We start from the raw sequence: 55260 nt of genomic DNA, 5'->3' as shown, positions 1-55260 counted from the left end.
ACTCAGGCTTTACGCGTGACCACACGTCGATGGCAGTCGGCCGGAGTCAGCACCTTGCCCGACGTCGAGCGTACAGCGATGGTCTCCACCGGTTGGTCTGAATCGTTGTCGAGCAGCACCGAGTGGCTCTCACCTTCGCTGTACAGGAAGCGCTCCCCCCACTGGCGCATGCTGACCACGATCGGAAACACCGCGCGGCCCATTTCGGTCAGCACATATTCCTTGTAGGCGCTGCCATCGGAGGCCGGCTGGATCTCCAGAACGCCCAGTTCCACGAGCATTTTCAATTTCACCGTGAGGATGTTTTTCGCCAGCCCCAGGCGTTTCTGGAACTCGCTGAAGCGGCGGACATCGTCGAAGGCGTCGCGGATGATCATCAGCACCCAGCGATCGCCAATGGCCTCGAGTGTTCTGGCGACCGGGCATTCGCTCTGTGCCAGTAATTTCTGTCTGGCCATGACGCTCCAGTGGGCAGATGGGAAGGAAGAAAAACGATCTAACGTCAGACGAAAATGTTTTGCAAAATGTGGTTGTATTTAACAACTTGATTTGATAAAAATCAACGCATCGGTTTTGTTTCGAAACCACATATTCCAAGGATTGGATGGATGCCGTACACGCCTCATGCCCCGGTAAAAATGGACGCCGAAGCCGAAAAGGCGACCGGAGGACACTCACAGACTCCGCGGTCTGCCAGCCCCTCGACCCTCAGCCGCTATCAAACCCTGCTCTTCGCAATCACCTGCGCCATGGCCGTGGCCAACGTTTACTTCGCCCAGCCATTGCTCGAGTCCATGGCGTCGAGCCTGGCCGTTTCGCCGGGCACGATCGGCATCGTTGTCACCGCGACTCAGGCGGGCTATGCCGTAGGGTTGTTGTTTATCGTGCCGCTGGGGGACCTGCTCAATCGCAAGAAACTCATCCTCACGCAAATGCTGATGTCGGCCTTGGCCTTGTGTGCGGTGGGACTCGCCGGTAACTGGGGCATGTTGCTCGGTGCCATGGTGTTGGTGGGCCTGATGGCGGTGGTGGTGCAGGTGGTCGTGGCCTACGCTGCCTCGCTGGCCAGCCCGGAACAGCGCGGCGCAGCCGTCGGCACGGTCACCAGCGGCGTGGTGCTGGGCATTCTGTTGGCGCGCTTCGTGTCAGGGGCAGTCGCCGATCTGGCCGGCTGGCGTGGCGTTTACTTTGTCTCGGCTGCGCTGATGATCGGGATGGCGCTCGTGTTGTGGCGAACCATGCCCGCCTCCGCAGCCCCGCCGGCCAAAGGCAGTTACTGGCAGTTGTTGCGATCGGTGTTCCAGCTGTACCTGACCGAGCGCACGCTGCGGGTCAGAGGCACCTTCGCCCTGCTGATCTTTGCCGCCTTCAGCGTGCTGTGGACGTCGATGGTACTGCCGCTGAGCGCGCCACCGCTGTCGCTGACGCACACGCAGATCGGCCTGTTCGGCCTCGCCGGTGTGGCCGGTGCGCTGGCAGCAGCGCGGGCCGGCCGCCTGGCGGATCAGGGACGTGGCAATCGCACCACCGGCATCGCCCTGGCGTTGTTGACCCTGTCATGGCTGCCCACGGCGTTTGTCGAAAGCTCATTGCTGGCCATGGTCGTGGGTGTGGTGCTGCTGGACTTCGCCGTACAAGCGGTGCATGTCACCAACCAAAGCCTGATTTTCGCGGCTCGCCCGGACGCGCAAAGCCGTCTGGTCGGCGCCTATATGTGTTTCTACTCGGTAGGCAGTGGCCTTGGTGCGATTGCGGCCACTTACACCTATGCACACTTTGGCTGGGTCGCTGTTTGTATTCTGGGTGCGGCCATCAGTGCTGTCGCCCTGCTCTACTGGTTATATCTGGGGCTGACCTCCAACTAAGCTCATAACTTTCAAGAACTTCTCACTGTCGTTTTAAAACGCTGGCGTGAAACTGTGTGCCTGCCACACGAACTTAATATTCAACCGAGGTCAGTATGGCGTTGCACACACTCACCATTACTTCGCATCAACTTGAATTTCAGCTGCCGGCCAACTCCGCGCTTACCGACATCGAGTGGGAAGCCGGCGGCAAGAACGTGATCCCGCTGGGCTGCCGGGTCGGGGCCTGCGGCGCATGCCTGATCAAAGTCAATTCGGGCCTTGAGGCGTTGAATCCTCGGGACGGTGACGAAGAAGCGTTTATCGAGGTACTGGGTTACAGCGGAGAAGAATACCGGCTGGCCTGTCAGTGCCTGATAAGAGGTGAATTGGCCATAGAAGTGATTGGCTGATAGTTGCAGTTGAAGTCTGGTCATTATTAAACGCGTTAAAACAAACCCAAAATAGAGGCTTGAATATGCTTAACCGTGTAAAGAATGTTGGCTATGGTGATCGCACACCTTTCCTCAACGCTGCCGCTTCGGTAAATCTGCGTGGGGAAATCGACCGGATCATCGACGGGCAAGTTGAGCAATGGTACGAAACCGTGCCTCAAGCCGCGCACCTGGAAGGCAAAGACGTCAACAGTGCCTATTACAAACGCCACCTGGTTGAAACCGCATGGCGCATCCGTCTGCTGCGCGTGGCGGAAGCCAAGGCACTGGTCGAGGTTGCCAAGGTCAGCCCGGAAGCCGCGCAGATCTGGGCTCACTACGAACAGGAAGAAATGCTCCATGACGACCTGTTCATCCAGGATCTGCAACGTGTCGGTGTAAGCCGCGAAGAGTTCCTCGCCACCGAACCCTACCTGTCGACCAAACTGCTGGCCGGTTTCTTTTCCTACCTGCTGGATCACGAAGGTCCACTGGGTGTGATCGCCTATTCCTACCTGGTCGAGTACGTCAACGTGAAGCTGGAGCCGCGCAAGCTCGAAGCGCTCAAGGTTTCGGTTGGCGAAAAGAACATCGTCGGCCAGGTGTCGCACTCCCACACCGACATCAACGATGACCATCCGGGTGAAGTCTGGGCAGCCCTGCGCTTCCTGATCAAAGGCGAGCAGGACATCGCAGCCCTGAAGCGTTACCTGGCCGAGCACCAGAAAATCCTCGCCATGTATTTCAGCGAGCTGTACATCGACACCCTGGCCAAGCCGCAAGACAAGGCTGCTTAAGCCATGGAGCAGGCAATGAATTCGAATCGACCCGGTGTTCTGATCCTGAGCCACTGTGGCTTTTCTTTCCTGGAGGACTTGAAGGAGCAGCTGCAACGGCGCCAGCTCCGGTGTTTCGTGCTGACTTCATTGCCGCTCGCCGAGCATGTGCCGGCTCGCCTGGAGCAGATCCAGGTCTGGGCGGACCGGCTCTACACCGCCGACTCCCACCAGTTGAAACTGGAGGACGTCAACAATGCCCTGCAAACGCTGCACAAGTCGGGCGAGCAGGTCACCTGTTGCATCAGTGTGTGGGAAGGCTATCGACACCTGATGGCGGCGGCGAACGCAGCGCTCGGCACCTATGACATCGACGCGCAGCAGGCCCTGGCATTGCGCAACAAGCTCAATGTGCGCAATCAACTGGCCGATGCCGGTTTGTCGCAAGCCCGTGCGCACGCGCTGACCGCACCGGTATTGCAAACGCTGCAAGCGCAGAGCGCGCGTTATTTCATCAAACCGATTCACGGAATTGCGTCCTACGCGGCATTTCCGCTGCGTGAGGACACCACCTGGAAGGCCCTCGAAACGCTGCGCCTGGCCTCGGTCGAGGACACGGTATACGCCTCGGCATTCAATGACGGGCTGCAGTTCATGGCCGAGGATTACATTGCCGGCCAGGAATTCAGCTTCGAGACCTTGTTGATCGACGGCCAGACGCATGTCGTTGCCATCCACGAAAAATACGAAGTGACCGAAACCGCTGACACCGTCCTTGAAGACAGTTGCACCACCCCCCCGGCGAGCCTCGATCAGGCACAGATCGCGGCGGGCCTGCAGTGGCTGGAAAAAGTCTTGAAGTGCATGGCGCTGCGTTGGGGTTGCTATCACATCGAGGCACGTTTTACCGGGCAGCACTGGGATCTGATCGAGATCAATCCACGCGTGGGTGGCAGCCTGATTTCCCACAGCGTCGAAGCCGTCACCCACGGCCACAGCATGCTGTCGCTGTGGCTGGATCTGTTGCTGGCCAGCCAGGACGATCACGCGCCACGCGATGCCCTCGCGCAACAGCTGAACGCGTTCCAGTGGCAGGCGGATGGCACCAGTGCACAGTCGGTGGCGACGTTCTTCCGGGTGTATTTCGCTCAACCGGGAACGTTGAGTTCGGTGGCGCTGAACGAGCTGCCCCTCGCCCCCACCGTCAGGCACATCCTGCTCAAGGCCGGCGATGTGATTCCAGCCCATGCCCGAGAGGTGTTTCTCGGCCAGTTGCTGTGGGCCTTCGATCGCAGCCGCCAGGCCGAGGAGCTTGAGCGTTTGGCGCACCTGTCCGCAACGGCGCTGGATATTCGCTACGAACCCGGCACCCCTTGATTACGCCAGGCCAGCGCCTGGCACAGCCTTGCTGTTCATGAACACTGACAAGTATCGAGGATGACCAACATGCCGCTGCGTGCGCCTGTATTGCTGATAGTGGATTACAACCTGAGCCGGATCGGCGATGTCCTGCATATGCGCAACCATGCGCGCGAGCGCTGGGGAGCCGAAACCTGGCTGATCCGGGCCAACCCGCAAGACCATGACCTGCAGATCAGCGACCGGGTGATCGACGCCGACCCGCTGGCCCCCGACTTCGTCGCTCAGGCCTTGCATCGGCTGGCCGGTGACGCGGCCCGGATCAGCGCCGGGCTGGTGTTTTCCGACAACGCCGTGGCCAGCGGCGCGGCGCTGCTCGAACGGCTCGGCCTGCCGGTGGACGACGCCGCACGAGCGCTCGCGGCCTTCGACAAGCTCGCCTACCGCGAGGCCGAGCGAGCGATTGCACCGCTGCTGGACCGTCTCGGGGTGATGCTGCCCGACTTTCAGCCGATCGAATGCGTCAATGATGTGCGCAACTTTGCCTTGCGCCAGGAGCGCGGTTTCGTCATCAAACCCGCCTGTGAAGGCAACAATCGCGGTGTGGTCATGGTTGCTCCGGGCGGTGACTGCGAAGACGCGTTTGCCGAGGTCGCACCGTATCTGGACGGCGGCGTGCTGGCCGAAGCTTTTATCGCCTATACCCGCGAGTATTCCTACGATGGGCTCGGCGAGCTGTGGTTCATCACCGAAAAAGTCAGCGCCACCGGGCGCTATCCGGTCGAGGTTGCGCAGATTCTGCCCGCCCGCCTTAGCACGCAGGAGCGTCAGGCGATCCGGCTGACCGGCGAGCAGGTCAATCGCCTGGTAGGCCAGCGAATCGGCCCGTTTCACAACGAGATCAAGCTCAGCGACAGGGATTACCACACGGCCGTCATCGAACCCAACCGACGGCCGGGCGGGATGAAAATCTGGACACTGGCCAAAGCCGTTCATGGTCTGGACCTGTACGCGGCGTGGGTCGATTCGGTATTCGCCGCCACCGTCCCGCGCGAACTGCCCGATGCTTCCTGCAGCGCGGCCACCGTGATGTTCGGCGTGCCGCAGGACATGACTCTGGATGTCAGTGGACTCGGCGCGATCGACAGCCTGGTCGAGGACACACTGACCCGCGCCGCGCAAACATTCGCCATGGCCAGCGCCGACATCACGCTACTGGAATGTGCATGGATCGCCGGGGAGTCGCGGTTGATCCACGCGATCCCGAGAGACAACAGCGATTTCGTTGCCCACGCGTGCGTCGCCTTGCATGACCCGCGCGTAGACATTCGCGATCTGGTGGCGGTGCTGCGCGAACAATGGCAGGTGGTGCTGAACCGCAGCCTGGCCTGCGAGCAACCCTTGAAAGTCGCCTCCTGAGCCTTTTTTTCACGCGTCGAGACCACTGGCATGAAAATCCTGATTCTCCACCGAGTCCCCTACCCGCGCATCGACTACCACCGTGGCATCGACCACGAACGGCATGACGTCACGTACCTGGGCAAACAATCGGCGATCGACACCCTGCCGTCAGAGCTGCGCTGCACGCGCGTGGTCCGGTCGGGGCTGAGCAACGCCTGTGACGAAACCCTGGCGTGGCTGGCGCAGCATCCGCAGACCTTCGACCGGGTCATTTCGATGTCCGAGTACGAACTGCTCGATGCGGCGCGCTTGCGCGAAACCCTGAACATTCAGGGTGCCTCGCTCAAGGCGGTCACGCTGGCTCGTAACAAACTGGAAATGAAGGCCGCGGTGCAGGCACGCCGGTTGCGTGTACCGCGCTTCATGGCGCTGGAGCGCTACCTGGCTCTGCAAGGGCGAGTGCCATGGACCAGCGCCACCGTGCTCAAACCGCACAGTGGCGCATCGAGCATGGACGTCAGCATCCACTCACAACCGGCGCAGGCCTTCGATGAAATCCGCCACAAGATCAGTGAACTGGCGCTGCCCATCGAAGACTTCCAGGTCGAAGAATTCATCAGCGGCCCGATCCGTCATTTCGACGGACTGGTACTCAATGGGCGCATCCTGACCCTGCTCTCCAGCGAATACGTCGGCACCTGCCTGGACTATATGGAGCGCGGCAGTGCGCTGGGTTCCTGGCATCTGCCGACCACCGAGGCCATGCACGCCTGGGTGGGCGCAGCGTTGCAGGCCGTACAGATCGACAACGGCGCCTTCCACCTGGAAGCGATCATGGATGGCGACGAACCGGTGTTCCTCGAAGTCGGCAACCGGGTCGGCGGTGCAGATGTGGTCGCGACCTATGAATTGGCAACCGGCATTCATCTGCCGTCGCTGGAACTGCGCATCCACGTCGACGGCGAACTGGATATTGCGCCGTTCGCCGCGCAGCCGCCGGACCTCGGTTTCGGTTGGTTCGTGTTCCCTGGCCACACCCATGCACAACGCATCTATCAGGGCCTCAACGGCGCCGAGGAACTGCGTGCAAGCCCGCACGTCGTGCAGTGGAACGAACTGCAGCCAGGCTCGCTGCTGCCAGAGCACGTGACGTATTCGGCGTTCGAAGCGCCGTTGGCCGGCATCGTCAAGACCGCCGAGCCGCAACAGACCCGCGCGCTGCTGCAAACGCTGTTTTCCCGGGTGAGCCTCGCCCATGACCTGACGTCCGTTGCGTGACGTCGCCTTTGACCTTCAAGGCCATTCATCCATGAAACCACTGCACGTAGTGTTGGCTGTATTGATCACGGCGATCTGGGGTGTGAATTTCTCAGTCATCAAACTGGGGCTCGCCACCGTCGACCCTTTCATTCTGGCGGGTATCCGCTTCAGTCTCTGTGCGTTACCGGCGATCTTTTTCATCCGCAAGCCCGATGTGCCATGGCGCTACATCATCGGCTACGGCCTGGTGTTCGGCATCGGCCTGTGGGGCGTGGTCAATCTTGGCATCAAGGCCGGTCTGTCCGCAGGCATCGCTTCGCTGGTGCTGCAATTCAGCGCCTTTTTCACCATTCTGCTCGGCGGCTGGGTGTTCAAGGAAGCGCTGACCCGTTTCCAGATTCTGGGCATGCTCATCGCGCTGGCGGGGCTGCTATGCATCATCAAGATCAGTGACGGTTCGGTGAGTGTCCCCGGGGTGTTGCTGGTGCTGGTGGGCGCCGCTTCGTGGAGCGTGGCCAACGTCATCAACAAGAAGGCCAGCACCAAGGATGTCTTTGGCTTCCTGGTGTGGTCGAGTGCCTTTGCACCGATCCCGCTGTTCGCCCTCGACTACGCGGTCAACGGCAGCGCCGGCTACACCGCGTTCGTCCAACAGGTGGACACGACCGCCGTACTGTCGATCCTCTTTCAGGTGTACCCGAACACACTGTTCGCCTACTGGATCTGGAACTCGCTGCTCAAGACCTACCCGGTTTCCACGGTGGCGCCGCTGTCATTGCTGGTGCCGATCTTCGGCATGCTCGGCTCGGTGGTGGTGTTCAACGAAAGCGTGCCGGCGAGCAAGATCCTCGCGGTGGTGTTCATTGTTCTCGGGCTGGCTGTCGGCCTCTATGGCCAGCGTATTTTCAATGCTATGTTCGCGCGTCCTGCGCGCAGTTCACTATGAATCGACAGGGAATCGGTATGAGTCTGGGAAGACGTGATTTTATGGGCGCCACTGTCGGGGCGTCCCTGATTGGAGGCAGCATGATTGCAGGGTTGGCAAGCGCACAGGCGGCTCAGGCACCGGCGCACAATGACACCACCACGCCGTTCGATCCGGCCGACTGGGCGTCGGTTCGCGCGCAGTTCAAGCTGTCGCCGCAGTTCGTGCACATTTCCAATTTTTTTCTGGCCTCCAACCCCAAACCCGTGCGCGAAGCCATGGCCCGCCACCGCCAGGCGTTCGATGAGAACCCCTACACCTACCTGGAAGACAACATGTTCGCCAGGCCCGACGACATGGTCTGGCGCAAGGTTTGCGCCGCAGCTGCCGAATACACCGGTGGTCGCGCCGAGGACATCGCGCTGACCACCAGCACCACCCAGGGTCTGGCAATGATCTACAACGGTCTGAAGCTTGAGCCCGAACAGGAAATCCTCACCACCCACCACGAGTGGTATACGCACGACGAGGCCATGCGCCTCGCCGTCGTCAAATGGGGCGGCAGCATTCGCCGCATCGATCTGTATGAGGGCCCCGAGGATGTCAGCGTCGACGCCATCGTCGCACGCATCGAAACCGCCATCAGACCGACCACGCGAATCCTCGCCATGACCTGGGTGCATTCCGGTACCGGCGTGCGTTTGCCGGTCAAGGAAATCGGGGCGCTGGTGGCGCGGCTCAATCAGGATCGCGCCGAGGCGGACCGGATCATCTATGTGATCGACGGTGTGCACGGTTTCGGTTGCTCCGAAGCCCAGGTGGCCAGCCTCGGCTGTGATTTTTTCAGCGCCGGCACCCACAAGTGGATCCTCGGCCCGCATGGTACGGGGCTGGTCTGGGCGCGCGAAGGCCAATGGGCGCAGATCGTCCCGACCATCCCCACCATCATGGCCGCCGAGCCCGGCAATGCCTGGCGTGAGCTGCGCGATCCGCAAGGCGAAACGCAGGCGGCCTGGGTCAGCCCAGGCGGGTTCCTGGCATTCGAAAACCAATGGGGCGTGATCGAGGCGTTCGAATTCATCAAGAAAATCGGACGCAAGCGCATCGCCGATCGTGTGGCCGAACTCAACGGGCAACTCAAGGAAGGTCTGGCCGCACTGCCCAATGTGTACTTGCACACGCCGCGCGCCGCTGAGTTTTCCGCAGGCATCGTCTGCTGTGACGTCAAGGGTTCGACGCCCAAGGAAATCGTGGCGAAATTGAAGGCGCACAACATCATCGCCAGCGCCACCCCCTACCGGCATTCAACGGTGCGATTCTCGGCCGGCATCATCAACACTGCGCGGGACATCGACAGGACCCTCGAGGTCATGCGCACGCTGGTCTGACCCCGGCCCGAACAGCCATCACCCTGGCAGCCCGCCACCCGGGCGCCGGGGCTGACCTCGGCCATCCATCCAAGCATCGTGTGTGCCCAAGGGCAAGGATCGATCTAATGAGTGAACAACAAAGTACCTCGAAGGAACTGGCGGTTTTCCTGTTCTGCTCGACGGTTTATCGACTGTTTTCCGGTGCACTGCTGGTATCGCTGACCTGGACCATTCTCAAACAGAACGATGACGATTACCTGCCGTTGGCGCTGGCGATTTTCTGCTCGTTCATACCGGCCTTCATCACACCGGTGATGATCAAACGCTTGTCACGCCGCATGGACGGTCGCCAGATGAGTGCCTGGTTCGTCTTGTGCCTGACCGGACTGGCGTTGATCTCTGGCCTGTCGCGCAATGTCACGGTCGGCCTGCTGGTCACCAACCTGTTCGTCTGGCTGATGATCATGTCGCTGGAGGCCAGTCTGGACATGTGGTTTACCCAGTTGCAACGAGGCATGGATCAAACCACGGTGCGGCGGATCAGCGGCGCGACCACGGCGACGAGCCAGGCCGCGCTGATGGTCGGGCCGTTGCTGGCCGCAGGTCTGATGCCGATATTGAACGGGATGGGTTTTTCGCTGGTGCTCGGCGCCGGCTTCCTGCTGGTCGCGGGCGTTTGTCATAGCCGTCGCAGCCTGCCGGTGGCGGTTCAGGAGGCCGGCAAGGTCGTGGCGCCGGCGCGTTTGCCGTTAACCCTGTTTGTGCCAATGGTGCTGATCTGGCCCATTCTCGGCGCCTTCAATTTCATGCTGCCGGTGTACGTGTCGAATCATGGCTGGTCGCTGTTCGAACTCGGCGTGCTCGACGCCGTATTTGGCCTGGGCATGGCCCTGATCGGCGTGCTGGTGATCATTGCCAATACCGGACGGAACCTGCTCGCCTACCTCTGCGCGTTGATCGCTCTGGCCGTTATTTCCACTTCGATGTGGTGGCTGATGCCTGACACGCTGCTGCTCAAGGCGCTGAGCCTGCTGATTCTCGGCATGGCATTCGGCGGTGCACGAGTCCACATCCGCGTGGCGATCGCCTATCGCTACAGCGAAGCCGCCGTGGGCCTGTACGTGAGCAAAGCCAACGCGCTGGCCACGCCGGTGCTGCTGCTGATACTCAGCCTGCAACTGGCGATCATCGAAAACGCCTGGCTGTTGCCGTTCCTGTTGGTGTCATTGACGGTGGCCCTGTTGCTGCAAACTTCGGCCACTCGCTTTGCGCGAGGACAGGCGCCGGTGGAGGCAGTCAGCGTCTGAGCATTACGCAGAGCGGCGTTCAGAAAATCGCTTGAAGAAAAAACCGGCTGATTACGCCGGTTTTTTTTCGTCGCGGCAAAATGTCCTGCCAATACGCTCGGCGAGTTGCAGGCGCGTCCTGCACAAATGTTCTAAACGCCTCAAGCCATTGCGCGGTATTTTATCCAGCCGTACTTCGCCAATCCGAACCCTGGAGCCTTCGTGGATAAACGCAACTGGATCGAACTGTCCCAGGATGTCGACACCGGGATCGAATCGATTCGCGCTCATTTTGAAGGGCATGCCTACGACCCGCACTGGCACGACAGTTTTCTGGTCGGCGTCACCGAGCAAGGCGTGCAGCAATTCAATTGCCGGCGCAGGCGCCACCGCAGTACGCCGGGCCAGGTGTTTCTGCTCGAACCGGGGGAAATTCATGACGGCCATGCGCCGACCGAGGACGGTTTCACCTATTCGATGCTGTACCTTGATCCGCACTGGCTCGAGCGCGAAGTGCATGCGCTTTACGAAGACGCACCGTCGAACAGTCAGCCGGGATTTGCCGACACGCTGAGCCAGGACCCGCGTCTCGCCACCGCGATTGTTCAGGCCTTTCATGCGCTGCACGACGGCGATTTGCGCATCGTCCGCCAAACTGCCATCGACGGGCTGCTGGGCTCGTTGACTCGCCACCTCGACTGGCGCAAGCGTCAGCCGATTGATCCACGCTTGCCGCTGGTAGCGCAGGTCGCGCGGGATTATCTGCACGCGCATGCCTTTGAAGACATTGGTCTGGATGATCTGGCGAAGATCTGCGGGGTCGACCGGTTTCGCCTGAGCCGCGCGTTCAAGGCTGCTTTTGGCTTGGCCCCGCATGCCTATCTGATCCAGTTGCGCCTGGCCAAGGCGCGGCAGTTGCTGGCGCGCGGCGAGACGCCGGCCGAGGTTGCCTGTGTGCTGGGGTTTGCCGATCAGAGTCACCTGGGCCGCTGGTTCCGACGCGCCTACCAGTTGACCCCGGCAGACTACCGCAAGCGCTGCTCAAACCTTCCAGACTGAGGCGCGCCGACTGGCGATCATGCAGGCCTGTTTCAACTTTCAGGATCTGCGCATCATGGCCTCATTACTGCCCTTTCTGCTGTTCGCTTTCGTAGCTTCGATCACGCCCGGCCCGACCAATATTCTGGTGCTGAGCCACAGTTCCCGGCAGGGCCTGCTCGCCACCCTGCCGATCATCTTCGGCGCCTGCACTGCGGCGGCGCTGATTGTGCTGGTGGTGGGCCTGGGCGCTGGCGAAACGCTGTTGCGCTATCCGCTGGTGCAACACGCCATGGCCTGGGGCGGCGTGCTCTGGCTGAGCTGGCTGGCCTTGCAGATTTTTCGCAGCCCGCCGCCGTCGCTGGACCCGGCTCAGCAACAAGATTCAGGCATCAGCGTCTTCGGCGCGGCGCTGCTGCAACTGGTCAATCCCAAGGTATGGATGATGGCCGTGGCGGTGGTCAGTGTGTTCGTCGGCGGAGGCGACAAGACCTTGCGCCTGCTGGTGTTGTCACTGGCCTTTCTGTTGGTCTCGCTGCCGTGCATGACCTTCTGGGCGCTGCTCGGGGTGGGCAGCACGCGGTTGTTCGGCTCCGCACGGGCGTACCGGCGCATGAATGCCGCGCTGGCGCTTTTGCTGCTGATTTCGGCGTGGCTGGCGGTGTTGCTGTGAGTTCTAATTGCCTGTCGCCTGCCGATACTCGCGTGGGGTGAACCCGGTCGAGGCCTTGAACTGGCGGGTGAAGGCGCTGTGATCGGTGTAGCCACATTGCAGCGCCACGTCAGTGATCGGCAGGTCGCTGTGCAGCAAGCGGTGCGCGTGTTCCAGGCGTATTTTCTGGATCATCTGCCGCGGCGTCAGATGGAACACGCGTTTGCAGTAGCGCTCCAGTTGCGCCACCGAGATGCCGGCGATGCGCGTGAGTTCGCCCAGCGTCACCCGGCGATTGAAGTTGGCACGAATGTGTTCGTCGACCGCCGCCAGCCGCTCGAACGCCGGGTGGGTTTCGCTGGCTGATTGCAGGTCCACGGAAATCCCGACCAGGCCGATGATTTCTCCGCCACGGTTGTACAGCGGCTGTTTGTGCGTCAGGCACCAGCCCGGCTCGCGGCTGCCATACAGATGCAGTTCGAGCTGATCCTGCAGCACAAACCCTTCCTCCAGCACTTTGCGATCCTGCTCGGTGTAACCCGGCCCCAGTTGCGCCGGGAACACCTGCGCACTGGTCTTGCCGAGCAACGGACGCAAATCCCTCAAGCCGCAGCGCTGCACCAGCGTGCAATTGGCGAGGACATATCGGGCCTGCAGATCCTTGATGAAAATCGCCGCGTTGGGGATCACGTCGAGCATCGGTAACAGCAGCGCGGCGCTCGCCACCAGTTCTTCGAGGGTCTGCGGGCGCTGGCCGTTGCCGCCCTGCGCCAGGATCGAAAGCGCGCTGTGCATCAAAGAGTGTCCTCGGTTCGTGGATCGGCCAGGTGCCCGATCTGCGGCGGTCGCGTGCAGATTGCAACATCGCCCGAAGCCTGTCGAGCGTGGCGTTCCAGCAGCGCCATTGTGCTGAATTCGTCATCGATGCCGCGCTAAAACATCAATCGCTGCTGCGTCGATGAGTGCAGAGTCAGGCCGGAAAGTGAAGTCGCTGCCTCCAGCGCCAGCGTGAGTCCTCGGCGCCTACTGAAATCATCTACGGGACATGCCCATGAAACGATTGCACGTGATCGACTCGCACACCGGCGGCGAACCTACCCGGCTGATAATGGACGGCTTCCCCGCCCTGCCCGGCGCGACCATCGCCGAACAACGCGATGCCCTGCGCAGCCAGCATGATCAGTGGCGCCGCGCCTGCCTGCTGGAGCCGCGCGGCAACGACGTACTGGTCGGCGCGCTGTATTGCCCGCCGGTCTCGGCGGAGGCCACCTGCGGGGTGATCTTCTTCAACAACGCCGGTTATCTGGGCATGTGCGGCCACGGCACCATCGGCCTGATCAACTCGTTGCAGTACCTGGGCAAGATCCAGCCCGGCGAACACAGGATCGACACGCCGGTAGGCCCGGTCAGCGCCACCCTGCACGAGGATGGCAGCGTGACCGTCGGCAACGTGCCCGCCTATCGCTACCGCACGCAGGTGGCGGTAGACGTGCCGGGTTTTGGCCAGGTATCCGGCGACATCGCTTATGGCGGCAACTGGTTTTTCCTGGTCTCCGAGCACGGCCAGACCTTGACCATGGACCACGTCGAGCACCTCACCACCTACACCTGGGCCATGCTCAAAGCCCTTGAAGATCAGGGCATTTACGGTGAGGACGGCGCGGTCATCGATCACATCGAACTGTTCGCCGATGACGCCAACGCCGACAGCCGCAACTTCGTCATGTGCCCCGGCAAAGCCTATGACCGCTCACCGTGCGGCACCGGCACCAGCGCCAAACTCGCCTGCCTGGCTGCCGACGACAAATTGCAGCCCGGCGCGCTCTGGGTGCAGGCGAGCATCACCGGCAGCCAGTTCGAAGGCCGCTTCGAATGGGCAGGCGAGCGCATTCGCCCGTTCATCACCGGCCGCGCCTACATGACCGCCGACAGCACCCTGCTGATCGACGAACAGGATCCGTTCGCGTGGGGTATCTGAGCCGCCACGCTGGTTTTTCACCTTACTTCGAATGCTGTGCCAAGGAGTCATGACAATGAGCGACAACATCTTCACCGGTTGCATGCCGGCCCTGATGACCCCGTGCACCGCCCAGCGCACCCCGGACTTCGACGCGCTGGTGGCCAAGGGTCGCGAACTGGTCGACATCGGCATGAGCGCGGTGGTCTATTGCGGTTCGATGGGCGACTGGCCGCTGCTCACCGAAGCCCAGCGTCAGGAAGGCGTGGCGCGGCTGGTCGCGGCCGGCGTGCCGACGATTGTCGGCACCGGCGCGGTGAATTCCCGGGAGGCGATATCCCATGCCGCGCACGCCGCCAAAGTCGGCGCGCAAGGCCTGATGGTGATTCCGCGAGTGCTGTCGCGTGGGGCTTCTGCGGCGGCGCAAAAGGCGCATTTCTCGGCGATTCTGCAAGCCGCGCCGAACCTGCCGGCGGTGATCTACAACAGCCCCTACTACGGCTTCGCCACCCGCGCCGAGCTGTTCTTCGAACTGCGTCGCGAGCACCCGAACCTGATCGGCTTCAAGGAGTTCGGCGGCGCCGCCGACCTGCGTTACGCCGCCGAAAACATCACCTCCAAGGACGATGACGTGACCCTGATGGTCGGCGTCGACACCCAAGTGGTGCACGGTTTCGTCAACTGCAACGCCGCCGGCGCGATCACCGGCATCGGCAACGCCCTGCCGCGCGAAGTGCTGCAACTGGTGGCGCTGAGCAAGCAAGCGGCCAAGGGCGACGCCAGGGCGCGGCGTCTGGCGCGGGAGCTGGAGTCGGCGCTGGCGGTGTTGTCGTCGTTCGATGAGGGCTGCGATCTGGTCCTGTATTACAAGCATTTGATGGTGCTCAACGGCGACAAGGAATACACCCTGCACTTCAACGAAACCGACGCCTTGAGCGACTCGCAACGGCGTTACGCCGAGCAGCAATATGCGCTGTTCCGTCACTGGTATGAAAACTGGTCGGCGGAACAGGACTTCGCCTGAGTCACGCACTTGCACCTGCCGTGCAGCCCGAGGTTGCCGGCAGTTCCTCCTCTTTTTCTCAGGAACACACCATGGCAAATAACCCTGCGCACGACATCGCCGTGGTCGGTGCCGGCATTATTGGCGTTGCCTGCGCGCTGCGTCTGGCCCGTCAGGGTTTGCGCGTGGTCGTGATCGATCAGCAGCCCCACGGCCATGGCGCTTCGTTCGGCAATGCCGGGCATCTGGCGACCGAGCAGGTGTTTCCCATCGCCGACGTGTCGATCCTCAAACGCCTGCCGGGCATGCTGCTCGATCCGATGGGGCCGTTGCGCCTGGACTGGCGCTACCTGCCGCGCGCGCTGCCGTGGTTCACTCGGTTGTTGCTGAATCTGCGTGCGCAGCCGTTCGAGAATACGGTCGCCGGTTTGCGCGCATTGAACGGAAGCAGCCTTGGGGCGTGGCAACGTTTGCTCGGCGATATTCAGCGCGGCGATTTGCTTAAAGCCGACGGTTCATTGCTGGTGTACGAGCGCGGCGAATCACGGCAGGCAATCGAGGCGTTGCAGCAAAGGTTGCACCAGCAACAAGTGCCGGTGGATGTCTGGCAGGCCGGCGCCATTCGCGATACCGCGCCTCAGCTAAGCGAAAGGATTCAAGGCGGCTTGTTCTTCCCAAGCACCGGGCATTTCATCGATCCCTACCGCGTAGTGACCGCGTTGGTCGATGCGGCCAAGGCTGGCGGCGTGAGTATTTTGCAGCAGCGGGTGGCGGGTGGTCAGGTGCAGGACAACGGCGTTTGTCTGCACACCGACAACGGGCCAATCAGCGCCCGCCGCGTGCTGATCGCCTGCGGCGCCCATTCGGCGCCACTCACCGCCGCCCTCACCGGCAAAAAGGTCCCGCTGGACACCGAGCGCGGTTATCACCTGATGCTGCCCCACGAAACCGGTCGACTGCCCTTCCCCGTCACCTCGCTGGAGCGCAAGTTCATCATGACGCCGATGACCGAAGGCCTGCGCCTGGCGGGCACGGTGGAATTCGCCGGCCTGCACAAGCCGGCCAATATGCAACGCGCCTGGCAATTGCACCGTTTGAGCCAAGGCCTGTTTCGCGAGGATTTGAGCACTGAAGCGGCAACGCCGTGGATGGGATTTCGCCCTTCGCTGCCGGACTCGCTGCCCATCATCGATCAGGTCTGCGAGGGCAAGGTAATGCTCGCGTTCGGTCACCAGCACCTGGGCCTGACCCAGGCAGCTGTCACCGCCGAAATGCTGGTGCAGATGGCGTTCCCGGCTTCAAATCCGGCGCCTGATTTGCCGAAGGGAGATCGTTACCGATTGGCGCGTTTCTGATTGAGCGCGTCAGTTAACGCGCTTGAGCGCCTCGCCGTGGTGCATGGCCAAGTGACCGGTCTTGTCACTCTTGACCTCGTACTGCGGCGAGTCCTTCGAAGCCGGCCGATGGCGGCCCATGAACTCGGTATCGCGGGTGTGCACCTTGACCACCGTGCCATGAATCTCCCCGGCCTCGGAGTTCCAGCGCACCGCATCGCCGACTTTGAATGAAGCGCTCATGTCGATTTCCTTGTGTCTTGGTTGTGCTGTGGATCTTCTGTCACCGGAGAAAATTCAACAAAGTGTGTTTCCACGGCTGAGCCGACCACCGGCACGCGGAAAAATCGAACGGCATGATTTCCCTGCACCTCCAACCTGTACGCCGATAAAACAGCGCACAACGCGAGGTGTGAAATGACCAACGACCCAAACCTGCAAAGCGCAACCGTTCAGGACGATCCGCTTCCGACCACCCCGGATCCGTTGAGCCCGGGCCGCACCGAAGTCGATCCGATGAAGGATCGCGGCATCGATGAACTCCCTGACAACGAGGGCGAAATTCCGCTGGACGATGACAGCACCGGTCTCGACCCGGAACGAGTGCGCAGGGAAACCGACAATGCGGAGATGGATGATCAACCTAACCCGCGTTGAGCCGGCGTGGCAGCGCTGTGGTTAGGCAGCGCTGCCACGAAGCGAGCGATTCTGACGACTAGTCGTAAAACGCCTCAACCGCCACCCGGCAACCGACAAAAAAACTGTCCGCCACCAGGCGCAACGGCTGCACGTCCAGATCACTGGCCTTTGTGCCGATCAACTGCTGGAAGTGTCGGTAGACGGCGGCGTATTCGCCCTCTTCCGACACCGTCTGCCGTACGCCATCGATGCTCAGCAGCGCGCCGCCGTTATCGAGGCGCAACACGCCCTCGGCGCAGCGCACTTCGATGCTCCAGAGTTCGTCATGACCATGGTCGAAGTCGAATTCGGCGCGCACATCGAGGTGGTTCGCGTCAGACATTTTGATCGAGGCGGCAATCGGCGACTGGCAGTTGCTCGGCACGCGCAACTCGGCGGCTTCGACAAACAGTGGCAGCGCCAGCAGGTGGGTGACGATCGACAAGGCGTTGATGCCCGGGTCGAATACGCCGAGGCCGCCGGGTTGCCAGATCCACGTCTGGCCGGGGTGCCATTTGCGCACGTCTTCTTTCCAGTCGATCTGCACGCTTTGCAGGGTGCGCGAGGCAAGCCAGTCACGAGCGGCTTCGATGCCAGGGGCGTAGCGCGAATGCCAGGCAAACAAGGCACTGACGCCTTGCGCCTGCGCCTGATCGACCAAAGCCAAAGCCTTGCCCAAGGTGGCGCAGGGCGGCTTTTCGACCAGCACGTGTTTGCCCGCGGCCAAGGCCTCCTGAACCAGTGCAAAGCGACCTTGCGGCGGTGTACAGAACGCGATCGCATCCACCGCCGGGCCGTTGGCCAGCAGCTCGGTCAACGATTGGAAATTCTCGACGCCGGCGCAGGGCTTGCCCTGGGTGGCGACCGAAACCAGCTGGAATCCTGGATTGGCGGTGATCGCCGGTACGTGTTGATCCTGGGCAATCTTGCCGTAGCCCACCAGACCGAGACGGATTGGTTGCATCAATGACTCCGCTTTTGTTTTGTTTTAGTCAGCTGACGCGTTTGAGTCAGCGCGTCGGCAGATTACCTGCAAATCACTTGAGCGTCTGTCGGCGCAACGTCACAAATTCACAAGGTCTGTGGTACCTCGCAGGATCAGGCAAGCATCGCACAGGATTGCACCATGACCGGATACGCCAGACCCGCAAGAATAACCTCACGATAAACCGATGGAGGACGTTCCCATGCTTGTACACGCTTACGGTGCCCACGCCGGCGACCAACCCCTTGAGCCGCTGCAGATCAAGCGCCGCGCGCCGGCCGCCCACGACGTACAGATCGACATCGCCTTCTGTGGCATCTGCCACTCCGACCTGCATCAGGTGCGCGCCGAATGGGCCGGCACGCAATTCCCTTGCGTACCGGGCCATGAAATTGTCGGCCGGGTTTCGGCGGTGGGTGCGCATGTTGCAGACTTCAAGGTCGGCGATCTGGTCGGCGTCGGTTGCATCGTCGACAGCTGCAAACATTGCGACGACTGTGAAAGCGGTCTGGAAAACTACTGCGACGGCATGATCGGCACCTACAACTTCCCGACCCCGGATGAGCCGGGCTGGACGCTGGGTGGTTACTCGCAAAACATCGTCGTGCACGAGCGCTATGTCCTGCGCATCCGTCATTCCGAGGCACAACTGGCGGCCGTCGCGCCACTGCTGTGCGCGGGCATCACCACCTACTCGCCGCTGCGTCACTGGAACGCCGGGCCGGGCAAGAAAGTCGGTGTCGTCGGCATCGGCGGGCTGGGGCACATGGGTATCAAACTGGCGCACGCGATGGGCGCGCATGTCGTCGCCTTCACCACCTCGGAATCCAAGCGCGACGCGGCGAAAGCCTTGGGCGCCGATGAAGTGGTGGTGTCGCGCAATGCCGAAGAAATGGCCGCGCATGCCAAGAGCTTCGATTTGATCCTCAACACCGTCGCCGCGCCCCACGATCTCGATGCGTTTCTGGTGCTGCTCAAGCGTGACGGCGCCCTGACGCTGGTCGGCGCGCCCGCCTCGCCGCACCCGTCGCCCAACGTGTTCAACCTGATCACCAAGCGCCGCACCATCGCCGGTTCGATGATCGGCGGGATTGCCGAGACTCAGGAAATGCTCGATTTCTGCGCCGAGCGCGGCATCGTTTCGGACATCGAACTGATCGGCGCCGAGCAGATCAACGACGCCTACGAGCGCATGCTCAAGGGTGACGTGAAATATCGCTTCGTGATCGACAACGCAACCCTGGCCGGCTAACCCCTCGCGCCCATCTCCAGCCTGGCGCTGGCGATGGGCGCAACGATTCTGTCGGCGGAATTTGACAGCTTCGGCGCGGCTCGCCAGAGTCGCACCCCTTTGCCTGCCGTCGAGCCGCAGGTTCGTGTTGAAAGGGGTTGCCGTTGAACGAACAGACTTTGTCCCTGCGCCTTGAGCGCGTGGCCGCACACGTGCCGGTCGGTGCGCGGCTGGCCGATATCGGTTCGGATCACGGTTATCTGCCGGTCGCCTTGATGCGCCGGGGGCTGATCAGCGCAGCGGTGGCGGGCGAAGTTGCCCTGACGCCGTTCCAGGCGGCGCAACGTACGGTGCGTGAAAACGACCTGCAGGCGTACATCAGCGTGCGGCGGGCCAATGGCCTGGCCGCGATCAGGCCTGACGACGGCATCAGCGCCGTCAGCATTTGCGGCATGGGCGGTGAAACCATCCGCGACATTCTCGAAGCCGGCAAGGCTCACCTCAGCGGCAACGAACGCCTGGTGCTGCAACCCAACGGCGGCGAACAACCGTTGCGCCACTGGCTGATGGAGCACGGCTACCGCATCCTCAGCGAAGAAGTGCTGCACGAAAACCGTTTCGACTACGAAATCATCGTGGCCGAGCGCGACGGCCCGGTGAGCTATACCGCTCAGCAACTGTACTTCGGCCCGGTGCAAATGCAGACGCGCAGCCCGGCCTTCATCCGCAAATGGCAGCATCGACTACGCCTCAAGCAGAAAACCCTGACCCGCCTCGCCCAGGCGCGACAGACCGTGCCGCAGGAAAAGCTTGAAGCCCTCACGCAACAGACGCGCTGGATCGAAGCACTGCTGGGCTGAAATCCTCCCCGCTCGAACCGTCATCAGCACGCTTCGATTAGATACACCGCATCACAAATGATGTACCGCAAGCCCCATTTATCAATTCAACCCTGCCCCCTAAAGTTCACTCCAACAGCGGCCCTTCACTCCGACGGGCCAGCGACTGGAGATAGCTCACATGCCTTTCATCAGCGTTCGTATCACCCGCGACGGCGTCACCCGCGAGCAGAAAGCCCAGGTCATCCAGGAAATCACCGAGACCATGACCCGCGTGCTGAAAAAGGATCCGCACCTGACGCACATCGTCATCGAAGAAGTCGACACCGATAACTGGGGCTACGCCGGCATCAGCACCACCGAGTACCGCAAGCAACTGGCGGATTCGCAGTCATGAGCCGCACGGTGAAAATAGATTTCGTTTCGGATGTCGTCTGCCCCTGGTGCGCCCTTGGCGCCACCGCGCTGGAACAGGCGATCAGCAATCTGGCCGGTGAAGTCGAGGTGCAACTGACTTACAAACCGTTCGAGCTGAACCCGGACATGCCTGCCGAAGGTGAGCACGCCATTGTCCACATGATGCGCAAATACGGGCGCAGCGCCGAGCAAGTGGCGGACCGCAACGCGATGATCATCGAACGTGGCGCGCAGATCGGTTTTCACTTCGACCTGGAAAAACGCAGCCACTTTCACAACACCTTCGATGCCCATCGCCTGCTGTTCTGGGCCGTAACACAAGGGGTGCAACGGCCACTGAAACGCGCGCTGCTCAAGGCGTACTTCAGCGACGGCCAGAACCCGAATGACCACGCCACGCTGGTCACTCTGGCCGGCGCCGTCGGCCTCGACAGCCAGCGAGCGCAGGCCGTGCTGGCGAACGGGGAATTTGCCGAGGAAGTGCGTGAACTCGAACGGTTCTACCAACTGCGCGGCATCGATTCGGTTCCGGCCATGGTCATCGACGACCAACAGCTCATCGCCGCTTCGCAGTCCGTCGCTTATTACGAGCAAGCGTTACGCCAGGCCGCGCAGGTTCCGGCGCACGCCTGAAATTTTGCAAGTCGTTACCTAACCCATTCAGATTGCATAGAGGAAACATCATGAACACCTCCAACAAAGTTGTGGTTATCACTGGCGCCTCGCAAGGCATTGGCGCAGGTCTGGTCAAAAGCTTCCGCGAGCGCGGTTACAAAGTGGTCGCGACTTCGCGTTCGATCCAGCCTTCGACAGACCCGGATATTCTCGCCGTCGCCGGTGACATCGCCGACCCGAAAACCGCCGAGCGGGTGATTCGTGAAGCCGTCGCCCGCTTCGGCCGGATCGACACGCTGGTCAACAACGCCGGGATCTTCGTCGCCAAACCGTTCACCGAATACAGTCACGCCGACTACGCCCAGGTCGTGGCGACCAACATGAGCGGCTTCTTCTACATCTCACAATTGGCAATCGCCGAAATGCAGAAGAACGCCAGCGGCCACATCGTCAGCGTCACCACCAGCCTGGTCGACCATGCGATTGACGGCGTGCCGTCGGTCCTCGCTTCGCTGACCAAGGGTGGCATCAACGCAGCGACCAAATCCCTGGCCATCGAGTACGCCAAGCGTGGCATTCGGGTCAACGCGGTGTCGCCTGGCATCATCAAAACGCCGATGCACGGCGAAGAGACCCACGCCGCCCTCGGCAGCCTGCACCCGATGGGCCACATGGGCGAAATCGATGACATCGTCCAGGCGATTCTGTACCTCGACACCGCGAATTTCGTCACCGGTGAAATCCTCCATGTCGACGGCGGCCAAAGCGCTGGCCACTGATCGCTCCCCGCTTCCCCGCCGGTGTGTACCGGCGGTGCTGCTTCGTGAGATAACACCGAGGATCACATGTCAGGCAAACCTCGGTGTACCCACATGAAGCGCCATTTTGATGACCTGCAACTGGGCAGTATCGAGCTGTTCTGCCTCGCCGCCGAGGCCGGCAGCTTCACCGCCGCCGCGCAACTGGCCGGGGTCACCCCCGCGGCTGTCAGCCGGTCGATTCTGCGTCTGGAACAACGTTTGGGTTCACGCCTGTTTGCCCGCACCACACGGAGCATTCGCCTGACCGAAGCCGGGCGAAACTTCTTCCTCCAGTGCAGCCAGGCCCTGACCCAACTGGTCGAGGCGCAGCAGGAAGTCATGGGCGCGCAGACCACGCCGTCGGGTTTGCTGCGCATCAGCCTACCGACCACTTACGGCCACCACCGTATTCTGCCGCTGCTACCAAAATTCCGTGCGCTGTATCCGCAGGTCAGCGTCGATATTCACTTGGGCAACCGCAACATCGACTTCGTCGGCGAAGGCTACGACCTCGCTATCCGCGTTCGCGCCCAGCCCGACTCGAGCATGATCGCGCGCCTGCTCGAAGACGCGAAACTGGTGGTGGTTGCCTCCCCTGACTACCTGCAGAAGGCCGGCACACCGCAAACACTTGAAGACCTGGTGCAACACGACTGCATTCAGTTCGAGCTGCCAAGCAGCGGCCGGCGCATCTCCTGGCTGTTCCAGGAAAACGGCGAGGACCGCGAAGTCATGTCCGACGGCGGCTACTCCTGTTCCGACGACGTACTCGGCGGCGTGACCCTGGCCAAGCACGGTGCCGGGGTGTTTCAGACGTATAAATTCATCGTTGAAAAAGAGCTGGCCGAGGGTAGCCTGATCGAGGTGTTGCAGCCCTACGCCGGACGCTCACGGCCTTACACCCTGCTCTACCCGCACGGCCGCTATGTGCCGCAGCGGGTGCGCGCGTTTGTGGATTTTCTGTTGCAGTATCGCGAAGCGTGGGCGAGCGCCTAGGTGGGTGAATTGAATTGCGATACCGATTCACGGGCGCAGATCAGCCCGCCCCCGGTCCGATCAACATGCTTTCGATCTCGGCGCCAGGCATCATTTGTTGCAGGCCTTCGATGAGTTTGTCGCCGGCTTCGGTCAGTGCTTCCAGCGGCATCTCGGGCAAGCTTTCGAGGATGAACCACATCTGCTGCGCCTGGGCATCGAGGCGGGTTCTGACGCCCTGGCGCCAGTTCCAGCGGCGGCAGGTCACGCCTTGATCGTCGCGCCAGACCACCTCGCCGGCGTCAGGGAATTCATGGACCGGGGCGCCTTCCTTCATGGTGTCGAACGGTTCGCTGCCGTCGGCCACCACCAGGCGCGGCGCGCCGACGTAGGCCTGGGCATTTTCGCCACCGACCGGGATCGCGTAGGCCAGGCTGATGGCGTTGTAGAGATCAACCACCGGGTCGATGCTCGGCAGGCTGCCGTCGCGCAGCACGCGTTTGCGCAGTGCTTCGGCCGAACACGGCGTACGTTGCGGCTTGGCGCCGAAGCGGCGGAATACCTCGGCCCACGCCTGCAGATGCGCCGCCGCCCACTCCGGACCGCCCGCGGTCACCGTCTGACAGGCGTTGGCCAGCGCTTCGCCGGCAATCAGCGGGCGGGTAATCGGCGCCGCTTGCACGACAATACTCAACGCTCTGAAGCCCGGCGCCAGTTGCGCAACAGCCGGATCGATTGACGGCACGACAGACAGCATCCCAGAATCCCCTTAAACCTGAATTTCAACCGATGCTAGCGACCAATGACCAAAAAAGTCAATATATCGACCGAGGCCGGCGCCGACGTCCAGAGCGTAAGCGAAGCCGTTGCGCGCACTCTCAAGCAGGCCCGAAAACAGCAGAACATGACCCTCGACGAACTGTCGCGCCGCGCCGGCGTGAGCAAGGGCATGGTGGTCGAAATCGAGAAATGCGCCGCCAACCCGAGCATCGCGATTCTGTGCAAGATCGCCGCTGCGCTGGGGCTTTCCGTGGCGGACTTCGTCAACGTCGCCGACACACCCGCGGCGCATTTGATCGACAGTCAGGACATTCCCACGTTATGGCACGGCGAGCTCGGTGGATCGGCGCGCTTGCTGGCCGGCACCAGCGGGCCGAACATGCTCGAATTGTGGCGCTGGGAGATGTTCCCCGGCGAAAGCTACAGCTCCCCCGGCCACCCGCACGGCACCACCGAACTGTTTCACGTCGAGAAAGGCACGCTGCGGCTCAAGGTTGGCGAGGTTGAACTGATCATCGGCCCGGGTTGCTCGGCTGTGGCCAGGACCGATGTGCCGCATGAGTATGCCAATCAGGGGAAATCGAAGCTGGTGTTCACCATGTCGGTGACGGAGATTCATCAGGCGGTTCGGGGAGTGTAAGCGGCTTGTTAGCCCGGCGTGATTTGTGTGGGGTTGCCTGAATCGAGCCCCCTCACCCCAGCCCTCTCCCCCACAGGGGGCGAGGGGGAAAGGGAGCCGATCCTTGTCGCTTTCGAGGTTTGAGTTCGACTCAGAACGCTCAGGTCGATGCACGTCTCATATCCAACGCGATCGGTCCCCTCTCCCCCCGGGCGGTCCGACGTTTCGGGAGGGTTAGGGTGAGGGGCTTTTGAGCTGCAACACCGCCTCAACTGTCTACGCCTGCGTTTGCGCTGTTATTGCGGCTTGGGATGTTCCTGCGAAACCGAGTTCGTCGCGTCGACATCCGCCATGTCTTCATCAACCGGTGCTTCGTCATCGGCCGGCAGCGGCACCTCGGGTTTTTTGCGCGGGGAATCTTGCCCGGCCTCGTTGTCGGTCGGGCGTGTTGCGCCTTGCTGCGACTGATTGCCCGGTGCGTTTTCGTCAATGTCCATGTCTGCTCTCCGTTGAAATTCACAGTGGGTAAAACTGAGAAAAGCATCGGCCGGGCAAGTGCCCAACGCTGGACGAACGGTGCATCGCCGGGCCGTCAGCCGTCCGCTCAGTTCGATGGAACCGCTGTTTGCTGCGGGTTTTCCAATGCACAACCCTCCACGGAGAATCCGCACATGGACACTCTGGTCTCGACCCTCAAGGAATACGCCGAACCGCTGCCGGATGTTGGCAGTGACGCCTTTGCCGACCTCTTCGACCGCTACGCCGATGCCCAGGTGGTGTTGATCGGTGAAGCCAGCCACGGCACTCATGAATTCTACGAAGCACGCGCGGCGATCACCCGGCATCTGATTGCCCATCATGGTTTCACCATTGTCGCGGTCGAGGCTGACTGGCCGGACGCCGATCAGATTGATCGCTGCGTGCGCGGCCGAGGTCAAGGGGCCTGGCACGACGCGGCGTTCTCACGCTTCCCGACCTGGATGTGGCGCAACACCGATGTGCAGGCATTTACCCGCTGGATGCAGCAATACAATCAAGCACAGCCGGCAGAGCGACGCGTGGAGTTTCGCGGACTCGACGTGTACAGCCTGCGCAGTTCGATTCGCGAGGTGCTGGGTTATCTGCAAGACACCGACCCGGCCATGGCCCGCGAAGCACAACAGCGCTACGCCTGCCTGAATCCCTGGCACGATGATCCGGCGCTCTACGGGCATTTCACAGAAGTGGGCGGCATGGCCACTTGCGAACGCGCCGTGCTCGAACAACTTCAGGCCCTGTTGAATGAACGTCTGAGCCTGATGAAAAACGACGGCGAAGCGCTGTTCAACGCCACCCAGAACGCCCGCGTCGTGCACGCCGCCGAACAATATTATCGAGCGATGTATCGCGGCAGCCGCGAATCGTGGAACTTGCGCGACCGGCACATGTTCGAGACCCTCCAAGCGTTGCGCATGCGCCACGCGCACGAGGCGAAAGTGGTCGTCTGGGCGCACAATTCGCACATCGGCGATGCCCGCGCCACGCAAATGGGCGACAGCGGCCAACTGACCCTCGGCCAGCTGTGCCGGCAAGCCTTCGGCAAAGACGCGGTGCTGATCGGCATGGGCACCGATCAGGGCAGCGTGGCAGCTGCCGACGACTGGGACGCGCCGATGCAGATCAAAAATGTGCTTCCCGCCCTGCCGCGCAGTTGGGAGCGCGCCTGTGTTGAGGCCGGTTGCCCGCAGGCGTTATATGACTGGCGCGCGGCAGATCGCGCCGAGTTGCGCGAAGCCCTCACGCGGCGCCTGCTCGAACGCGCGATCGGGGTGATCTACCGCCCGCAGACCGAACGCCAAAGCCACTACTTCGACGCCACCCTCAGTGAGCAATTCGATGCGTATTTATGGTTCGCGCAGACCACGGCGATTACACCGCTGTCGAGCCCCGAGTCATCGAGTCATGAAGAGGACACATTTCCGTTTGGGGTGTGAACCGTATCGGTACAGCGACATAAAAACTGAGTGGCGGCTGGCTTGCCAGAGAGTCGTTTGTATGACTTTTTACCGATTTTGTTCTGTCCGCGGACAAATGCCGAAAGCTCTCGCTGCAACCTCCGTTTCGTCCTACAGCCAGCGTGAATGGATAGTTCTATGGTGAAGCCTTGTTCAATCGAAAGAACAGCGAGGCGAAAATGCATAGAGATATCTTTTCCAAATGGGCTGAAAGCGCCGAGGGATTGGCAGCGCCAAATTATTCTGGCTATATTTGTCCAGAATATTGGAGTGAACTGATGATCATCGTTCCGCTGGCCGAAGCTAAAAACAACCTATCCAAACTTGTCGATGATGCCGCCGCTGGACAAGTCATCACGATTGCCAAGCATGGCCGGGCGATGGCTCGCCTCGTTCCTGCGGGAAAACCGACCGCACAGCGTATTGGTGCAATGAAGGGCAAACTGTTGCTGCCTGCAGATTTCGACTCACCATTGCCCGATGACATGCTGGATGCATTTGAAGGCACTCAGACATGAGGCTACTGCTTGATACACATATTCTGCTCTGGACGCTCAGTGATGACGCCAAATTGTCTGGTAAAGCCAGAAAGCTGATTGAAAACGCTGCCGATATCTACATCAGTGCCGCCACTTTTTGGGAAATGGCTATCAAGGTCGGGCTCGGTAAATTGGATGTAGATCTGGATGACATCCGCCAACATTGCCTTGATAGCGGGTTTATCGAATTGCCGGTGACCACGGAACACGCCATAGCTGTGAAGGATCTTGAACACCATCATCGGGATCCGTTTGATCGCATTATCGTTGCCACAGCCATGACCGAACCGATGAGGTTGCTTACGGCCGATCCGTTGGTCGCTCGATATTCTGATCTGGTGGTTCTGGTTTAACCCGATGCGTGGCTTTCTTGCAATCGCGCTTCGTAATTCAAAATCCATATTGAATGTCGGGCCGCCATCGCTTGCAGGCAAGCTCCTACAATTTGTTCGTGGTTCTTCAATTGAAATGCGGTCCACTGTGGGAGCGGTGTGTTTAAGGTGGCAACGACAAAAGCCCGCTTTCAAAGCGGGCTTTTTGTTCTGTAGCGATACCGACTACTTATGCTTTGCAGTCAGCGCCGAGTAGCTGTTCATCAGGTTGCGATAGTTGGGGATGCGCTGCGACAGCAGGTTGCCCAGGCCTTCGATGTCGTTGCGCCAGTCGCGGTGCAGCTCACAGGCCACCGAGAACCAGTTCATCATTTGTGCGCCGGCCTGGGTCATGCGGTTCCATGCGGCTTGTTGCACGGTGGTGTTGAAGGTGCCCGAAGCATCGGTGACCACGAACACATCAAAACCTTCGGCCAGTGCCGACAGCGTTGGGAACGCTACGCAGACATCGGTGACCACGCCGGCGATGATGATCTGCTTGCGGCCGGTGGCCTTGATCGCTTTGACGAAATCTTCGTTGTCCCAGGCGTTGATCTGGCCTGGGCGAGCGATGTACGGCGCGTCCGGGAACATTTCTTTCAGTTCCGGGACCAGCGGGCCGTTCGGGCCTTGTTCGAAACTGGTGGTGAGAATGGTCGGCAGGTCGAAGAATTTCGCCAGGTCGGCCAGGGCCAGGACGTTGTTCTTGAACTCGTTGGGCGAGAAGTCCTGCACCAGGGAAATCAGGCCGGTCTGGTGGTCAACCAGCAGCACGATGGCGTCGTCTTTGTTCAGGCGGTTGTAGGTTGGAGTGGTCATGGTGGGCATCCCTTTTCAAGTTTGAAGTTTGTTGTTGCGTTCAAGTTGGGTACAGATTACTGACCCGTCGAAAAGGGATAAATCGGCTGAAATGCGTTTCACTGTCCACTCCAAACGGACAATGCCTATTCGCTCTGTTCCGCCTCATCCTCCGAAGCCGGCGGCAACGACGCCAGCATTTGCGCGTGACACACCGCAAGAATTTCATCGGCCAGCGCCGAATCATCCTGGCACGCCCGGGACAGCATGACCGCGCCCACCGCTTGCGCCAGCAGCCCGATCATTTTCAAACGCGCCGCGTCCGGCGCTGCTGCGGCGTCAGTCGGGTACTTGGCGCCCAGCGTCTGCAAGGTGCGCTCGATGCCGTCGGCGAACGTGGCTTTCAACTCGTCCGGCTGGCGGGCGGCGTCGCCGCAGAGTGCGGCCATGGTGCAGCCGTCGCCACGTCCGTCGCGGTGCTCGCGCGACAGGTACAGGTCGATGAAGCCTTTGATGTCGAGGGTTTCGGCGGTCGCCAGTGATCGCCCCAAGCTGTTGGCGGAGGCTTCGGCCATCAAATCCGCTTTCGAGCCGAAGTGCTTGTAGAAGCCGCCATGGGTGAAACCGGCCGCCGCCATCAGATCAGCCACACCAACGCCGTCAAACCCTCGCTCACGAAACAGCTCGGACGCCGTCTCGACGATGTGTTCACGGTTGGCCTGTGCCTGGGCCTTGCTGACTCGCATGAGCGGTACCTCTTTGCGCTAAAAATCATCCGTTGATGATACATAGATGTTGGCCATAATCAAAACCGTTGACAGCTTAGATTTAGGTCATCATCCTAAATCCACTTTCAGCTGTTCCACACTTTCCCCAACCGCTGTCTTCGCAAAGAGATAAATCCATGACCACTCGCCCTGCTGTCCTGATCACTGGCGCTTCCACTGGTATCGGCGCGGTCTACGCCGAACGTTTCGCCCAACGCGGGCATGATCTGGTACTGGTCGCTCGCGATGCTGCACGCCTCGACACACTGGCGGCCAAACTGCGCAGCGAGCACAGCGTTGCCGTCGATGTGATCCCGGCCGACCTGACCCGACTCAGCGATCTTTCCACCGTCGAAGCGCGCCTGCGTGACGATGCGCGCATTGGCATCCTCGTCAACAATGCCGGGGCGGCGCAGTCCGGCGGCTTTATCGAGCAGAGCACCGACAGCGTGGCCAATCTGGTCGCCCTCAACACCACCGCTCTGGTACGCCTTGCCAGCGCGATTGCGCCGCGTCTGGCCAAGGCCGGTGAAGGTGCGATCATCAATATCGGTTCGGTGGTCGGACTGGCGCCAGAGTTCGGCATGTCGGTTTACGGCGCGACCAAGGCGTTTGTGCTGTTTCTTTCGCAAGGCCTGAGCCTGGAACTGACGCCGCTGGGCGTGTACGTGCAAGCTGTGCTGCCCGCCGCGACCCGCACGGAAATCTGGGATCGCGCAGGCATCGACATCAACACCCTGAGCGAAATCATGGAAGTCAGCGATCTGGTCGACGCCGCACTGGTCGGTTTCGATCGCCGCGAGCCGGTGACCATTCCACCGCTGCATGAAGGCCAGCGCTGGGATGACCTGCAAACCGCGCGGCAAGGTTTGCTCGGGCAGATTCGCCAGTCCGCGGTTGCCGAGCGTTACCTGCCATGAAAGCTTTTCTCATCGACCGCTACGGCAAACACAACGGGCACATCAGCGACGTCGCCGAGCCCGCGCCTGGGCCTGACGACGTCCTGATCGAGGTGCACGCGGCGAGCGTCAATGTCCTCGATTCGAAGATCCGCCGCGGTGAATTCAAGTTGATTCTGCCGTACGCGATGCCGCTGGTACTGGGCAACGATGTCGCCGGTGTGGTGATCTCGACCGGCGCAGCGGTCACGGCTTTCAAACCTGGCGATGAGGTCTATGCGCGGGTGCCGGAACAGCGCATCGGCACCTTTGCCGAGCGGATCGCGGTGGATCAGCATGCGGTCGCGCGCAAGCCCGCCAACCTCAATATGGAACAGGCCGCGGCGATTCCGTTGGTGACGTTGACTGCCTGGCAAGCGCTGGTCGACATCGCGCAGTTGCGCGCCGGGCAGAAAGTGCTGATCCATGCCGGCTCCGGCGGCGTCGGCACGGTCGCGATTCAACTGGCCAAACACCTTGGCGCGTTTGTCGCGACCACCACCAGCACGGCGAATGTCGAGTGGGTCAAGGCACTGGGCGCGGACGTGGTGATGGACTACAAACACCAGCGTTTCGAGGATGAGCTACGCGGTTACGACGTGGTGCTCAACAGCCTCGGTAGCGATGTGCTGGTGAACTCGCTGAAAGTGCTCAAGCCCGGTGGCCAGCTGATTTCCATCTCCGGCCCGCCCACCGCGGAGTTCGCCAAGACGCAAGGCCTTGCCTGGCCGCTGCGGCAAGTCATGCGCTTGTTGAGCCTGAAGATCCGTCGCAGGGCTCGCCGGCACAACGTCAGTTACAGTTTCCTGTTCATGCGGGCCAACGGCGTGCAGCTGCGCGACATCAGCGCGTTGATCGAGGCCGGCAAGCTGGCGCCGGTCTTGGATCGCAGCTTTGCGTTTGAGTCGACTGGGCAAGCGCTGGCTTATGTCGAACAGGGCCGCGCCAAGGGTAAAGTCGTTGTGCGGATGAAATAGCCGCATGCCTGTCGATGACGTTGCCGGCTACGCCGAAGATTCGCCTGCCAACACACAACCGTTCGGCACAACTGCGCCCGAGAAGGAGCAAACGCCCGCGACCGAGCCGCCAGCCACCCTGCTCGACCCGGCCGCCATCATATGGCGGCCCTTGTTGCTTGAGCCCTGACACGTTGCCCGTCAGGTATTCAACGGCGTTTGCGGCGTATCCGGGTTGAGCTGCCGGCGGCGGAACTGCCCCGGCGGCTGGCCGTGAATCTGCCGGAAACGCCGGGAGAAATACGCCTCGTCGGCAAACCCGCACAGGCGCGCCACCTCGCCCACGGAGCGGGTGCTGTTGAGGAGGAAATTGCGCGCCGCGTGCATCCGCCGTTCGAGCACCAGTTCGGTGAAGGTCTTGCCGATTTCCTTGCGCAGCCAGTGGGTCAGATAGGTCGGTGACAGGTACGTCGCCGCCGCCACTTTGATCAGGTTGAGATCCGGGTCGGCGATGTTCTTGCGCAGGTATTCGAACATGCGGCTCAGCGCATCGCGTCGACTGACCTCGGCGGCGTTTTCTTCGGCCAGGCGCTTGAGCGGCTCGGCGTACAGAAAACACACGCTGCCGATCAACTGCAGCAGCAAGCCCTTGAGCATCTCCCGCGTGCCGAACTGGCGATTCTCGTCGAGGCGGCGCATCTGCTCGATCAGCGCACAGACCCCGGCGAAATCCGCATCCGCGAGAATGAAATCCAGATGCTCCTGAAAGCGGAACGGTGACAGCTCCGGCGCCAGCAGGATCGACACCTCTTCGAGGTCCATCGGGTCGCACTGCAAGTGCGGCAACAGGAACGTCTGGGAAAAATTGATGACGATGAAATTGCTCTCTGCCGGGTGCGGAATCACATGCACACGGTGCGGCAGGATGAACGCCAGGGTGTTGCGCGGGAACGGACGCTCGACGTTGCCGATGTGCTGCACGGTGTCGCCGCCGAGGTTGATCTGGATCTGAAAGTATTCGTGGCGATGCGGCGCGGTTTCGGCGCGGCGGCCCTTTTTGTCGCGAATGTAGAAATCGGTCAATTCGCTGCGTTGCTGCATGACGTAGGTGGGAATCCGGTGCGGTGACGACATCGGCGGAGGGTCCTCGGCAGGTACATGGGGCACGAATCATCTTGCAGGCAAGCCAAAGGCGCAGCAAGCAGTCATACGATGACCTTATGCTCGATGATTTTTTCTCCGCGGAAGTGGCCGTTCGCCTGTCCAAAAAATCTGGAGCCATGAAAAAACGTATTTCCCTTTATTTTCAACACCTTAAATCGCATATCCGATTGATTCTGAAGCGTCGCACGCAGATTTTTTTCTTGGACAGGTTTAACCAGCACTCGCGTCATAAGAAAAAACGTTCTAACCCCTGGCTTGATCTGACGATGTTGTACGACCACTGTAATAACCAACGCAGCCCAGCCTCCTCCAAAAACAATCAAAGGTGTGCACGTCATGATCCAGCCATTGCCCCTCGCCGCCCCTCCCGATCCCGCCGAACCGGCCTGCCGTGAGACGTCCCTGAACGTCTGACGCCGGGCCTTCGTGCCGTCGTTTTTCAACGCCGATCTGTCTGCCCCGACGCTTCTGGGCAAGGCCTTCGGCTGCGTGAAAACCTCTCGACCCTTCTAACAATAACGAGGTCCGTCCATGTCCAATTCCCATGCTTCTCAAGCCAGTGTGCCGCCGGTTATTGCCGGCGCGCGCGACGCCGTGGTGCCGCAACGCCTGCCCTCGCGGCGGCGCTGGTTCATGTTGTCGCTGTTGCTGATCGCGACCATCATCAACTACATCGACCGGGTCAATATCTCGATCGCCGCACCGTTCATGGCCAAGGATCTGGGCCTGGACAAGATCGAGATGGGCCTGATCTTCTCCGCGTTCGCCTGGACCTATGCGCTGGCGCTGGTGCCGGCCGGGTTCATCGCCGACCGCTTTGGTTCGCGCTTCACTTATGGGGTGTCGCTGATCAGTTGGTCGACGGTCACCGTGTGCCAGGGCTTCGCCACCGGCTTCGCGTCGCTGTTCGGCCTGCGTTTGGCGGTCGGTGCCATGGAAGCCCCGGCGTTCCCGGCCAACAGCCGCGCGGTGACGGTGTGGTTTCCGGCGCGCGAACGCGGTCTGGCGAGCAGCATTTATGTCTGCGGCCAGTACCTCGGCACGGCGCTGTTCACCGGCGCCTTGCTGTGGCTGGCGACCACCTTCGACTGGCGCCACGTGTTCTACAGCACCGGCGCACTGGGCATCGTTTTCGGTGTGCTGTGGCTGTACCTGTATCGCGATCCGCTCAATTGCAAAAAGGTCAGCAAGGCCGAATTGCAGTACATCGAAGCGGGCGGCGGTCTGGTCAAAAGCAGTCAGGAACGCACCCGTTTCAACTGGCGGCAGATCGCCGAGCTGTTCAGCTACCGTCAGGTCTGGGCGATCTGCATCGGCAAGTTCGCCAGCACCTCGGCGCTGTACTTCTTCCTGACCTGGTTCCCCACTTACCTCATCGAAGAACGCCAACTGACGATGATCAAGGCCGGGATCTTCGCCGTGTTGCCCTTCGTCGGCGCCACCGTGGGCATCCTCCTGGCCGGGATCGTCTCAGACGGGCTGATCCGCCGGGGCTACTCGATGTCGTTCGCCCGCAAGTTGCCGCTGGTGGTCGGGTCGATGCTGGGCATGTCGATCGTGCTGGTGAATTTCACCGACTCGAACACGATCTGCATTGCCGTGCTAACCATCGCTTTTTTCGCTCAAGGCATCGCCTCGTCTTCATGGGCGGCGGTCTCGGAAGTCGCGCCGAAGGAGCTGATCGGCCTGACCGGCGGCATCACCAGTCTGGCGGCGAACATCGGCGGCATCGTCACGCCGATCGTGATTGGCGCCATCGTGCATGCCACCGGCTCGTTCGCCTGGGCGTTCTGGTTCATCGGCGGCGTGGCGCTGATCGGCACCCTCTCCTATTCGCTGCTGCTCGGCCGTTTGTATCGCATCGAACTGAAACCACGCTGAGCACAACAGCACCGTTTTCTCCAAGCCGAAGCGGCATTCGTCCAACTACACCGACGCGCGCCGCCGTAGGCTGATCTCACACACAGGACCTCACAGGATGAACATGACTGAATACGTTTTCACTCCGGATCTGCCCGCGACCTTGCCGGTGGTGGGCAGCGCGCAACGCTTTCCTGTCGGTCGGGTGTTTTGTGTCGGTCGCAACTACCCGTGGCCGGACAGCCAGGGTCAGTCGCGCCAGCCGCCGGTGTTCTTCATGAAGCCGGCGAGCAACGTTGTCGATGCCGTGGGTGAAGTGGCCTACCCGCCGCTGACCGAAGAGTTCGTCCACGAAATCGAACTGGTGGTGGCGATTGGCGAAGGCGGCGCGAACATTCCCGAAAGCCAGGCGCTGGCCTATGTCTGGGGCTACGCCGCCGGGCTCGACCTGACCCGCCGCGACGTACAACTGGCGGCCAAGAGCAAGGGCCTGCCGTGGGAAGGCGCCAAGGTTTTTGATGGCGCCGCGCCGATGACGGCGATTGTGCCGGTCAGTCGCAGCGGCCATCCCGAGGGCGAGTTGTGGCTCAACGTCAACGGCGAGGAACGCCAGCGTGACAGCCTCGACAACCAGATCTGGTCGGTCAGCGAAGTGATCAGCCGCATCTCTCGTTCGGTGGCGTTACGCGCCGGCGATCTGATCATGACTGGCAGCCCGGCGGGCGTCGATGCGCTGCAGCCCGGCGACCTGATCAGCGCCGGCATCGATGGCATCGGTCAATTGGAAATGCGCGTCGGCGCTCGTCCGCAGTCATTTGCATAAGGAGAACCTCAGCATGTCCATTTCATCTCCGCTAAAAGTTGCGCTGGTCACCGGTGCCGGCAGCGGCATCGGTCGCGCCGTGGCGCTGGGCCTGATGGCCGACGGGTTCACCGTGGTCGCCGCCGGACGCCGAGCGGAACCTTTGCAAGCGCTGGTCGAACTGGCGACAAGCGAAGGCCACCAAGCGCTGGCGGTACCCACCGACGTGCGCGACCCCGCCAGTGTCGACGCGCTGTTCGCCAGCATTGCCGAGGTCTACGGGCGACTCGACGTGGTGTTCAACAATGCCGGGGTGAATGCCCCCGCCGTGCCGCTGGATGAACTGACCTTCGAGCAGTGGCGCAACGTGATCGACACCAATCTCAACGGGGTTTTCCTGTGTGCCCGCGGCGCCTTCGGCCTGATGCGCCGCCAGCAGCCACAGGGTGGACGCATCATCAACAACGGTTCGATTTCCGCGCACACGCCGCGCCCGTTCAGCAGCGCCTATACCGCCAGCAAACACGCGGTGCTGGGCCTGAGCAAATCGCTGGCGCTGGACGGTCGCGAATTCAATATCGCCTGCAGCCAGATCGACATCGGCAACGCGTTGACCGAAATGTCCGAGCGCATGACCCGCGGCGTGCGCCAGGCCAACGGCAGCATCGCCGTCGAGCCGATGGTCGACGTCAAACACGTCGCCGAGGCTGTGCGCTACATCGCTGGCCTGCCGCTGTCGGCCAACGTTCTGAACATGACCGTCATGGCCACTGCCATGCCGTTTGCCGGCCGCGGTTGAGCCGGCCTTTTTATTCGGTAAGTGAGGTTTACATGAAGCCCGAAGTCTTGCAGTTGAGCCCGATTCTGATTCCTGAAATCAATGCCCGTCTCGATGAACTGTTCACCGTCAGACGCTATTTCCAGCAGGCCGACAAAGCCGCCTATTTGCGTGAGCATGGCGCCAATATTCGCGGGGTGGTCACCGGCGGGCACACCGGCATCAGCCAGGCCCTGATGGCGCAATTGCCGCGACTGGAAGTGGTGGCGGTCAATGGGGTCGGCACCGATGCGGTCGACCTGGCGTACGCCCGCGATCGTGGTATTCGCGTTACAGCAACCATTGGCGCGCTGACCGAAGACGTCGCCGACCTCGCCATCGGTTTGCTGATCGCGGTGTGCCGTGGCCTGTGCACCAGCGATCGCTACGTGCGCTCGGGTGAATGGCCGCACAGCCCGACGCCGCTGGCGCCGCTGCCACTGGCGCGACAGGTGTCGGGCATGCGCATCGGCATCGTCGGCATGGGCCGGGTCGGTCGTGCAGTGGCTAGCCGCGCCGCCGCGTTCGGCTGCCCGATCAGTTACACCGATCTGCAGCCGATGAGCGATGTCAGCCACACCTTCGTCGCCGATCTTAAACAACTGGCCCGCGACAGCGACGCGCTGATTCTCGCCGCCGCCGCCGACAAGGCTGAAGCGATTATCAATGCCGACGTCCTGCAAGCGTTGGGCAAGGGCGGGTATTTGATCAACGTGGCGCGCGGCAAACTGGTCAACGAAGCGGACCTGCTGGCGGCGCTGACGGCCGGCGAGATCGCCGGGGCCGGGCTGGATGTGTTTGTCGATGAGCCGAATGTGCCAGAAGCCTTGTTCGCCAACGAACAGGTGGTGCTGCAACCGCACCGCGCCAGCGCCACCTTGCAGACGCGTACGCGCATGGGCGAAATGGTGGTTGCCAGCCTGCTCGACAGCTTTGCCGGCAAGGTGCCGCAGGGGTGTGTCACCGGGTAAGCGCCGCGGCTGAAATGGCAGCCCCTCACCCTAGCCCTCTCCCAAGGGAGAGGGAACCGATCCGGGGATATTGGCGTGTTACGCCGACCTGAGAGAGCGAAGGTGAATCCATAACCGCCAAGCTCGATAATCGACTCGGTGTCGCAGGTCTATGCATGGCCTCAGATACCACGGTCGGCTCCCTCTGGGCGGTCCGACGTTTCGGGAGGGCTGGGGTGAGGGGCCGCTGTTCACGCAGATCCCAAACCACCTCACAAGGTATACGAAATCCCCACCTGCACCGTCCGCGGCGCGCCCGGATAGGCGTAGACGTTGCCGAACGCTCCTTCCTCATAATCACGATCGAACAGATTCTTCAGATCAAGGTTGAGCCGGACCTTGTCGTTGACTTTATAAAAGCCCAGCAAATCGACCACCGTGTAGCTGTCCATCGAAAACGCGGTATTGGCGGTCTGCCCGGCGCGTTCGTCGACATACTTGAGCCCGGTACCGAGGCCCAGGCCTTTGAGGGCGCCGTCCTGGAATTCGTAGACGTTGAGCAGGCTGAAGCTGTTTTGCGGAATGTTCAGCAAGCGGGTGCCGGAGCGGATCGTGTTGTCCTTGGTCACTTCGGCATCGACATAGGCGTAGCCGCCGATGACCCGCCATTCCGGGGTGAGGTTGCCGGCGACGTTCAGGTCGAAACCACGGCTGCGCACCTCGCCTGCGGCGACGCTGAAGGTCGAGTCGACCGGGTCGGTGGTCAGCACGTTGCGTTTTTCGATCTGGTAGATCGCCGCGTCGATGCTCAACTGATGATCCAGCGCCTCCCACTTGAGGCCCATTTCATAGGATTTGCCTTTCTCCGGGGCAAAGCCGCCACCGACGCGGCTGGCGCCGGTATTGGGTTTGAACGAGCGCGCGGTGTTGGCGTAAATCGCGAGGGTTTCGGTCAGATCGTAGGTCACGCCCAGTCGCGGGGTCACCGCGTTATCCGCCGCCTGCCAACTCTTGCCGCCCGGCACGTAGGTTTCATAGTCGTGTTCGAAACGCTCGAAACGCGCCCCGGCCAGCACTTTCAGGCGCTCGGTCAACGCCACCTGATCCTGCACGAAGGCGGCGTAGGTCTTGAGGTTTTCCTTGTCGTGGGTCGGCGTGCGGGTCAGGGCCGGGCGCGGCTGGCCGTAGACCGGATCGAAGATGTCGATCGGGTAGGCACCGACCGCACCGCTGGAGCGCTGGATGATCGACTTGTAGTCGTAGTCTTCGTATTCGATGCCGGTGAGCAAGGTGTGCTGCAGACCGCCGGTGCTGAAGTGCCCGGTCAGATTCAGCTGGGTGTCCTTGTCGGTCCATTCCAGCTTGCGGTAGTTGAAGTTGCGCCCCAGGGTGCGACCGTCTGCGGCGATGCCGTTGGCCTCGATCGCGTTGCCTTTAAGCGAACCGTCGAGCCACTGGAAACCGCCGCCCAGGGTCCAGTCGTCGTTGAGCAGGTGCTCGAAACGCAACTGGGCCATGTTGTTGTCATTGTGCAGTTTGCCGACGTCCTTCTCACCGAAGAAAGTGTCGCGCGAGGCGGTGCCGATCTGCTTTGGATAGCGCGTCACACCACGGTCGAGCGGCGCATTGTTGCGCATGAAATCGCCTTCGAAAATCACCTTGGTCGCATCGGTCGCCTGCCAGCTCAGCACCGGCGTGATGCCGTAGCGTTCAGTCTCGACGTGGTCGCGAAAGGTATCGCCGCCCTCGCCCACCACGTTGAGCCGATAGGCCAGGCGGCCTTCTTCATCGAGCGGCCCGGAAGCGTCGAGGGTGCCGCGCTGCATGCCTTGATCGCTGAGCTGGCTACCCAGCGTGACGGTGCGCTCGGCCAGCGGCTGTTTGGACACCACGTTGAAGGTGCCGCCGGGATCGCCGCGGCCGTAGAGCGTGGTGGCCGGGCCGCGCAGCACTTCCAGACGCTCGATGGTGTTGGCGTCGGGCATGTTCGGATAGCCGCGGTTGATCGGGAAACCGTTGCGGTAAAACTCGCCGGTGGTGAAGCCGCGCACGGTGAAGGTGGTCAGGCCCTGGCCGCCGAAATTGTTCGCGCGGCCGACGCCGCCGGCGTAATCCAGGGCGTCCTGCAAGCGCGTCGCGCCGATGTCCTCGACCGCATCTTTGGTCACTACGCTGATCGATTGCGCGGTTTCATGGATCGCCGTGTCGGTGCGCGTGGCACTGGCCGAACGCGTCGCGCGATAGCCCTGCACCGGGCCGTCGGCCCGTTCGTAATCTGCCGTGCCGACCACATCGGTGGCGTCCAGCTCAAGCACTGAGGGTGCGTTAACAGCCTGTTCGGCCCACGAAGAAGAAGACAACGCCTGCAGCACGCAAATGGAAAGCAGAGTACGACGCATGAAAAGGAAACCTTTACGAATAGGCCAGAACGGATGGCAGAACTGCCAGCGAAACGGCGCGCATGGTATACCAGTGCAATGCGTAATTGAAACTTATTCTTATTTGTCATATTGGTCAGGATTGCTGACCCGCAGCGTTTCGAATCAGTGGCCCAGTAGCCACGTGGTCATCGCCATCGAGGTTTGCAGCGACTGCCCGGTGCGCTGCAACTTGTTCAACAGGCTGGCGCCCAGCCACAGTTGATACAGGGTTTCCGCCAGATGCCGGGCATCGCCCTTGGGCACGCTGCCGTCCGCCTGGCCCTGTTCGAGGCATTCGGTGATGCGCGATACCACGCGCTCGGCCCCATCGCGCAAGGTCAGGCGCATCGACTCGGAGAGGTCGGCGACCTCGGCGCTGAGTTTCACCACCAGGCATTCATCGCCGTGGCCTTCGAGGGTGCAGCGGTTCTGCCAGCCCTGCCAGTAATCCATCAGCCGCTCATAGGCGTTGAGCCCCGGCAGCGTCAGGCGCCGTTCCATGTCGGCGAGGTAGCCGACGAAGTAATCCTCGAGCAGCGCCTGGCCATACAGCTCTTTGGATTTGAAGTAATGATAGAACGAGCCCTTGGGCACACCGGCGGTCTGCAGGATCTCGTTGAGGCCAACGCTGGTGAAGCCCTTCTCGGCCATCATCCGGTGGCCGGTGTCGAGCAAATGTTGGCGGGTGTCGTCGTAGGTCGGTTTCATGGGGCGCGAATTAGCTGGCAATAGACCAGTCGTATGCTGAGAAGGAAGGCGAGTTTGCCATACCTCACACCGAAAAAACCAAAGATAAAAAATTACTAGACGACTGGTCTAATTGAGATCTATGCTGCGCCCCGACAAACGATTTCTGCCGGGTGCCAGCGATGGGCGAATCCCTCTCCCACGAAACACCTGACCTACACAAAGGTGCGTTTATGAAAATCCTGATGGTGCTGACCTCTCACGATCAACTCGGCAACACCGGCAAGAAAACCGGTTTCTGGCTGGAAGAATTCGCCGCCCCCTACTACGCCTTCAAGGACGCCGGTGCCGACGTCACGCTGGTCTCGCCGGCCGGTGGTCAACCACCGCTCGATCCGAAAAGCGATGAGCCCGGCGCGCAGACCGCTGAAACCGATCGCTTCCGCCAGGACCCGGCCGCCCAGCAGGCACTGGCAAACACCGGACGCCTGGCCGAGGTCAGCGCAGAAGATTTCGATGCGGTGTTCTACCCAGGCGGCCACGGCCCGCTGTGGGATCTGACCGAGGACAAGCATTCGATCGCCCTGATCGAAGCCTTCGACCGCGCCAACAAGCCGCACGGTTTTGTCTGCCACGCACCGGGCGTGCTGCTGCACGTGGTACGGGCGGACGGCCAGCCAATCGTCAAGGGCCGCAACGTCACCGGTTTTACCAACGCTGAAGAAGCAGCGGTCGGCCTCACTGACGTCGTGCCGTTCTTGATCGAAGACGAGTTCCAGCGTCTGGGCGGTCAATACTCGAAAGTCGCTGACTGGCAGGTACACGTGGTTGCCGACGGGCAACTGGTCACCGGTCAGAACCCGGCCAGCTCCGCCGCCGTTGCCGAGAAACTGCTGAAACTGCTCGGCTAAGTACGCCAAAGCCCCAGGAACGCCGTGCGCGGTTAGCGCGGCGTTTTTTTTCATTCGATTAATAGTCGACTGGTCTAATTACTCAAGGTCACTCCATGAAGCACAACCCGTTTTTTAACCCCGTCACCCTTGGCGGTCACACCCTGAAAAATCGCATCGTCCTGCCGCCCCTGACCCGCCAGCGCAGCACGCAACCGGGCAATGTCGCCAACGCGCTGATGGCCGAGTATTACCAGCAACGTGCCGGCGCCGGCCTGCTGATCACCGAAGGCACGCAGATCGAACCGCGCGGCCAGGGTTATGCGTGGACGCCGGGCATCCATACCTCTGAGCAAATCGCCGGTTGGCGCAAGGTCACCGAGGCCGTGCATGGCGCAGGCGGGGTTATTTTCGCCCAGTTGTGGCACGTTGGCCGGGTCTCGCACAACGCACTGCAACCCGATGGCGCGGCCCCCGTATCGGCCTCCGCGGTGGCGACCGATCGGGTGAGCGTATTCATCGAAACCGCGCCCGGCGCCGGTGAGCTGGTCAGCCCTTCGGCGCCGCGTGCACTCAGCACGCTGGAAGTCGAAGAACTGGTGCAGTTGTATATCCAGGCCGCGCGCAATGCGATGGACGCCGGTTTCGACGGCATCGAGTTGCACTGCGCCAATGGTTATCTGGTCAATCAATTCATCTCGGCGCACAGCAACCTGCGCGACGATCAATACGGTGGCTCGCTGCACAATCGCCTGCGCTTTCTGCGTGACGTGGTCGCCGGCGTCGCCGAATGCATTGGCAAGAACAAGGTCGGCGTACGCTTCGCGCCGCTGTTCACCACCACTGATGAAGCGCGGACGTATCTGGGCCTGGTCGAAGACGATCCGCACACCACCTACATCGAAGCGATCAAGATCCTTGAGGACGTGGGCATCGCCTATCTGTCCATCGCCGAAGCGGACTGGGACAACGCCCCCGAAATGCCCGTGACTTTCCGTCAGGCCGTGCGCGACACCTTCAGCGGCGCGATCATTTATGCCGGGCGCTATACCGCCGAATCCGGCGCGCGCTTGCTGGAATCTGGCCTGGCGGATCTGGTCGCGTTCGGCCGTCCGTTCATGGCCAACCCTGACCTGCCGGCGCGCATCGCCAACGGCTGGCCGCTGAATGTGCTGAACCCGGCGACCGTCTACGGTGGTGGCGCTGAAGGCTATACCGACTACCCGTCATACGGCGGCTAACCCGGCGATCTGTGCACAATTCAGGCACCGCAGGTTTTCGTTCAATAGCGCGCAAATATCTATACACGATCTACAATCTGTATAAGTATTCGTAGCTAAACAACCAAACCCTGGCCGAGCACCCGTTGCTGCTCCTCACCTGAATCCGTGCACATGAACACCACCCATCGGCTCTGTCTGGTGCTGGGCGACCAGTTGTCGTTCGACCTCGCTTGCCTCGCCGATCTCGACCGCGAGCACGACGCTGTGCTGCTGGTCGAGGTCATGGAAGAGGCCACCCATGTCGCCCACCATCCGCAAAAGATCGCGCTGATCTTCAGCGCCATGCGCCACTTCGCCAAGGCCCTGCAAGACCAGGGCATTCGTGTGCATTACGTCACCCTCGACGACCCGCAGAACAGCGGCTCGGTGCCCGGCGAACTCAAGCGCTGGCAGGCGCTTTTGCAAGCGCAGCAAGTGCACCTCACTGAATGCGGCGACTGGCGTCTGGAACAATCAGTGAAAGATTGCGGACTGCCCATTCACTGGCACGCCGACCAGCGTTTCCTCTGTTCGCGCGATGAATTCCGCGCCTGGGCCGCCGGAAAGAAACAGCTGCGCATGGAGTATTTCTACCGCGACATGCGCCGCAAAAGCCGCCTGCTGCTCAACGGTGATGGCACCCCGGTCGGCGGCGCCTGGAACTTCGACAGCGACAACCGCAAAGCCCTGCCCAAAGGCGCCAAGCCACCCTACCCCGCGCGCTTTGCCAACGACGCGATCACACACGACGTGTTGGCGCTGGTCGCTGCGCGTTTCGCCAGTCACTACGGCAGCCTCGACGATTTCAATTACCCGGTGACCCACGCCGACGCGCAGTCACTCTGGGCTTGTTTTCTCGACTATGGTCTAGCCGGTTTCGGTGACTATCAGGATGCGATGGCCAGCGACGAGCCGTTCCTGTTCCACGCCCGCATCAGCGCTGCGTTGAACATCGGTCTGCTCGATCTGCGCCAGCTGTGCAGCGACGTCGAATCTGCGTACTGGTCCGGCGCGATTGCCCTGAATGCCGCCGAAGGCTTCATTCGCCAATTGATCGGCTGGCGCGAATACGTGCGTGGCGTGTACTGGCTGAAAATGCCTGAGTACGCCGACGGCAATGTCTTCGCCAATCAGCGTGCCCTGCCGGAGTTCTACTGGACCGGCGCCACGCAAATGAACTGCATGCGCCAGGCCATCGGTCAAAGCCTCCAGCACGCGTACGCCCACCATATTCAGCGACTGATGGTGACCGGCAATTTCGCCCTGCTCGCCGGCATCGCGCCGCGCCAGATCTGCGACTGGTACCTGGCGATTTACATGGACGCGTTCGACTGGGTCGAGTTGCCCAACACCCTCGGCATGGTCATGCATGCCGACGGCGGCTACCTCGGTTCCAAGCCGTACTGCGCCAGCGGCCAGTACATCAACCGAATGTCCGACTACTGCCGCGACTGCGCCTACTCGGTACGCGAAACCACGGCCGACAACGCCTGCCCGTTCAACGCCCTGTACTGGCATTTCCTGATGCGCCACGGCGATCTGCTGCGCGGCAATCAGCGGATGAGCATGATGTACAAAAATCTCGACCGCATGCCGCTGGCCAAGCAGCAGGCGCTGTGGCAACGCGGGCAGAGCCTGCTCGAGCGGCTGGATAACGGCGATGCGTTATAACTGCGCGGCCGTGCAACTTAAATGTGGCGCTCCGGGTCAATGCTCACACAGCGTCAGGCTCATGGAGGTTCGTTGCGGCGTGCCGTTCGAATGCTGAGCCGACCATCAATAAGGCATGAGGAGTGGATGTCCTGAAACAGCTTTCTCGCGAGCAGCTCGAATCCGAGGTCACGCGCCTGCGCCTAGCCGTGGAAGCCACCTGCGACGCGGTCTGGGACTGGGATCTAAAGACCGACCGGATCGTCTGGAACGACTCACTGCAACAGGCCTACGGCTACGTCGCCGAGGCCATCGAGCCGACCTGCGACTGGCGTTTTGCGCAGATCCACACTCAAGACCGTGGCCGAGTGACCACCTCGATTCGCTCGGCAATCGACGGCACAGGCACCACCTGGAGCGCCGAGTACCGCTTTCGCTGCCACGACGGTTCCTACGCCGAAGTCCTCGATCGCGGTCATCTGATCCGCGACGCCGCCGGTCAGCCTGAGCGGATGATCGGCGCGATGCTCGACCTGACCCGCTCGCGCAGCGCGGAAAATGCACTGCGCCTGAGCGAAGAACGCTTCAGCACAATCCTCGAAACCATCGAAGCGGCGTTTGCCATCGTCAAGGTCAAATTCGATGCCGACGACCAGCCGATCGATTATTTCTTCGTCGAAGCCAACCCGGCGTTCGAGCGTCAGGCCGGGGTCAATCTACGCGGCAAATGGGTCACCGAGTTTGCGCCGAATCTGGAACGGTTCTGGTTCGAGACCTACGGCCATGTGGCGAAAACCGGTGAACCGGCCAACTTCGAAAACTATGCCAATACCTTCGAACGCTGGTTCGACGTGCGCGCCGTGCGTGTTGGCGAGCCGGCCGATCGGCAGATCGCAATTCTGTTCAATGACGTCACCGAACGCCGCAATGCCCAGGAACGGCTGCGCGTCAGCGAGGCCGTGGCCCGCGAAAACATTGAGCGTGTGCAACTGGCCCTCGCCGCCGGCGCGATCATCGGCACCTGGCACTGGCACCTGCCCTCCGATGGTTTTTCCGTCGATGAAGCCTTCGCCCGGGTATTCAATCTCGACCCGGCGCTGGGCCGCGATGGCCTGAGCCTTGAGCAGATAGTCATCAGCGTCCACCCCGACGACCGTGACGGACTGATCGCCGCGATCAACGAAGTGATCGCCCGTGGCGGTGCCTATTCGCATCAGTACCGCGTGTGCGGCGCCGACGGCAAATACACCTGGATCGAAGCCAATGGCCGCGTCGAATGCGCCGAGGACGGCACGCCGCTGCGTTTTCCCGGGGTGCTCATCGATGTCGAAGAGCGGCGCAATGTCGAGGCCGAGCGCGACCGCGCCACCGCCGCTCTGCGCGCACTCAATGACACCCTCGAACAACGGGTCTCGGCACGCACCGCCGAGTTGATGCAGGCCGAAGAAAAGCTGCGCCAATCGCAAAAAATGGAAGCGGTCGGTCAGCTCACCGGCGGCCTCGCCCATGACTTCAATAACCTGCTCGCGGGGATTTGCGCCTCGCTTGAGCTGGTCGACAAAAGGGTCAGTCAAGGTCGACTGCAGGACATCGGCAAGTACATGGAAATCGCTCAGGACGCAGCCAAGCGGGCGGCCGCCCTGACCCATCGACTGCTGGCATTCTCCAGGCGTCAGACCCTCGATCCGCGGCCGACAGAAGTCAACGCGCTGATCGCCGGCATGACCGAATTGATCCAGCGCACCGTCGGACCGAGCATTCGCCTGAAAACCGTGGTCGCCGCCGATCTGTGGCCGGCGCTGGTCGATGCCAGCCAACTGGAAAACGCCCTGCTCAACCTGTGCATCAACGCCCGCGATGCGATGCCCGATGGCGGGCGCATCATCGTCGAAACCGCCAATCGTACGCTCGATGCCGAAGCCGCGCGGGCGCTGGACATGCCCGCCGGTCAGTACCTGTGCCTGTGCGTCACCGACACCGGTACCGGCATGAGCGCCGAAGTCATGGCCAAGGCTTTCGATCCGTTTTTCACCACCAAGCCATTGGGTCAAGGCACCGGGCTGGGGCTGTCGATGATCTACGGTTTCACCAAGCAATCCGGCGGTCAGGTGCGGGTGCAGTCGCAGGTCGGCCAAGGCACCGAAATGTGCATTTACCTGCCGCGTTATCGCGGCGCGGCGCAACGCAATAATGACGACGCGCAGAGCACCAGCACGCCGTTTGCCAAGGCCAGCGAGACCATCCTGATCGTTGACGACGAGCCGTCGGTGCGCCTGCTGCTCAAGGACATTCTCAAAGACCTCGGCTACAGCCTGCTCGAAGCGGCGGACAGCCTCGAAGGGCTTGAAGTGCTGCGTTCCGGCGCGAAGATCGATCTGTTGATCACCGACGTCGGCCTGCCGGGCGGCATGAACGGTCGGCAGATGGCCGATGCCGGACGGCAAATCCGCCCGCAGCTCAAAACCCTGTTCATCACCGGCTACGCGGAAAACTCGGTGATCGGCAATGGCCAGCTCGGGCCGGGCATGCAGGTATTGACCAAACCCTTTGCGGTCGACACGTTGGTGTCACGGGTCAGTGGGCTGATGGCCGCACCCTTAGAGTGAGGGTTCACCGCGGTACGCAGCGAAGCCGTTGCGTCCGGCGGCTTTGGCTTGATACAGCGCCTGATCGGCGGATTCGATCAGGCTTTGCACGGCATCCAGTTGCGCCCCCTGCCCAGCGGCAACGCCGATGCTCACGCTGACCCGGGACAGTGGGCTGGAGGGATGCGGCAGATGTTCCTGCCTGAGGCGATCAACGAGCAGTTGCGCCACCACCGCCGCACCCTCCGCGTCGGTGTCGGGCATGATCACCGCGAACTCTTCGCCGCCGTAGCGCGCGACCAGATCCGACGGTCGCCGCACCGAGTCTTCCAGCAGTTTGCCGACTGCCTGCAGGCACGCGTCGCCGGCGACATGCCCGAGCGCATCGTTATACAACTTGAAGTAATCCAGATCGATCATCAGCAAGGCCAGTGAGCCGCCGTCGCGCTGGGCCCGGCGCGCTTCGGTGGCGAGGGTCTGATCGAAGCAGCGCCGGTTGGCCAGCGCGGTCAGCGCGTCCTTCATCGCCAGCAATTCCAGTTGTCGATTGGAGCCGAGCAACTGCTGCTGGGCGATCCGCAACTCTTCTTCGATCTGGGTGCGCCGACGAATATCGCGATACAGAAACCAGCCGATGATACCGGTCAGCCCCAACAGGCTGGCGACCACCACCGCTGACAGCAAGGCCTCCGTGCGCCACGCCGCGAGGGCTTCATGTTTGCCGAGGGCGACCGTGGTGATCAGCGGCAGTTTCTGGCTTTTGCGAAACGCATAGAGGCGTTCAACGCCGTCCAGGCTGGAGGTAAACGACGCGGTGCCCACCGAACGCTCAACCAGATATTTGGCGTAGATCGGCGATTGGGAAAAGTTGCGGCCCATGTCCTGCTCGCGGAACGGGTAGCGCACCAGCAGCGTGCCGTCGGTGTACGACAGGCCGATCGCGCCGTCCTGACCGACATCGAGCTTGCCAAACAGACGCAAAAAGTTCTGCACGCCCAGCGTCACCGCGACCACCCCGGCGAACGCGCCCTGATCGTCATTGAAGCGGCGACTGACGGTGATCACCCACTCGTCATTGCTGCGGCTGCGGATCGGCGGGCCGATGAACGTCTCGCGGCTCGGGTCGTCGCGGTGATGAATGAAATAGGCGCGGTCGCTGCTGTCGGCGCCTTGGGGAATCGGCCGGTTGGATGACATCAGCCAATGGCCGTGGCGGTCGTAAATGGTGATGCCGCTCAGTTGCGGCATCAGCGGTTGTTGATGGTTGATCAACGTGCGCAAGCGCTCGATGTGTGCCGGGCCGCTGCCTTCGGTTTCCAGGCGCTCGACCAGGCCGAGCAACAACAGCGAACTCTGGCGGACGATGCCTTCGGAATAGGTCGCCAGTGCTTGCGTCAGGTTCAGGCTGTGGACGTCGATTTCTTCCAGCGCACGCTCGCGCGAAGCGAGGACTTTCCAGATGGTCAAGGACGCCAGGGAACAGCCGATCACCAGTAACAGGAGGATGACGAGGTGGGTATCACGCTTCACGAAAGTACCTTATGGAAAGTCCGGTTTCCCGTTCCTGCCGTCAGCGGACCGAGGCCCTGACAGCGACCGTATGTCCTCGGCTGGGGCAAGGATACAAGCAGTCCAGGCAACGCGCAGCATCATCCTGCGCAATATCCTGTGGGAGATTGTCTGCAAGCGATGGGTTTCTTTCAGGCGGTGTGGTTTGGGTACATATCCGTTGTTGCGGTAACGGCGGCTTAGGGTTTCGCCCTTACGGCGAGGCACTTTTTCCAGACGCCGAAAAAGTACCCAAAAAGGCTTGCTCCTACGTACGGCCCTCGCAGGCTCGGGTCCCTTCGCTACGGGATCGATCCTGGCGCAGCGGCTACGGTTGGCTTCGCTGCACCTACTTCCGCTGTGTACGACTTCGTCGTACGGTCGCTGCGCTCCCACGCCCGGATCAATCCCTCCACTCAGCCTTCCGATGTCGCTGGTTAGGCAAGATCAAGGGCACTCGAGCTGGCGCTCATTGTTGAGTGGTGAGAAGCGTCGCATGGCTTGAAATCTTCAGTGGATTCGCCCTCACCCCAGCCCTCTCCCGGAGGGAGAGGGAGCCGATCTTTGGGCTTTTCAGAATCCGAGTCCGGCTCGGTATCTCAGTCAGCGTATCTCTCACATCCACCGCGGTCAGTCCCCTCTCCCTCCGGGAGAGGGCTAGGGTGAGGGGCTGTTGATTTTCAAAAGTCGCATTCAGCTCGATATCGCACGTCGGCGCATCCCTTACATCCACCACGGTCAATCCCCTCTCCCTACGGGCGGTCCGACGTTTCGGGAGGGTTAGGGTGAGGGGCTTTTGATTTTCGCGTTCTGGCGCTCGTCGCCCGAATGGCGCTGCCCACGCAATGCGACGATGTCGCGCTTGGGCGCGGCGCCGAACAGTCGGCTGTATTCGCGGCTGAACTGCGACGGGCTTTCATAGCCGACCTTGAAGGCGGCGCTGGAGGCATCCTGCTGTTCGTTGAGCATCAGTCGCCGCGCTTCGGTCAGGCGTAGCCACTTCTGATATTGCAACGGGCTCATCGTCGTCAGTTGGCGGAAATGATGGTGGAAGGTCGGCGCACTCATCTGCACCCGCGCGGCCAGTTCCTCGACTCGCAACGGCGAGGTGTAGTTGATTTTCAGCCAGTCGATGGCTTTGGCGATGCGGTAGCCTTGGCCGTCGACCGCAGTGATCTTACGCAGGCGCAGCGCCTGATCGCTTTGCAACAGGCGGAAGTGGATCTCGCGCTGGATCAACGGCGCCAGCACCGGGATTGCCTCCGGCTCATCGAGCAGTGCGAGCAAGCGCTGGAACGCCAGCAGCATCGGCTGGGTGACGGAGCCGATACCGACGCTCTTGCGCTCGGCGCCGTCGCGGTATGACGGTGGCTCACTGTGCGCGGCCAGCTCGGCAAGCATTTGCACATCGAGCTTGAACGACAGGCCCAGGCAGGGCCGCTCGGGGCTGGCCTGCAACACTTCGGAATTGGCTGGCAGGTCCAGTGAGGTCAACAGGAATCGCGAGGTGTCGTACATGAAACCTTCGCCGCCCACCCACAGTTTTTTCTCACCCTGCGCTACCAGAATCACGCTGGGTTCGACCATGCATACCAGCGGTGACGAGGGTTGCTCGCGGCGGAAAAAACCGAGCCCGGCAATCGCCGTGGGGAAATCGCCTGGTACCTCGGCATGGGCGCCGATGGTCTGCGCCAGCTCGGCTTGCAGCGGTAAATCCTGGGAAATTGTGTTGGTCATAGGGTTCCGTTACCTCTGCGCTGAACTGTAGCGTGCCGGCGCGCGAGCGTCCCGCGCAAATGGCATGACTCAGCGGATCAGGCAAGAAATCCAGCGAATCGCGCTACAGCCGTGCGCGCCTGACCGGGACAATGGGCGTTTCGCGCAACACAGGATTTCGACAATGACCGTGACCACATCCACCCCGCCGCAACCGTCCGCCTCATGGGGCGCGGTATTCGCCATGTCGCTTGCTGCCTTCGTATTGGTGGCCTCGGAGTTCATGCCGGTCAGCCTGCTGACGCCGATCGCCAGCGACCTGCATATCAGCGAAGGCCAGGCCGGTCAGGGCATTTCCGTGTCCGGGCTGTTTGCGCTGCTGACCAGTCTGCTGATTCCGTTGCTGGCGGCGCGGGTCGATCGCAAGCCGCTGCTGCTGTCGCTGACCGGGTTGATGATCGTCTCCGGGACTGTGGTCGCGTTCACACCGAACTACACGGTGTTCATGCTCGGTCGCGCACTGATCGGTGTGGCGATTGGTGGCTTCTGGTCGCTGTCGGCAGCGACGGCCATGCGCCTGGTGCCGGATGAACAGGTCACCCGGGCGATGGCGATCGTCAACGGCGGCAATGCGCTGGCGACCGTGATTGCCGCGCCGCTGGGCAGTTTTCTCGGCGCGTTGATCGGCTGGCGCGGTGCGTTTTTCTGCGTGGTGCCGGTCGCCCTGTTGGCCGGGGCCTGGCTGATGTTCAGTCTGCCGTCGATGAAAGCCGCTGGTGGCGCCGCTTCCGGCAATGTCTTGCGCTTGCTCAAGCGCCCGCCGGTGGCGTTGGGCATGCTCGCGGTCAGTGTGTTTTTCATGGGCCAGTTCATGCTGTTTACCTATTTGCGGCCGTTTCTTGAAACGGTCACTCAGGTCAATGTTTCGGTGCTCTCGCTGATGCTGCTCGGCCTCGGCGTAGCCGGGCTGGCCGGGACTTTCCTGATCGAAGGGTTTGTGAAAAAAAGCCTGCATCGCACGCTGATCATCATTCCGCTGTTGATGGCCGTGATAGCGATGGCGCTGATTGCTTTTGGTGGTTCAACCGTCGTTACAGCGGTGCTGCTCGGATTGTGGGGGCTGGTGGCAACGGCTGCGCCGGTGGGCTGGTGGACGTGGCTGGCGCGAACCCTGCCGGATGCCGCCGAAGCGGGCGGCGGTCTGATGGTCGCGGTGGTGCAGTTCGCTATCGCCTCGGGTGCGATTGTCGGCGGCGTGCTGTTTGACATGAGCGGCTATCGCGCGACGTTCGAATCCAGCGCCGGGCTGCTCGTCGTTGCGGCGGTGCTGGCGTTGCTCGCGGCGCGAGCGGCGTCACGGGTGCCGCAGCCATCGATGAGCCTGACCTGACTCGTCGTCCCGAATCCTCAAACGACAAAAGCCCGCTTTCAAAGCGGGCTTTGTTGTGTAGCCATACCAATTACTTTTGCTGTGCAGTCAGCGCCGTATAGCTGTTCATCAGGTTGCGGTAGTTGGGAATACGCTGTGACAGCAGGTTACCGAGGCCTTCGATGTCGTTGCGCCAGTCGCGGTGCAGCTCACAGGCCACCGAGAACCAGTTCATCATTTGTGCGCCGGCCTGGGTCATGCGGCTCCAGGCGGCTTGTTGCACGGTGGTGTTGAAGGTGCCCGAAGCGTCGGTGACCACGAACACATCAAAACCTTCCGCCAGTGCCGACAGGGTCGGGAACGCTACGCAAACATCGGTGACCACACCGGCAATGATGATTTGCTTGCGACCGGTGGCCTTGATCGCTTTGACGAAGTCTTCGTTGTCCCAGGCGTTGATCTGGCCCGGGCGAGCGATGTACGGCGCGTTCGGGAACATCTCTTTCAGTTCCGGGACCAGCGGGCCGTTCGGGCCTTGTTCGAAGCTGGTGGTGAGAATGGTCGGCAGTTCGAAGAACTTCGCCAAATCGGCCAGGGCCAGCACGTTGTTCTTGAACTCGTTGGGCGAGAAGTCCTGCACCAACGAAATCAGACCGGTCTGGTGGTCAACCAGCAGCACGATGGCGTCGTCTTTGTTCAGGCGGTTGTAGGTTGGAGTGGTCATGGTGGGCATCCCTTTTCAAGTTTGAAGTTTGTTGTTGCGTTCAAGTTGGGTACAGATTACTGACCCATCGAAAAGGGATAAATCGGCTGAAAGGCGTTTCACCGTCCACTCAAACGAGACAATCCACACCCGCTGATCAATGCCATTAGTCCACGCACTGTTAAGTTCATGGAACACATCGATGCACCCGGCATCACTCGTCTTGCAACTTACCCACTTCATCTGTCCGAGATTGTGGAGGTATTTATGCCTGTCGATATCAGCCGTTTGCGCATCACCACGCCTGTCGCCACTTCGCCCACCAACCCGGTCGCACTGGAGTTGATGGGCGATGAGGCGTTGTTGCGTTTTCCTGAAGTCATCAGCCGCCAGCCCGATGGCAGCATCCGTTTCAGCGCACCAACCCTTGGCGCCTCTAGCAAAAGCACTCATCGCACGCGCTGCGAATGGAAAGAGCCGGTGTACTGGACGCTGGAAAGTGCGGCGCTACACGTCAATCGCCAACGCATGACGCTCACACAAGTCAACTCCGCGCAAAAAGTGGTGATTGCGCAGATGCACGTCAAGGACAACGACAGCCCGGCGATCAAGGTGTTCTGGAACAAGAACAAAATCACCTGGGGCTTTCGCCAGAGCTTCAACCAGCCCGACCCGGTCAACAGCACGATCGCCAGCAATATTGGCCTCAACGTGCCCTTCACGGTCGAGATCAACGTCAGCGCAGCAGGGCTGGTCAACGTGCTGGTGACCTGCAATGGCGTGACCGCCTCGGCGCCGCCGCAGCAAATGGACAGCAGTTGGGCCAGCCAGCGTTTCAACTTTCATGGCGGTGTCTACAACCAGATCGATTACAGCGCGACCACGGCGGCCACCGATGGCTCGGTCTGTCTGATCCACGACTTGTTGCTCAGCCATTAACCGTTCGACCGCTTATCGGGCAACTGTAAAACAATCAAAACGATTCACGCTTTGGCGTTATCGGAATTAGTGTCCGTTGCGTTAACGGACAGCAAGTTAACCCTCACTGTTGTCGGAGAACCATCATGACTACCGGTAATAAGAATCAGGGCAATAACAAGACCTCCACCAGCGATAAAAAGGGCTCGTCGGGCAGTGGCAATGGCGGCAACTTTGCCAACGACCGCGAAAAAGCATCGGAAGCCGGCCGTAAGGGCGGGCAACAGAGCCATGGCGGCGGACGCAAGTCTTAAACGCCAGATCGGGGGCGGCGCTGCTGCCCCTTTTACCTTGAGGTCTGCCATGAAAGCGCCCGTCGAAACCCACCACTGCGCCATGCAAATGGAAAAGGCTGAAGAGCCTGCTCACGAAATGGAGCTAAGCTCTCCACCAGGCCTGACATTGGCAGAGGATCAGCCTCAACAGCCTGCCAGTGCGCCAGAGCCGCCACGCCCTGTTCCCGCGGTGGCGTCGCGCAGTTGCTACGAGCGCCTGCAAGGCGCCGCTCAGGCCGAGCGCCAGTGCGGGGCGACGCACACCCGACCTGTTTGCGAGCGCGGTTACTGAGCAAGCCAGTCAAAGCAGTCTGTTGACCCGCATCGTCAAAACGCCATTAAACAGCGAGGTGACTCATGCCCGTTCACGTCATCAATTTCACGGGGCCGATCAACGCCTCCACCTGCGGCCAATTGATCGACAAAGCCTCCGTCGCCGTACAACAAAAAGCCTCGAAGCTGATTGTTAACATCGCCACGATGGGGGGCGAATGCAGTTACGGTTTCACCATGTACAACTTTCTCTTGTCGCTGCCGATTCCGGTGCACACGCACAATCTGGGCACGGTCGAGTCGATGGGCAACATCGTGTTTCTTGCCGGCGAGCGCCGCTCGGCGTGTACCCACAGCAAGTTTCTCTTCCACCCTTTCCACTGGCATTTGCAGGGCGCGGTCGATCATTCGCGCATGTCGGAATACGCCATGAGCCTGGATTACGACTTGTACCTGTATGCGCGCATCGTCGCTGAACGAACGGAAGGTGCCCGGGAAACGCTGGAGACCGAGAAATACCTGACGGCGGCCCCGCGCATCATCGACCCTTCGCAGGCCATGCTGTGTGGCTTGATCGATGCGATCGAGGCACCGGTGATCACAGCCGAATCGGTGAATTCGATCATTCACGGTTGATGGCGCTGAGGGTCGTTCGTGAGTCGGCGGGTCATCTTTTCTTACACCTTTTGTGGCGCTATCCCACACCATCCAGCGATCCGTGGCCGGCGCCTGCCTGCAGTTTGGTATCATGCGCCGCTTTTACGGTTAACCCCCCGCCAGTCCTGTCGACTGACGGGCTGCAAAAGGCGGTATTAGATGACGGCTTTGTTGACTCGCCGCAAGGTACTTGCGGGAATGGGCGTGCTCGGGCTGGGCCTGCTCGCCGGCTGCGACACCCGCGGCCAACTGTCGTACAAGTACGGCAAGGATCTGAGTAACAAGATCATGGGGCGCACCTTCAAACTGAAGAACACCGACGGCGAAACCATGACGCTGTCGAGCTTTCGCGGCATGATGCCGATGGTGTTCTTCGGTTTCACCCAGTGCCCGGCCGTGTGCCCGACCACGCTCGCCCGCGCGGCGAAAATCAAGAAGCTGATGGGCGCCGACGGCGATCGCTTGCAGGTGATCTTCATCACCCTCGATCCAGAGCGCGACACCCCTGAAATTCTCGACGCCTACATGAAAGCCTTCGACCCGACCTTCGTCGCGCTGTACGGCACGCTTGAGGAAACCCAGGCCACGGCCAAGGAATTCGACGTGTTCTACGAGAAGGTTCCGGCCGGCGACACCTACACCATCTCGCACACCGCGACCAGTTACGTCTACGACTCCAACGGCGGTTTGCGCCTGGGGCTGTCCACATCGCTTTCGGCAGAACAATGCACGGAAGATTTGCTCACTGTTATGGAGGTCTGCTGATGCGTCCTGTCTTGAACCACATCAAACGCGCTGTACTGGGTCTGTCGTTGCTGGGCCTGGCTTTTCAGGCAGCGGCGCAAACCACAGTCGACGACGCCTGGGTGCGCGCCACCGTGCCGACCCAAAGCGCCAGCGGCGCGTTCATGACCCTCACCGCTGACAGCGACAGCAAGTTGCTCAGCGTCGCTTCGCCGGTCGCCAAGGACGTGCAGATCCATGAAATGACCATGAAAAACGACGTCATGAGCATGGGCCCGGTGAAATCGGTGGATCTGCCGGCGGGCAAAGCGGTCGCGTTTGATCCCAATGGTTATCACGTGATGTTGATGGGGCTGACCGGCCAGCTCAAGGAAGGCGAAAGCGTACCGCTGACCCTGACCGTGGAAAACGCCAAGGGCGAGAAAGAGACCCTCGAAGTCAAGGCACCGGTTCGTGCGCTGACCACTATGCAAGGGCACGATCACAGCAAGATGCATTGATTGCCGAGTGATCTGAAAGGGGCGGCTTGATTGATCAGGCTGCCCTTTTTTTACGTTTGATGTTCGACCTTGGTAAATGGCACCGGACATGTTTCTGCATCACGTGCCACTCGTCGTACTGTTAATCGAACGTCATTGCAACAAGCGCATTTGCGCTTGATTAAACGCATGTTGAAACGTTGTACTAGGATAGGATCCAAACCTGCAGGAAATTTTACCGGCCATGGAGCTCACGCCGCGACTGCAAGGATACGAGCCGCTCAATGCCACTCACGGATGAAGACATGAACTCACACCTGTTTCCGCACATCGGCAAGGTCATTGCCAGCACCGGCAGTCGCCATTTTCCGCGCATGCTGCATGACCTGATCCGCACCCAACTGGCGGTGGACGCTACGCATATTCGGCAGATGCGCGTCGAACCGGTGACGCAGCGCTGCGAACCCGAACCGACGAGGGAGGCGGCGTT

58 protein-coding genes and 1 pseudogene (1 of these 59 only partly in view) are annotated in these 55260 nt (G+C 61.3%); 44 read left to right on the top strand and 15 right to left on the bottom strand.

Features of this window, described 5'->3' with window-relative positions; translation table 11 throughout:
- Window positions 1–2: 2 nt before the first annotated feature.
- Window positions 3–458, bottom strand: coding sequence for a winged helix-turn-helix transcriptional regulator (locus BLU24_RS13615; protein WP_090283965.1), 456 nt, complete (start codon window positions 456–458; stop codon window positions 3–5).
- 150 nt (window positions 459–608) lie between these two features.
- Between BLU24_RS13615 and BLU24_RS13610 the strand changes: the two genes are divergently transcribed.
- The 11 genes from BLU24_RS13610 (at window position 609) to BLU24_RS13560 (ending at window position 12366) form a co-directional block, all read left to right on the top strand.
- Window positions 609–1865, top strand: a complete 1257-nt coding sequence (locus BLU24_RS13610) for an MFS transporter (RefSeq protein WP_093101044.1) — start codon at window positions 609–611, stop codon at window positions 1863–1865.
- Between the two features lie 95 nt (window positions 1866–1960).
- Window positions 1961–2257: a 2Fe-2S iron-sulfur cluster binding domain-containing protein gene (locus tag BLU24_RS13605; protein WP_090283969.1), complete on the top strand. Its 297-nt coding sequence runs from the start codon at window positions 1961–1963 to the stop codon at window positions 2255–2257.
- A gap of 65 nt (window positions 2258–2322) precedes the next feature.
- A complete protein-coding gene (locus tag BLU24_RS13600; RefSeq protein WP_090283971.1) occupies window positions 2323–3075 on the top strand; it encodes a hypothetical protein in 753 nt (250 codons plus the stop codon).
- 15 nt (window positions 3076–3090) lie between these two features.
- Complete coding sequence (locus BLU24_RS13595; protein WP_093101041.1) at window positions 3091–4431, top strand: ATP-grasp domain-containing protein; 1341 nt, start codon at window positions 3091–3093, stop codon at window positions 4429–4431.
- Between the two features lie 69 nt (window positions 4432–4500).
- Complete coding sequence (locus BLU24_RS13590) at window positions 4501–5832, top strand: ATP-grasp domain-containing protein (protein ID WP_093101038.1); 1332 nt, start codon at window positions 4501–4503, stop codon at window positions 5830–5832.
- Window positions 5833–5862: 30 nt separating this feature from the next.
- A complete protein-coding gene (locus tag BLU24_RS13585; protein ID WP_093101035.1) occupies window positions 5863–7092 on the top strand; it encodes an ATP-grasp domain-containing protein in 1230 nt (409 codons plus the stop codon).
- 31 nt (window positions 7093–7123) lie between these two features.
- Window positions 7124–8020: an EamA family transporter gene (locus BLU24_RS13580; protein ID WP_093101032.1), complete on the top strand. Its 897-nt coding sequence runs from the start codon at window positions 7124–7126 to the stop codon at window positions 8018–8020.
- Window positions 8021–8100: 80 nt separating this feature from the next.
- Complete coding sequence (locus BLU24_RS13575) at window positions 8101–9387, top strand: aminotransferase class V-fold PLP-dependent enzyme (RefSeq protein ID WP_093101029.1); 1287 nt, start codon at window positions 8101–8103, stop codon at window positions 9385–9387.
- Between the two features lie 107 nt (window positions 9388–9494).
- Entirely contained in the window at window positions 9495–10676 is a 1182-nt protein-coding gene (locus tag BLU24_RS27780; RefSeq protein ID WP_093101026.1) for a hypothetical protein, read from the top strand.
- Between the two features lie 201 nt (window positions 10677–10877).
- Window positions 10878–11714, top strand: coding sequence for an AraC family transcriptional regulator (locus tag BLU24_RS13565; RefSeq protein ID WP_090283981.1), 837 nt, complete (start codon window positions 10878–10880; stop codon window positions 11712–11714).
- 55 nt (window positions 11715–11769) lie between these two features.
- Window positions 11770–12366, top strand: a complete 597-nt coding sequence (locus BLU24_RS13560; RefSeq protein WP_093106665.1) for a LysE family translocator — start codon at window positions 11770–11772, stop codon at window positions 12364–12366.
- 3 nt (window positions 12367–12369) lie between these two features.
- Here BLU24_RS13560 and BLU24_RS13555 read toward each other — a convergent pair whose 3' ends face one another.
- The gene (locus BLU24_RS13555) at window positions 12370–13140 is read right to left on the bottom strand and encodes an AraC family transcriptional regulator (protein WP_093101023.1); all 771 of its coding nucleotides are present in this window, start codon (window positions 13138–13140) and stop codon (window positions 12370–12372) included.
- Window positions 13141–13396: 256 nt separating this feature from the next.
- Here BLU24_RS13555 and BLU24_RS13550 point away from each other — a divergent pair, with 256 nt between their 5' ends.
- From BLU24_RS13550 to BLU24_RS13540, 3 genes are all read left to right on the top strand, one after another.
- Window positions 13397–14323, top strand: coding sequence for a 4-hydroxyproline epimerase (locus BLU24_RS13550; RefSeq protein WP_093101020.1), 927 nt, complete (start codon window positions 13397–13399; stop codon window positions 14321–14323).
- Between the two features lie 55 nt (window positions 14324–14378).
- Window positions 14379–15326: a dihydrodipicolinate synthase family protein gene (locus tag BLU24_RS13545; protein ID WP_093101017.1), complete on the top strand. Its 948-nt coding sequence runs from the start codon at window positions 14379–14381 to the stop codon at window positions 15324–15326.
- 71 nt (window positions 15327–15397) lie between these two features.
- Window positions 15398–16660: an NAD(P)/FAD-dependent oxidoreductase gene (locus tag BLU24_RS13540; protein ID WP_093101014.1), complete on the top strand. Its 1263-nt coding sequence runs from the start codon at window positions 15398–15400 to the stop codon at window positions 16658–16660.
- 9 nt (window positions 16661–16669) lie between these two features.
- On the opposite strand, the gene BLU24_RS13535 is transcribed toward BLU24_RS13540, so the two are convergent.
- Entirely contained in the window at window positions 16670–16882 is a 213-nt protein-coding gene (locus tag BLU24_RS13535) for a DUF2945 domain-containing protein (RefSeq protein WP_093101011.1), read from the bottom strand.
- A gap of 174 nt (window positions 16883–17056) precedes the next feature.
- Here BLU24_RS13535 and BLU24_RS13530 point away from each other — a divergent pair, with 174 nt between their 5' ends.
- Window positions 17057–17296: a hypothetical protein gene (locus BLU24_RS13530; RefSeq protein ID WP_090283995.1), complete on the top strand. Its 240-nt coding sequence runs from the start codon at window positions 17057–17059 to the stop codon at window positions 17294–17296.
- Window positions 17297–17354: 58 nt separating this feature from the next.
- On the opposite strand, the gene BLU24_RS13525 is transcribed toward BLU24_RS13530, so the two are convergent.
- Window positions 17355–18281 carry a Gfo/Idh/MocA family protein gene (locus BLU24_RS13525; RefSeq protein WP_093101008.1) on the bottom strand — a complete coding sequence of 309 codons (927 nt, stop codon included), beginning with the start codon at window positions 18279–18281 and terminating at the stop codon, window positions 17355–17357.
- Between the two features lie 223 nt (window positions 18282–18504).
- Between BLU24_RS13525 and BLU24_RS13520 the strand changes: the two genes are divergently transcribed.
- The 6 genes from BLU24_RS13520 (at window position 18505) to BLU24_RS13495 (ending at window position 23200) form a co-directional block, all read left to right on the top strand.
- On the top strand, window positions 18505–19554 hold the full coding sequence (locus tag BLU24_RS13520) for an NAD(P)-dependent alcohol dehydrogenase (protein WP_093101005.1): 1050 nt from the start codon (window positions 18505–18507) through the stop codon (window positions 19552–19554).
- Between the two features lie 143 nt (window positions 19555–19697).
- Window positions 19698–20393 carry a tRNA (adenine(22)-N(1))-methyltransferase gene (locus BLU24_RS13515; protein ID WP_093106662.1) on the top strand — a complete coding sequence of 232 codons (696 nt, stop codon included), beginning with the start codon at window positions 19698–19700 and terminating at the stop codon, window positions 20391–20393.
- A gap of 160 nt (window positions 20394–20553) precedes the next feature.
- Entirely contained in the window at window positions 20554–20769 is a 216-nt protein-coding gene (locus tag BLU24_RS13510) for a tautomerase family protein (RefSeq protein WP_093101002.1), read from the top strand.
- Window positions 20766–21422, top strand: coding sequence for a DsbA family oxidoreductase (locus BLU24_RS13505; RefSeq protein WP_093100999.1), 657 nt, complete (start codon window positions 20766–20768; stop codon window positions 21420–21422). Before BLU24_RS13510 ends, BLU24_RS13505 begins: the two co-directional genes overlap by 4 nt.
- A gap of 50 nt (window positions 21423–21472) precedes the next feature.
- Window positions 21473–22183, top strand: a complete 711-nt coding sequence (locus BLU24_RS13500; RefSeq protein WP_093100996.1) for an SDR family NAD(P)-dependent oxidoreductase — start codon at window positions 21473–21475, stop codon at window positions 22181–22183.
- 93 nt (window positions 22184–22276) lie between these two features.
- Complete coding sequence (locus tag BLU24_RS13495; protein ID WP_093100993.1) at window positions 22277–23200, top strand: LysR family transcriptional regulator; 924 nt, start codon at window positions 22277–22279, stop codon at window positions 23198–23200.
- 40 nt (window positions 23201–23240) lie between these two features.
- On the opposite strand, the gene BLU24_RS13490 is transcribed toward BLU24_RS13495, so the two are convergent.
- A complete protein-coding gene (locus tag BLU24_RS13490; RefSeq protein ID WP_093100990.1) occupies window positions 23241–23936 on the bottom strand; it encodes a B3/B4 domain-containing protein in 696 nt (231 codons plus the stop codon).
- A gap of 45 nt (window positions 23937–23981) precedes the next feature.
- Here BLU24_RS13490 and BLU24_RS13485 point away from each other — a divergent pair, with 45 nt between their 5' ends.
- Window positions 23982–24599 (top strand): helix-turn-helix domain-containing protein, encoded by a 618-nt coding sequence (locus BLU24_RS13485; protein WP_093100987.1) that lies wholly within the window; start codon window positions 23982–23984, stop codon window positions 24597–24599.
- Window positions 24600–24874: 275 nt separating this feature from the next.
- Here the strand turns inward: BLU24_RS13485 and BLU24_RS13480 are convergent, their stop codons facing one another.
- Window positions 24875–25075, bottom strand: a complete 201-nt coding sequence (locus BLU24_RS13480) for a hypothetical protein (RefSeq protein WP_093100984.1) — start codon at window positions 25073–25075, stop codon at window positions 24875–24877.
- A 174-nt stretch (window positions 25076–25249) separates the two neighbouring features.
- Here BLU24_RS13480 and BLU24_RS13475 point away from each other — a divergent pair, with 174 nt between their 5' ends.
- The 3 genes from BLU24_RS13475 (at window position 25250) to BLU24_RS13465 (ending at window position 27464) form a co-directional block, all read left to right on the top strand.
- Window positions 25250–26551, top strand: a complete 1302-nt coding sequence (locus BLU24_RS13475) for an erythromycin esterase family protein (RefSeq protein ID WP_093100981.1) — start codon at window positions 25250–25252, stop codon at window positions 26549–26551.
- Window positions 26552–26751: 200 nt separating this feature from the next.
- Entirely contained in the window at window positions 26752–27090 is a 339-nt protein-coding gene (locus tag BLU24_RS13470; RefSeq protein WP_172833332.1) for a type II toxin-antitoxin system Phd/YefM family antitoxin, read from the top strand.
- Window positions 27087–27464, top strand: coding sequence for a type II toxin-antitoxin system VapC family toxin (locus tag BLU24_RS13465; RefSeq protein WP_093100975.1), 378 nt, complete (start codon window positions 27087–27089; stop codon window positions 27462–27464). The genes BLU24_RS13470 and BLU24_RS13465 overlap by 4 nt, the downstream gene beginning before the upstream one ends.
- A gap of 204 nt (window positions 27465–27668) precedes the next feature.
- Here the strand turns inward: BLU24_RS13465 and ycaC (BLU24_RS13460) are convergent, their stop codons facing one another.
- Complete coding sequence (ycaC, locus tag BLU24_RS13460; protein WP_093100972.1) at window positions 27669–28301, bottom strand: isochorismate family cysteine hydrolase YcaC; 633 nt, start codon at window positions 28299–28301, stop codon at window positions 27669–27671.
- Window positions 28302–28426: 125 nt separating this feature from the next.
- Window positions 28427–29026 carry a TetR/AcrR family transcriptional regulator gene (locus BLU24_RS13455; protein ID WP_093100969.1) on the bottom strand — a complete coding sequence of 200 codons (600 nt, stop codon included), beginning with the start codon at window positions 29024–29026 and terminating at the stop codon, window positions 28427–28429.
- Window positions 29027–29184: 158 nt separating this feature from the next.
- On the opposite strand from BLU24_RS13455, the gene BLU24_RS13450 reads away from it, so the two are divergent.
- Genes BLU24_RS13450 through BLU24_RS27610 form a run of 3 tightly spaced genes read left to right on the top strand, consistent with a single transcriptional unit; the run spans window position 29185 to window position 31131 of the window.
- Entirely contained in the window at window positions 29185–29967 is a 783-nt protein-coding gene (locus BLU24_RS13450; protein WP_093100967.1) for an SDR family NAD(P)-dependent oxidoreductase, read from the top strand.
- Window positions 29964–30962: an NADP-dependent oxidoreductase gene (locus tag BLU24_RS13445; protein WP_093100964.1), complete on the top strand. Its 999-nt coding sequence runs from the start codon at window positions 29964–29966 to the stop codon at window positions 30960–30962. Before BLU24_RS13450 ends, BLU24_RS13445 begins: the two co-directional genes overlap by 4 nt.
- Before the next feature lie 4 nt (window positions 30963–30966).
- The gene (locus tag BLU24_RS27610; protein WP_157720846.1) at window positions 30967–31131 is read left to right on the top strand and encodes a hypothetical protein; all 165 of its coding nucleotides are present in this window, start codon (window positions 30967–30969) and stop codon (window positions 31129–31131) included.
- An 11-nt stretch (window positions 31132–31142) separates the two neighbouring features.
- Here BLU24_RS27610 and BLU24_RS13440 read toward each other — a convergent pair whose 3' ends face one another.
- Window positions 31143–32075 (bottom strand): helix-turn-helix transcriptional regulator, encoded by a 933-nt coding sequence (locus BLU24_RS13440; RefSeq protein WP_093100961.1) that lies wholly within the window; start codon window positions 32073–32075, stop codon window positions 31143–31145.
- Window positions 32076–32146: 71 nt separating this feature from the next.
- On the bottom strand, window positions 32147–32548 hold the full coding sequence (locus BLU24_RS13435) for a hypothetical protein (protein WP_093100958.1): 402 nt from the start codon (window positions 32546–32548) through the stop codon (window positions 32147–32149).
- Between the two features lie 88 nt (window positions 32549–32636).
- On the opposite strand from BLU24_RS13435, the gene BLU24_RS13430 reads away from it, so the two are divergent.
- The 4 genes from BLU24_RS13430 to BLU24_RS13415 all read left to right on the top strand — a co-directional run bounded on the left by BLU24_RS13430 (window position 32637) and on the right by BLU24_RS13415 (window position 36555).
- Entirely contained in the window at window positions 32637–33986 is a 1350-nt protein-coding gene (locus BLU24_RS13430; protein WP_093100956.1) for an MFS transporter, read from the top strand.
- A 97-nt stretch (window positions 33987–34083) separates the two neighbouring features.
- Window positions 34084–34788 carry a fumarylacetoacetate hydrolase family protein gene (locus BLU24_RS13425; RefSeq protein WP_093100954.1) on the top strand — a complete coding sequence of 235 codons (705 nt, stop codon included), beginning with the start codon at window positions 34084–34086 and terminating at the stop codon, window positions 34786–34788.
- A gap of 19 nt (window positions 34789–34807) precedes the next feature.
- Window positions 34808–35566: an SDR family oxidoreductase gene (locus BLU24_RS13420; RefSeq protein ID WP_093106659.1), complete on the top strand. Its 759-nt coding sequence runs from the start codon at window positions 34808–34810 to the stop codon at window positions 35564–35566.
- 32 nt (window positions 35567–35598) lie between these two features.
- Window positions 35599–36555: a 2-hydroxyacid dehydrogenase gene (locus BLU24_RS13415; RefSeq protein WP_093100952.1), complete on the top strand. Its 957-nt coding sequence runs from the start codon at window positions 35599–35601 to the stop codon at window positions 36553–36555.
- A 251-nt stretch (window positions 36556–36806) separates the two neighbouring features.
- On the opposite strand, the gene BLU24_RS13410 is transcribed toward BLU24_RS13415, so the two are convergent.
- Complete coding sequence (locus BLU24_RS13410) at window positions 36807–38933, bottom strand: TonB-dependent siderophore receptor (RefSeq protein ID WP_093100949.1); 2127 nt, start codon at window positions 38931–38933, stop codon at window positions 36807–36809.
- Window positions 38934–39077: 144 nt separating this feature from the next.
- A complete protein-coding gene (locus BLU24_RS13405; RefSeq protein WP_093100947.1) occupies window positions 39078–39662 on the bottom strand; it encodes a TetR/AcrR family transcriptional regulator in 585 nt (194 codons plus the stop codon).
- A gap of 212 nt (window positions 39663–39874) precedes the next feature.
- Here BLU24_RS13405 and BLU24_RS13400 point away from each other — a divergent pair, with 212 nt between their 5' ends.
- From BLU24_RS13400 to BLU24_RS13385, 4 genes are all read left to right on the top strand, one after another.
- Window positions 39875–40552, top strand: a complete 678-nt coding sequence (locus BLU24_RS13400; RefSeq protein WP_093100945.1) for a type 1 glutamine amidotransferase domain-containing protein — start codon at window positions 39875–39877, stop codon at window positions 40550–40552.
- A gap of 95 nt (window positions 40553–40647) precedes the next feature.
- Window positions 40648–41772, top strand: a complete 1125-nt coding sequence (locus tag BLU24_RS13395; protein WP_093100943.1) for an alkene reductase — start codon at window positions 40648–40650, stop codon at window positions 41770–41772.
- Between the two features lie 153 nt (window positions 41773–41925).
- A complete protein-coding gene (locus tag BLU24_RS13390; RefSeq protein ID WP_093100941.1) occupies window positions 41926–43464 on the top strand; it encodes a cryptochrome/photolyase family protein in 1539 nt (512 codons plus the stop codon).
- A 122-nt stretch (window positions 43465–43586) separates the two neighbouring features.
- Window positions 43587–46049: a PAS domain-containing protein gene (locus BLU24_RS13385; RefSeq protein WP_093100939.1), complete on the top strand. Its 2463-nt coding sequence runs from the start codon at window positions 43587–43589 to the stop codon at window positions 46047–46049.
- Here BLU24_RS13385 and BLU24_RS13380 read toward each other — a convergent pair.
- A complete protein-coding gene (locus BLU24_RS13380; RefSeq protein ID WP_093100937.1) occupies window positions 46041–47558 on the bottom strand; it encodes a sensor domain-containing diguanylate cyclase in 1518 nt (505 codons plus the stop codon). The two genes, BLU24_RS13385 and BLU24_RS13380, sit on opposite strands and share 9 nt — an antisense overlap.
- Before the next feature lie 798 nt (window positions 47559–48356).
- The gene (locus BLU24_RS13370; protein WP_093100933.1) at window positions 48357–49313 is read right to left on the bottom strand and encodes an AraC family transcriptional regulator; all 957 of its coding nucleotides are present in this window, start codon (window positions 49311–49313) and stop codon (window positions 48357–48359) included.
- A gap of 163 nt (window positions 49314–49476) precedes the next feature.
- Here BLU24_RS13370 and BLU24_RS13365 point away from each other — a divergent pair, with 163 nt between their 5' ends.
- Window positions 49477–50682 carry an MFS transporter gene (locus tag BLU24_RS13365; RefSeq protein ID WP_231990213.1) on the top strand — a complete coding sequence of 402 codons (1206 nt, stop codon included), beginning with the start codon at window positions 49477–49479 and terminating at the stop codon, window positions 50680–50682.
- Between the two features lie 70 nt (window positions 50683–50752).
- Here the strand turns inward: BLU24_RS13365 and ycaC (BLU24_RS13360) are convergent, their stop codons facing one another.
- Window positions 50753–51385 (bottom strand): isochorismate family cysteine hydrolase YcaC, encoded by a 633-nt coding sequence (ycaC, locus tag BLU24_RS13360; RefSeq protein WP_093100931.1) that lies wholly within the window; start codon window positions 51383–51385, stop codon window positions 50753–50755.
- A 246-nt stretch (window positions 51386–51631) separates the two neighbouring features.
- Here ycaC (BLU24_RS13360) and BLU24_RS13355 point away from each other — a divergent pair, with 246 nt between their 5' ends.
- From BLU24_RS13355 to BLU24_RS13330, 7 genes and pseudogenes are all read left to right on the top strand, one after another.
- Complete coding sequence (locus tag BLU24_RS13355) at window positions 51632–52303, top strand: polysaccharide lyase family 7 protein (protein WP_093100929.1); 672 nt, start codon at window positions 51632–51634, stop codon at window positions 52301–52303.
- A 197-nt stretch (window positions 52304–52500) separates the two neighbouring features.
- Window positions 52501–52596, top strand: a pseudogene (locus BLU24_RS28240) (general stress protein); the annotation flags it as partial.
- 49 nt (window positions 52597–52645) lie between these two features.
- Window positions 52646–52909 carry a hypothetical protein gene (locus tag BLU24_RS27605; protein ID WP_157720845.1) on the top strand — a complete coding sequence of 88 codons (264 nt, stop codon included), beginning with the start codon at window positions 52646–52648 and terminating at the stop codon, window positions 52907–52909.
- A 65-nt stretch (window positions 52910–52974) separates the two neighbouring features.
- Window positions 52975–53526, top strand: a complete 552-nt coding sequence (locus tag BLU24_RS13345; RefSeq protein WP_093100927.1) for an ATP-dependent Clp protease proteolytic subunit — start codon at window positions 52975–52977, stop codon at window positions 53524–53526.
- A gap of 180 nt (window positions 53527–53706) precedes the next feature.
- On the top strand, window positions 53707–54312 hold the full coding sequence (locus BLU24_RS13340) for an SCO family protein (RefSeq protein WP_090284058.1): 606 nt from the start codon (window positions 53707–53709) through the stop codon (window positions 54310–54312).
- Entirely contained in the window at window positions 54312–54791 is a 480-nt protein-coding gene (locus BLU24_RS13335; RefSeq protein WP_093100925.1) for a copper chaperone PCu(A)C, read from the top strand. Before BLU24_RS13340 ends, BLU24_RS13335 begins: the two co-directional genes overlap by 1 nt.
- Before the next feature lie 284 nt (window positions 54792–55075).
- On the top strand, window positions 55076–55260 hold the beginning of the coding sequence (locus BLU24_RS13330) for a helix-turn-helix transcriptional regulator (protein ID WP_093106653.1). The gene runs 544 nt beyond the window's last position; only the first 185 of its 729 coding nucleotides appear in the window; its start codon is at window positions 55076–55078; the stop codon falls past the right edge of the window.

The organism is Pseudomonas sp. Z003-0.4C(8344-21) (genome assembly GCF_900104975.1).
GTDB lineage: Bacteria > Pseudomonadota > Gammaproteobacteria > Pseudomonadales > Pseudomonadaceae > Aquipseudomonas > Aquipseudomonas granadensis.
This window is presented reverse-complemented; position numbering and strand designations above follow the sequence as displayed.

Excerpts from the sequence above, each read along its gene's own strand:
- BLU24_RS13615 (WP_090283965.1), bottom strand. The coding sequence starts at position 458 with ATGGCCAGACAGAAATTACTGGCACAGAGCGAATGCCCGGTCGCCAGA.
- BLU24_RS13610 (WP_093101044.1), top strand. The coding sequence starts at position 609 with ATGCCGTACACGCCTCATGCCCCGGTAAAAATGGACGCCGAAGCCGAA.
- BLU24_RS13605 (WP_090283969.1), top strand. The coding sequence starts at position 1,961 with ATGGCGTTGCACACACTCACCATTACTTCGCATCAACTTGAATTTCAG.
- BLU24_RS13600 (WP_090283971.1), top strand. The coding sequence starts at position 2,323 with ATGCTTAACCGTGTAAAGAATGTTGGCTATGGTGATCGCACACCTTTC.
- BLU24_RS13595 (WP_093101041.1), top strand. The coding sequence starts at position 3,091 with ATGAATTCGAATCGACCCGGTGTTCTGATCCTGAGCCACTGTGGCTTT.
- BLU24_RS13590 (WP_093101038.1), top strand. The coding sequence starts at position 4,501 with ATGCCGCTGCGTGCGCCTGTATTGCTGATAGTGGATTACAACCTGAGC.
- BLU24_RS13585 (WP_093101035.1), top strand. The coding sequence starts at position 5,863 with ATGAAAATCCTGATTCTCCACCGAGTCCCCTACCCGCGCATCGACTAC.
- BLU24_RS13580 (WP_093101032.1), top strand. The coding sequence starts at position 7,124 with ATGAAACCACTGCACGTAGTGTTGGCTGTATTGATCACGGCGATCTGG.
- BLU24_RS13575 (WP_093101029.1), top strand. The coding sequence starts at position 8,101 with ATGATTGCAGGGTTGGCAAGCGCACAGGCGGCTCAGGCACCGGCGCAC.
- BLU24_RS27780 (WP_093101026.1), top strand. The coding sequence starts at position 9,495 with ATGAGTGAACAACAAAGTACCTCGAAGGAACTGGCGGTTTTCCTGTTC.
- BLU24_RS13560 (WP_093106665.1), top strand. The coding sequence starts at position 11,770 with ATGGCCTCATTACTGCCCTTTCTGCTGTTCGCTTTCGTAGCTTCGATC.
- BLU24_RS13555 (WP_093101023.1), bottom strand. The coding sequence starts at position 13,140 with ATGCACAGCGCGCTTTCGATCCTGGCGCAGGGCGGCAACGGCCAGCGC.
- BLU24_RS13550 (WP_093101020.1), top strand. The coding sequence starts at position 13,397 with ATGAAACGATTGCACGTGATCGACTCGCACACCGGCGGCGAACCTACC.
- BLU24_RS13545 (WP_093101017.1), top strand. The coding sequence starts at position 14,379 with ATGAGCGACAACATCTTCACCGGTTGCATGCCGGCCCTGATGACCCCG.
- BLU24_RS13540 (WP_093101014.1), top strand. The coding sequence starts at position 15,398 with ATGGCAAATAACCCTGCGCACGACATCGCCGTGGTCGGTGCCGGCATT.
- BLU24_RS13535 (WP_093101011.1), bottom strand. The coding sequence starts at position 16,882 with ATGAGCGCTTCATTCAAAGTCGGCGATGCGGTGCGCTGGAACTCCGAG.
- BLU24_RS13530 (WP_090283995.1), top strand. The coding sequence starts at position 17,057 with ATGACCAACGACCCAAACCTGCAAAGCGCAACCGTTCAGGACGATCCG.
- BLU24_RS13525 (WP_093101008.1), bottom strand. The coding sequence starts at position 18,281 with ATGCAACCAATCCGTCTCGGTCTGGTGGGCTACGGCAAGATTGCCCAG.
- BLU24_RS13520 (WP_093101005.1), top strand. The coding sequence starts at position 18,505 with ATGCTTGTACACGCTTACGGTGCCCACGCCGGCGACCAACCCCTTGAG.
- BLU24_RS13510 (WP_093101002.1), top strand. The coding sequence starts at position 20,554 with ATGCCTTTCATCAGCGTTCGTATCACCCGCGACGGCGTCACCCGCGAG.
- BLU24_RS13505 (WP_093100999.1), top strand. The coding sequence starts at position 20,766 with ATGAGCCGCACGGTGAAAATAGATTTCGTTTCGGATGTCGTCTGCCCC.
- BLU24_RS13500 (WP_093100996.1), top strand. The coding sequence starts at position 21,473 with ATGAACACCTCCAACAAAGTTGTGGTTATCACTGGCGCCTCGCAAGGC.
- BLU24_RS13495 (WP_093100993.1), top strand. The coding sequence starts at position 22,277 with ATGAAGCGCCATTTTGATGACCTGCAACTGGGCAGTATCGAGCTGTTC.
- BLU24_RS13490 (WP_093100990.1), bottom strand. The coding sequence starts at position 23,936 with ATGCTGTCTGTCGTGCCGTCAATCGATCCGGCTGTTGCGCAACTGGCG.
- BLU24_RS13485 (WP_093100987.1), top strand. The coding sequence starts at position 23,982 with ATGACCAAAAAAGTCAATATATCGACCGAGGCCGGCGCCGACGTCCAG.
- BLU24_RS13480 (WP_093100984.1), bottom strand. The coding sequence starts at position 25,075 with ATGGACATTGACGAAAACGCACCGGGCAATCAGTCGCAGCAAGGCGCA.
- BLU24_RS13475 (WP_093100981.1), top strand. The coding sequence starts at position 25,250 with ATGGACACTCTGGTCTCGACCCTCAAGGAATACGCCGAACCGCTGCCG.
- BLU24_RS13470 (WP_172833332.1), top strand. The coding sequence starts at position 26,752 with ATGCATAGAGATATCTTTTCCAAATGGGCTGAAAGCGCCGAGGGATTG.
- BLU24_RS13465 (WP_093100975.1), top strand. The coding sequence starts at position 27,087 with ATGAGGCTACTGCTTGATACACATATTCTGCTCTGGACGCTCAGTGAT.
- ycaC (WP_093100972.1), bottom strand. The coding sequence starts at position 28,301 with ATGACCACTCCAACCTACAACCGCCTGAACAAAGACGACGCCATCGTG.
- BLU24_RS13455 (WP_093100969.1), bottom strand. The coding sequence starts at position 29,026 with ATGCGAGTCAGCAAGGCCCAGGCACAGGCCAACCGTGAACACATCGTC.
- BLU24_RS13450 (WP_093100967.1), top strand. The coding sequence starts at position 29,185 with ATGACCACTCGCCCTGCTGTCCTGATCACTGGCGCTTCCACTGGTATC.
- BLU24_RS13445 (WP_093100964.1), top strand. The coding sequence starts at position 29,964 with ATGAAAGCTTTTCTCATCGACCGCTACGGCAAACACAACGGGCACATC.
- BLU24_RS27610 (WP_157720846.1), top strand. The coding sequence starts at position 30,967 with ATGCCTGTCGATGACGTTGCCGGCTACGCCGAAGATTCGCCTGCCAAC.
- BLU24_RS13440 (WP_093100961.1), bottom strand. The coding sequence starts at position 32,075 with ATGTCGTCACCGCACCGGATTCCCACCTACGTCATGCAGCAACGCAGC.
- BLU24_RS13430 (WP_093100956.1), top strand. The coding sequence starts at position 32,637 with ATGTCCAATTCCCATGCTTCTCAAGCCAGTGTGCCGCCGGTTATTGCC.
- BLU24_RS13425 (WP_093100954.1), top strand. The coding sequence starts at position 34,084 with ATGAACATGACTGAATACGTTTTCACTCCGGATCTGCCCGCGACCTTG.
- BLU24_RS13415 (WP_093100952.1), top strand. The coding sequence starts at position 35,599 with ATGAAGCCCGAAGTCTTGCAGTTGAGCCCGATTCTGATTCCTGAAATC.
- BLU24_RS13410 (WP_093100949.1), bottom strand. The coding sequence starts at position 38,933 with ATGCGTCGTACTCTGCTTTCCATTTGCGTGCTGCAGGCGTTGTCTTCT.
- BLU24_RS13405 (WP_093100947.1), bottom strand. The coding sequence starts at position 39,662 with ATGAAACCGACCTACGACGACACCCGCCAACATTTGCTCGACACCGGC.
- BLU24_RS13400 (WP_093100945.1), top strand. The coding sequence starts at position 39,875 with ATGAAAATCCTGATGGTGCTGACCTCTCACGATCAACTCGGCAACACC.
- BLU24_RS13395 (WP_093100943.1), top strand. The coding sequence starts at position 40,648 with ATGAAGCACAACCCGTTTTTTAACCCCGTCACCCTTGGCGGTCACACC.
- BLU24_RS13390 (WP_093100941.1), top strand. The coding sequence starts at position 41,926 with ATGAACACCACCCATCGGCTCTGTCTGGTGCTGGGCGACCAGTTGTCG.
- BLU24_RS13370 (WP_093100933.1), bottom strand. The coding sequence starts at position 49,313 with ATGACCAACACAATTTCCCAGGATTTACCGCTGCAAGCCGAGCTGGCG.
- BLU24_RS13365 (WP_231990213.1), top strand. The coding sequence starts at position 49,477 with ATGACCGTGACCACATCCACCCCGCCGCAACCGTCCGCCTCATGGGGC.
- ycaC (WP_093100931.1), bottom strand. The coding sequence starts at position 51,385 with ATGACCACTCCAACCTACAACCGCCTGAACAAAGACGACGCCATCGTG.
- BLU24_RS13355 (WP_093100929.1), top strand. The coding sequence starts at position 51,632 with ATGCCTGTCGATATCAGCCGTTTGCGCATCACCACGCCTGTCGCCACT.
- BLU24_RS27605 (WP_157720845.1), top strand. The coding sequence starts at position 52,646 with ATGAAAGCGCCCGTCGAAACCCACCACTGCGCCATGCAAATGGAAAAG.
- BLU24_RS13345 (WP_093100927.1), top strand. The coding sequence starts at position 52,975 with ATGCCCGTTCACGTCATCAATTTCACGGGGCCGATCAACGCCTCCACC.
- BLU24_RS13340 (WP_090284058.1), top strand. The coding sequence starts at position 53,707 with ATGACGGCTTTGTTGACTCGCCGCAAGGTACTTGCGGGAATGGGCGTG.
- BLU24_RS13335 (WP_093100925.1), top strand. The coding sequence starts at position 54,312 with ATGCGTCCTGTCTTGAACCACATCAAACGCGCTGTACTGGGTCTGTCG.